We start from the raw sequence: 56,467 nt of genomic DNA on the forward strand, positions 1-56,467 counted from the left end.
CCATCCAGTCATCAAAAGCAGCCAAAACAAACGAGAAAAACCCCGAATTACCTATTGACTCTTTATAGCTGGACTACTAAGTTTACCAAACAAGTTATATTTATTTACGTAGTATGCCCTCGTCATAGTGGCAGGGAGGGTAGCCCTCTCTTGGCGCATTCGTTAGCGCGTAAGCGCGTCACACTTTCGTGAAGCGGGGGAGTGCGCTCAAGCAGTGGGATGCTGCGCTACCCATTCTTCCGAGGGTGGGGTGTTGCGCTTGCATACTTGGAAGCCGTGGGCGGGGTGGGCGCTTGTGCCTTTGCCACAGGGGTAGGCGCACAGGAGCCCGCTGTAGTTGCAGCGAAGGGGCTGAGGTCGCACGGCATCCGTGAGATCTGCCCCACATTTCTTGCACAACAGGGGCCCATCTGCCGATACCTCAGTGCGGTCGAATATCGTGCAGGTGCCACACGCGGGACAGCGTCCTGCTTTTTTGGGTGCCGGCTGACATTTGCCGCAGAGCGGATTGCACACCCAACATCCTCCGGGCATGGTGCCTCCTTTACTGGGTGGTTCAAGGAACGCTTAAAATACCCTATACTGTCATACTTTCGACTTAGTCCGCGCGCGGGCCAATGTCGATCAACCTAACACGGGAGCGTGCGCCAAGCGTACCCATCGGGGTATGAATTCGAGTCTTCTAGTACTCGGGGCATAGGGACCTCCGGGTGAAAGAGGGTAGAGTTCAGAAGCGATGGACGAAGCGTCTGCTCCGGTTTCATCAGGGGGAAGGGAGCGAGCTGCATGACGGTACCAGCACCGAAGCCCGGGACGGGGAACGCATCGGGCGTTAAGACGTTGACCATGGTAGGGTTCAAGGTTGTATTAGGCTGGCACTATCTCGTTTTATTTTCGCCGCTGTTTGTGGGCTCCATTGAATCGTCGATCACGTTTTTCACCGAGCGACAGCTTGTTCTCTATCTCACACTGGCAGCCTCATTCGCGGTACTCGTGATATTTGGTCGGTTCTTTCTCAAACGCAACAAAACCACACCCTCGGTATGGCTCATAGCTGCGGTGGGAGTGCTGGCTACCGCCTCTACGGCGTTATCGACGGCGCTCGTGGGCGCGAGCGAGCAACTCCTTCTGGCGGCCGTTGTCCCGCTGGGGTTCTCCGAAGCATTTCTCATGTTCTTGTGGCTACACTACTACATGGAGGCGGCGGCTGGCCATCTGTTCCGGTCGTTTGCGGTTGACATGATAGCGGGAGGAGTCCTGGCGTTTCTTGCGTGCAGCCTGGTGTCCCCGCTCGATTCTATTGTGGCGTTGTGTCTACCCGGCGTGGCCACCGTGTCGCTTATTGCAAACTGGCGCTCGCTCAAGCCGCGAGAAGTGCCCTCGGTGGTGGAACGCCCGTCCCGTCGCGCCGTAGCGCGCCATTCGCTGAAGACGCTTTTGCCTACCGCGGTGTACGCGTTTGTGTTCGGTATGCTGCAGGGCAGCTTCTCCGTGAGCGGTGTGGCGTTGTTGATGGCGGGAAGCGCGTTTGTGCTTTTGGGCGTTGTGGTAGCGGGCATTATCATCTTTTTTATTCCCGAGGCGCCCGACACCAACGCGGATATTGATACGATCCACCGGTTTTCGCTCCTCTTTTTCGTGTTGGGAGTGGTAGGACTCGCATTTCCCGGGGGGGGGGGGGGCTTTCTCATTGCCTCAGAAATTGTTATCCTCGCGGGTTTCAACCTGTTCGACTTTAGCGGGATGATTCTCGGCGTCGGGCTTGCGCGCAAGCTCAAGCCCGGGTCGCTTTTGCTGGTGGACGGCGGGCGTGTGCTGGTGTATATGAGCCTGTCGTTAGGCCTGGTAGTTGGCAAATTCGCAGTGTCGGAGCTGTCCGGTTTAGATGCGTCGCTCATGTTGTATTCGCTGTGTGGCGTTTCCATTGTCATGCTGGTGGCCACGGTGCTCACGCCGTTTCGTGAACGGGAACAGCCGCAGGCTGTGCTCGCTGGTGTGTCGGCGGGCGAAGGGGTGGGGATAGTGGAACCCAGCCCCGCGCAAGACGTGGATGCAGAGGCTGCGAAGCAAAAGGTGGCAGAGCCAACGTTATCTGCAGCGCCTGATGACAGCTCAGTTCGCACCCCTGCTACCGAGACGACGCAGAAAGAAGAAGCTGGTGTGGCTCCTGTTTGTGCACCGCCAGGCAAGCCTTCAACTACCGCTACCCCTGCAACGCGACGCAAAGGGAGCACCACCCAAGGCGCGTCTGCGGCCAAGCAGGACGACGCGGTCAAGCGCTCTGAAACTCCCTGGCGACGCACGTGTCGTTCCATGGCTGAACTGTATAAACTCTCGCCGCGCGAGACGGAAATATTCTTCCTCATTGCGAAGGGTCGCAATGCCGAGTATGTGCAAAAAACGCTCATCATCTCGCTGCATACCGCCAAGACCCATATCGCGAACATCTATCACAAACTCGGGGTGCATTCGTCGCAGGAAATGCTCAGCTTGATAGAGACCTTCCGCGAGCAGGACAGTAAATCACACGAAAAGGGCGGGGACTGATCCCGCTGCGGCGCTTCGCTGTGCGAAACCGCCGAACCATCCATCGGGGCTGTGGCCCCGCCAAAACCGAAGGAGCACTGCCCATGCAACAATCTGCAACCGCGCCCGAACTCGATCTGGATTCCGTCACGCTGTCGTCTTACGAGCGCGTGCGTTTGACCATGCCGTCTTTGCCGCACGCGAAGGACGATGACGTGGATGCCCAACTGTTCGAATACGTGGCCTCGGCCGATAAAGACTCGCACATTACCTGCATTGCCGATTTGGACGATGAATGGGTGCGCAGCATGTTCGATGGCATGAACACCATGGCCGAGTTGCGCGATGCCATTAAGCGTGACCTGGATAAACACTATCTGCGTGACTGGAATGCCCTGAAATTCCAGCGCTGCACCGACGCCCTGGTGGCCCGCGTTGAAGCCGACATCTCCGATGAGGTGCTCGACAAAAACGTTGAGGCTTCTCGTGCTCAGTACGACCAGCGCCTGGCCTCGTTCGGCATGACGAAGGCGCAGTACCTGCGCGAAGAGCGCATGACCGAGGAAGAATACGAGCAGAAACTGCGCGACGACGTTGCCTTCCAGCTGAAACTCAACGCCGGTTTGGACAAGCTTATTGAAGCCACAAACATCGACGTGCCGAAATCGGAGTTGCACGAGTACCTTGCCTGCGACGACCCGGCCGAATTTGCGGCTGAACTTGAAAAGAACGGCAAGGTTGAAGAGGCGCGCCATGCCGCTGCGCGCGTAAAGGCAATGCGCCGTCTGGTGGAAGCCGCCGAAGTGGAGATAGAACCCGCTTCGTAACCCCTCAGGCCACCATTTCCTGTGCTTCGAAGGCCCGCACACGCGGGCCTTCGCGCGTTTCAGGGCCTTTCCGCGTACTTCCTTGTTTTCCCAGGTGAACCAACGAAACTAAAGCACTCATATCCCTATGCCGCAAGTACTAGATCACCCGTTTTCATACCCGCCTCGGTACAGCCGGCAAAACGGCGCATGGTAGCTTACGCCTTGTGAATGCACCCCCTGTATTTGCACCCGAATAGTTGTCTAACAAGGTTCACCGAGAAGAGGAGGAAACACGACATGTGCTTCAGACCGCCATCGTTCGATGAAATGATGAAGAAGTGCCCCGAGTGCGGCACCTTCAACCCGCCTGAGAACGAAAAGTGCAAGAAGTGCGGCGCCGAGCTTCCGGCTTCGGACGTCGCTGGTACGGGCGCCGACGCTGGCGCTCCGGTTCCGGGCGCTCCCAAAGCTCCGGGCGCTCCTGCTGCCCCGAGCGCTCCGAAGGCGCCGGGCGCGCCGAAGCCTCCGACCGCCTAAGCGCGTTCGGACGGCCACCCTGCGGCATCACGACCGAGCGCGTCTACGCGCAGATGTCGCGCAAGGGTTCTGCTGGTCTTTTGGAAGCTTTGAGCACTCGCATCGGAAGAGGAGACCGAGCGGGCGCGGAGCACGCCGAAGCGCGTTTGAGGAGGCCGCTTCGGTGGGTTGTGCGATTCAAAGCTTCGGAAGAATAAGAGTTCTTCGTATTGGTATCTCTTTATGAAAGGGGGGCTTTTCATGATCAACGAAATCAACCAAGATCTGTACAAAACAGACTGGCGTTGGTACGAGGATGGTTATGAAGTGACCCGCACCTCGGTCTGGACCGGACCTGGGTGTCACAACGGCTGCGGCGTACTCACGTACGTCAAGGACGGCAAGCTCGAAAAGATCGAGGGCGACCCCAACTTCGGGTACAACCAGGGACGCTTGTGCCTGCGCTGCCTGAACATGGTGGAGAACATCTACAACAATGATCGTCTGAAGTGGCCTCTCCTCCGCGATGGCGAAAAGGGCGAGAACAAGTGGAAGCGTATCACCTGGTCCGAGGCCTTCGACTGGTTGGAAGAAACCTACAAGAAGATCTGCAAGACCATCCACGACGACTACAACGGTATTGGACCTGAGGGCATTGTTGCTCTGTCCGGTACGGGTCGTAACGCCATGTGGCACGGCGCTATGTGCCTGCGTGCCGTGTTCGGCTCCCCGAACATGTCGTTCGGCTTCCTGTCGGCCGACTCCTGCTACCAGCCGCGTATGACCGCCAACCTCCTCAAAGAAGGCGATTGCTGGATTCTTGACGCTTCTCAGCTGCACCCCGACCGCTACGACAACGCCGACTGGGTTAAGCCCGAGGTAGTTGTGGTGTGGGGCAACGAGCCGCTCGCTTCCAACGGCGACGGTTTTGTGGGCCACTGGCTGGTGGACCTCATGCGCATGGGCACCAAGTTCATCGTCATCGACCCGGCCCTCACCTGGCTCGCGTCGAAGGCTGACATTTGGCTGCAGGTGCGTCCTGGCACCGACTGCGCGCTGGCGCTTGGCATGCTGAACGTCATCATCAACGAAGACCTGTATGACCACGACTTCGTGGAGAACTGGTGCTACGGTTTCGACGAGCTGACGGCCCGCGTCCAGGAGTACCCGACGGACAAGGTCGCTGAGATCTGCTGGCTCGAGGAGCAGGACATCATCGATGCTGCTCGCATGTATGCCAAGGCTAAGCCGGCTGGCATCCAGTGGGGCCTCGCCATCGACATGCAGATTTCCGCTATGGAAGCTTCCGCGGCTATCTCTGACATGGTGGCTATCACGGGCAACCTCGATTCGCCCGGTGGCAACGTGCTCGTTCGCTACGCGTACAACAGCTCCAAGAAGTACGGCTGCGGCCTTGAGTTCATCTCCCAGGAGATGCTTGACCGCCGTATCGGTACGGCTCAGTCGCCCATCCATAAGGCTGGCTACACGCCGTTCATTCCGCCTGATCTGCTGCTTGAGGCAATGGAGACGGGCGTGCCGTACCCGGTGCAGATGCTCTGGGTGCATGGTACGAACCCCATCGCCAACATGGCTGGCGACGCTCCTCGCGTGTATCGCGCGTGGAAGAACGTCCCCTACACGGTTGTCGTTGACTACTACCTGACTCCGACGGCTGTGGCGTTCGCTGACCTGGTGCTTCCCGTGGCCATGTCCGTCGAGCGCGACTCCTTCCGCTCCTGGTGGCAGCCGCTGCGTACGCTGACCGCGGCAGCCGACCGCTACTACGAGTGCATGATGGACGAAGAGCTGGTGTTCTATCTGGGCAAGCGCTTCAACCCGGACTTCTTCAACCAGTTCGAGACCGTGCGTGACTTCCTGACGTGGATGATCCAGGACGACGGCAACGGCGTCGACTACACGTTCGAGGACCTCACCCACAAAGTGTACGACTGGTGGGACTTCAACGAGACGTACAAGAAGTACGAGAAGGGCCTGCTGCGTGAAGACGGCCAGCCCGGCTTCGTGACCGCTACCGGTATGTACGAGATCTATTCGCCGCTGTTCGATGTGTGGGGCTTCGATCCGCTGCCGCACCACATGGAGCCGTACGAGAGCCCGTACCGCACGCCGGAGCTGTACAAGGAGTATCCGTACATCTACACGTCGGGCCATCGTCACATTGGCCTGTTCCACTCCGAGCATCGTCAGCTGCCGACCATGCGCGAAGTGCACCCGACGGCTATCGCCGACATCTCGCCCGAGATTGCCGAAGAGCAGGGAATCAAAGAAGGCGACTGGGTGTGGTTCGAGAACAAGCGTGGCAAGTGCAAGCAGCAGGCTCACATTGCTCCGGGCCTCATGCCGAACCTCGTCCGTGCCCGTCACGGCTGGTGGTTCCCCGAGCAGGAGGCGGCCGAGCCGAACCTGTACGGCGTGTTCGATTGCAATGGCAACAACCTTACCACGATGGGCGTGTACGGCCCGACGCACTATGGCGCTCCGTACAAGTGCACCCTGTGCAAGTGCTACAAGGTGACGCCCGAGAACGACTGCTCTCCGAGCGAAATTGTAACCAGGGAAGGGGGTTTCGGTGGCTATGACTACACCCGTTTCGAAGGCTAACGAGTACGGTCTTTTGATCGACTACGAGTTCTGCACGGGCTGCCACACCTGCGAGGTTGCGTGCAAGAAGGTGCACGATCTTCCGATTGGGCAGTATGGCATCAAGACGCTGGAGTACGGCCCCGTCAAGAACACTAAGGGCGACTGGGAGTGGACGTTCCTTCCGCTGCCGACTGATCTGTGCGACCTGTGCGCCGAGCGCACGGCCGAGGGTCGTCTGCCCAGCTGCGTGCATCACTGCCAGGCCGGCATCATGTACTACGGACCGATTGCCGAGCTGGCCCAAAAGGCGGCTGAGAAGCCCAATATGGTGCTTTTCACGAAGTAATGTTGGAACGAAGGAGGTAGAGCTATGGCTCGTCAGGAGAAAGGCGGATTCCGTCCGCCTCCATTGGGGAAGATTCTGTGGAAGTGCCCCTCTTGCAACACGTTCAACGCGGCCGACGCCGTGGTGTGCAAGAAGTGTGGTGCTGACAAGGTCGTCGATGAGGCGATCGAGGGGGCTACCTTTAAGCCGATCTCGGACGCAGAGCGCCTGAATCAGGACAAGAAAGCCGTGGAGAAAGTCCTCGGAGAAGAGTAGTTCCAACAGGTGAGGGGGTCTTTGTCCCGCGGGATGGGGACCCCCTCATCATCTATCCGTCACCTGTTCGGCACAGTGCCAAGCGCATTCGCAAAGGGGAAGTACAAGCAGGGCGAAACGAGTCGCACTGATTTGTTGAGCTGCGCATTCGCCTCGCCGAGCTTGAAAGCACAGGTAGTATTTCAGCCGTTCGGCATCTGCCTCGATCAGGTTAAACGCTTATCAGTTTTCGCCACCTCGCCTGTGAGCTGTGGCGAAACGTCGCAAGGAGCGGATTTATGAGTGCAGCTACCAAGTCTGGGAAATTCACCATTTCCCAGTACATCGATTCATTTGGAGTGAGCAAGTTCACCATTTCCATCTTCTTCCTCGTCGGCTTGGCGATGATGTTTGATGGGTATGACTACATGATCATTTCCTACACCAACACTCAGATTATGCAAGAGTTCTTCGGCCCCACGGGCAACGATGCGCTGAAGGGTGCGCTCTCGTCGTGGTCGACTATTGGCATTGTGGTGGGCTCGTTTGCTGCTGGCCCGCTGTCCGATAAGTTTGGCCGCCGCAAGATTCTCACCATTGGCACGTTTATGTACGGCTTGCTTACCATCCCGTGCATCTTTGCGCCGACCTACGAGGTCTTCGCGGTGTTCCGCGTGCTGGCCGGCCTGTTCCTGGGTGTGTGCACGCCTATCGTTACCACGCTGTTCACGGAGTTCACTCCCACGAAGCAGCGCTCGTTCTTCATCACGTTTGGTATGGCGTGGATGATTGTGGGCTGGGTTGTGGCCGCGCTGGTGGGCACGGTTATGGTTCAGATTGCCACGTGGCACTGGTGCTACGCCATTGGCGCGCTGCCGGTGATTTACGCGTTCATCTTCGGGAAGTTCACGCCCGAGTCGGCTCACTGGGCTGCCGTGCATGGCAAGCTTGACTTGGCCGTAAGCACGCTTGAGCGCATTCACAAGCGTGCGGGGAAGCCGAGCCCCTACGTGCTGGCTCCCGAGAACATCCTCGTGCCGCCGGTTGCTGCGAAGTCGAGCCCGGCTGAGGTATGGAAGGGTAAGTACCTCAAGACCACCATTGCGCTCGTGGTTATTTACTTCGCGGGCAACTTCAGCATTTACGGCGTGAACGCCTGGCTGCCGGCCCTCATGCTTGAGGCCACGGGCGGCGCGGTGACCGCGTCCTACATGCTGGCTATGGCACAGAACGCCGCTTCGGTTGTGGCGAACTGCACGACTGGTTTCGTTTCCGAGGCTATGGGCCGCAAGCGCAACCTCATCTTTGGCTACGGCCTGTCCGTGGTTGCGTGCCTCATTGTTTCGCAGGTTGTGAAACTGCCTGCCGAGACAAGCTTCTGGCCGTACCTCATTGCGTTCGTGTTCATGGGCTTTGCTCTGAACTACGCCATCACCGCTGCTCAGCCGATGATGTCCGAGTCCTATCCGACCGAGTTCCGCAACTCTGGCGTGGCCACCATCGTTGCGCTGGGCAAGTCGGCCGGTATTTTGTCACCCATCATCTTGGGTGGTTTGAAGGCTGCGGGTTGGGCATTCTCCCCGCTCATTGCCTTGCTTGCTGCTCCTATGGCATTTGGCTTCCTGGCCGGCTTCCTGCTGCCCAAGGGTGCCAAGGGTATGAACATCGACGATATCGCCGATGAAGCGCACGATACTGCTCAGCCGAGCTCCGGGGTTGCGTCCGACGACGTGGCTGGTAGCAAGGCCTAAGGTTTTAGTTCGACGAGTTGTGGCCCGCGCGTGGGGTGCTTCGGTTGAGGCACCCCGCGGGGCTGCAATGCAATAAGGAGGATCCCCGGGCGCGCGACGCGCGGGGATCCTTGTTCCCTGTTTGTGTTCCAAGGAGGCGCGCCATGGCTGTGATCTGCCCTTTCTGTGGGAAAACGTCGCAAGCGGAGGACCACTGCACGAAGTGTCGCACGCGGTTTACCAAGGAAGTGCGCGCGGTGGCGTTCACGGAGGAGAACGATCCGCGCAGCGACCGCATTGGGCCGGTGTCCACCAAGACGGCGAAGATCATTGGCTGGGCGGTGTTGGCGCTGCTTCTGGTTGCCTTTGTGCTGGCCACCGAGCTAACCGGCAACGGAGTAACCGGGTCGGGCATACGCTAGCGCTGCGGTACGGGCGTGGGACAAAGGAAGACGTGAGCGATAGACCGGCGTTGCAGAGGAGTTGCAACGCCGGTCTATCGCATCAGTGAGAATGCGAAAAAGGAGGGGCTATGGACAGGGGCGTTGCGGGCGAGGCTGGGGGAGGTCTCGTGGATCTTCTGCGGCAGGTTGTTGCGGAGATGCCCTGCGTTGCTGGGTGTGTCCGCCTTTTGGAGGTGGGTTGCGGAGACGGCGAACACCTGGAAGCGCTTGCGGCGCTTGGTGAGGTGGTGGGTGTTGATACTTCCGCCGAGGCGGTGGAGCGCGCCCGTGCTGCGCATCCTGGTTGTGACGTGCAGGTGGCTGACGCGTGTTCGTTGCCGTTTGAAAATGAGTTTGACGTGGTGTTTTCGGAGGGTGCCTTCAGCTGGACGCCCGATCAGGTGGGAGTGTTGACCAGTGTGGCTCATGCGCTGAAAGCGGGCGGCGCTCTGGTGGTCCAGATGGGTGCCGAGGGGGATGTGGCGCGCATTCAAGAGGGGTACGCCCAGGCGCTGCGCGCACACAGCGGCGATTACTCCTGCCAGTTCTGCCTGCCGCGCGAGGAATCTTACCGGCGCTTGCTGGGCATCATGGGCTTTGACGTGGCGTCGATGGAGGTGCAGCAGTACCGCGCACCACTGCCGGGTGGGCGCGATGGCTTGCGGCAGTGGGCCTGCACGTACTTCGCAAAAAGCCTGGCGCTGTACCGCCCGTCCGACCGCGAACGTCTGCTGGAGGATTTTGAGCAGGCGTGCGAGTGCGACCTGTGGGATAGCGAGCGCGGCGTGTGGCTGGCCGACCGACGCACCCTACGCTTCGTCGCGCGCAAGCGCGCGCGTTAAAAGGGCTGAGGGTTTTAGCGCTGCGTGCGGCTCTTGAGGTCGGCTTTTGAGATGCCAGCCCGCGCGCGGATGCCCTCTATTTCGCGTCCACACCGCGTAAAATCGGTGCTTGCGGTGCCCGCGAAGATGGCAAGGCCTACGGCTGAGATCATAACCACGGCACCAATGGCCAAATTCCCCACTTCTACCAGGCCACTTGTTTCCAGGTACATTTTCACGGAAAGCACGATAAGTATGGCGGCAAGAGATGCCGCACATTTAATGATGTCCTTGCGACGACTTGCCTTCAGCCGCTCGATGTCTTCGAAGGCCTTCGTGCGCCGTTCGTTGCGATTCCTCGACATGGTTTCCCCCTGATCCGTTGGTGCGCGGGTTTGTCCGCCCGAGAAAGAAGCGGTGTGAAGCTTCCTTCTCGGGCGGAGCCCTGCGCGGTGCATGCAGGGCTCCGCAGCTTATAGCGTGAAACTTACGACGCGGCCGTTGCGGTATCGCCGGCCTGCGCGGATGAAGCGCTGGAAGCCTGCGCCTTGCGGCTTTCGAGCATCTTCAAATCGCTGTTCCACTTCTTCGAGAACGGCAGCACGTCGAGCGCGGCCACGAGGGACAGCACGCCCATGACCATGAACACGGCCAGGCGGTTGTCGGCGCCGCCCACGGCACCCTGCACGATGATGTTCAGGATGGAGCCGAACACGATGGCGAAGTTCGCAAGCGACAGGTTGAGCGGGTAGTTCTTCGCGCCGAAGCGCTGGCGGGCGAACGCCGAGGCCACTACCGGCACGCCGCCGTAGCAGAAGCCACAGCAGAACGCGCCCACCACGTAGAGGGCCGACACGCCTGTGGTAAGTGCGCCGATGATGCAGGCGCAGGCAGCCACGGCGATGAGGCCGTCCACCAGCATGGTCACCTTCACGTTCGTCTTGTCGTAGATAAGGCCAATGACCACGCGCGCGAGGCCGTTGCACGTGGACACCAAGCCCACGAGCAGCGTGGCGAAGGCGGCGTCGAGGCCCACGAGCTGGGCGTCGGAGGCGCAGTTGCCGATGGTGGCCAAGCCGATGGCAATAACGATGATGGCCCAAATCCAGTACACGTAGAACGTGCCCGTTTTGAGCGGCGCGTCCTGGTCGCCCGGGTCGTAGCCCGACGACGTGGCCTTTTCAGGCGCCATAAGCGCCACGATGTTCTCGGGCGGGCGGCGCAGCGTGCAGGCGAGCACAACTACCACGAGCGCGGTTACCACGCCGATGGCCGTGAACACGGTGCCGAGCCCCACGGACGGCGCCAGGTTCACCGACAGGGTGCCCAGGATGAGCGAGCCCAGGCCAAAGCCCATCATGAGTACGCCCGACGAGAAGCCCACCTTGTCGGGGAACCAGATGTTCGTGGTGGCAATGACGGAGTTGTAACCAATGCCCACGCCGAGGCCGCCGAGCACACCGTAGCAGCCATACACCACAGCAATGCTGCCGTTGCCGAAGAGGCCCGTACCCGCGAAGCCGCAGAAGAACATGACCGCGGCCACAAACAGCGTGTTGCGTACGCCAATTTTGCGCTCGATCTGCGAGCCAATGACCGCGCCAATGCAGAACGTGATCATCATGATGTTGAACGTGAGGCCCACGGCGCTTTTCTCCAGGCCAAACGTGGTGCAGATGGGAGCCGCGAACATTGAAAACGCGTAGATCAGCCCCAAGAACAGCAGGGTGAGCGTGGATAAGGCCAGGTAGAGCATGCGCTTGCTCTTGATCTGGCCAATGGTAAGGTCAGGCATAAATCCCCTCTCTTTCAGCGGTTAAAATGCGCGCCCAAACAGCGCGGGCGCGCCGTGCGACACTATTCATTGTGCCCTTCGCGCGCGCGGGCGCTTATAGTCGTGCGTACTAGATGCCCCCGTTTTCATACTCCTTACGGTAGGATTTGCGCGGCCCTCCGTGCTAGGTTTGCAGCACCAACAGATCAGGCGCGCGAGCGGCCGGCGGCGGGCCCGCGCAGGAAGCGGAGGCGAGCCGCATGGCTGACATACGGAAGAACCGCTACGCCATTCTTGTGTGCGGCATCCTTACCATGCTCATGTTCGGCACCATCTACGCCTGGTCCATCTTCATCCCGCCGCTTGAAGCCGAGTTTGGCTGGACGCGCAGCCAAACGTCGCTCGTGTTTTCCGTCGCCATGATTGGGCTGTCGTTTGGCATGCTGTCTATTGGGCCGCTGTCGAAGCGGTTCTCGCTTCGCGCGTGTTTTGTGGCTTCCACGTCGCTGATTGTGGTGGGGCTGTTTTCGTGCCAGTTCATTACACAGCTGTGGCAGCTCTACGTGTTCTATGGCGTGTGCTGCGGGCTGGGATCGGGCATGAGCTATACCGTGTGGACGACGAACACACTTGCCTGGTTTGGCGACAAGGTGGGGTTCGCGTCGGGCGTGCTGGTGATGGGGTTTGGTATGGGTGCGCTCGTGCTGGGCTCGCTTGCCTCGGCGCTTATTTACTCCCCGCTGGGTTGGCGGCTGGCGTTCGTGGTTATTGCGACGCTTGCGCTGGTGGAAGCGCTGGTGGCCATCAACTTCATCCAACAGCCGCCGCCAGAGGTGGCTGCCCTCAAGCCGAAGCGCGACGCGGTGGGTGTGAGCCTGCCCGGCTCAAAGACCGTACGCGAGCCTTCGTTTTGGCTGTTCTGTATCTGGCGCAGCGTGGTGATGGGAGCGGGCGGCGCCGTGATTGCCGAAGCATCCGTCATGATGACGGGCATTGGGTCGTCCATCGCGTTTGCCACGGCGGCGGTGGGCGTGCTTGGGCTGGGTAACGGGTTCGGGCGGCCGCTCGGCGGCATTCTGTATGACCGCATTGGGCAGAACCGCACGCTGGTGGTGCTGCCGGCGCTGGCGTTGGCGGTGTCGGTGGGGATGGCCGTGGCGTACTGGTTCGAGATACCGTGGCTGTTCGCGTCGTTTCTGCTGATCCAGGGGCTTTTGTACGGCATGTATGCCGCCATAAACACCTCGTATATGCGCACGACGTTCGGCCAGCGCGACCTGGCTATGAATACCGGCATCAGTGCTGTGGTGCTGGCACCGTTCAACCTGGTGTTTCCACTGGTGGCGGCCGCGCTTTTCGAATGGACGGGCGGCTACGAGGCGTTCTTTGTGCTTGTGCCTGCGTTTGCGCTGATGTCACTTGTGTGCGGGGCGCTATGTAAGCCGGCGAACGGGCGGCTGCGGATGAAGTACGGGGCGACGGGTGCGGCAGCGCTTGGTGATGTAGCGGGGGAAGGGGAAGGTCATGCCGTGGGGAAAAGCGCAGATCACGAAGCAGGCGTACCGGACCGCGCGTGAGGATTACGCGGCGTTTGAGGCCGTGAATCTGGCCGGGCGCGCCGGCGTGCGCGTGTTAGATGTGGGATGCTTCGATGGGTTTAACACGGTGCTCAAGTTTGCGCCGTATGCGGGCATTGAGCGCGTGGTGGGTATCGACCCCGACGCGGCGGCTGTTGCCGAAGCGGTGGCGCGCACCGATGATGCGCGATTCGCCTTCCAGTGTTGCGCGTTCAAGGATTACGAACCGGCGGAGGGTGAGCGGTTTGATCTTGTGTACTTCTCGCACGTGCTGCAGCATGTGGCCGATCCGCAGGCTGCGCTGGCGAAGGCGTATCGGCTGCTTGCGCCGGGTGGGTTTGTGGTGGTGAAAACCATCGACGACGGGGTGAAGGTGTCGTATCCCGACCCCGATGACGTGATGTGCCGACTCTTCGCGCTATACGAGCGCCACGTGTTGCCGAATACGCCACACACGGCGCATACCGATCGCTCCAACGGCCGGAAGTGTTATACGCTCATGCGGCGGGCGGGTTTTGAGAACGTGCGCGTGCGTACCTTCGCTGTTGATACGGCGGGTAAAACGCCCGATGAGCGGCACGCGCTGTTCGAGCGCTGCGTGTACTTTCGCCGTGTGGTGCCACCCTGTGTTAGCGAGGTGGTGGCGGATGAGATTCACGCGCTGGTGGATGCGTGGGAAGCGCTGTTTGCGCAGGAGGACTACTACTTTTCCAGTCAGTCGTTTGTGGTTATTGGCCAGAAGCCTGCGCTAGGGGAAGAGCCGTGGATGTATGCGGGGCCCGTGTTTGGGGAGGGGGTTGCTGCGGTGCCTGCCGCTTGTGATGCGACCGGGTCTGATGGTGGTGTGGTCGTGCGGCCGCTTACGGAGGACGACCTGGGTGCCGTGATGGGTATTGAGGTGGCATCGTTTCGCGACGCGTGGACGCCGCTGGCATTTGGGCTGGACGTGCGGCACAACCCCTGCGCGCGCTATAGCGTAGCGGTGGTGGAAGGCCAGGTGGCGGGTTATCTTGGGTGGTGGAGCACGCCGGAGGGAGCAGCCATAGTGCGCGTCGCCGTTGACCCGGCGCGCCGCGGGGCCGGGGTGGGGCGCATCCTTGTGGAGCAGGCGGCGCGACGTGCGCGCAAGGAAGGCGCGGACGTACTCACGCTTGAGGTGCGCGAATCAAACGCTGGCGCGCGGGCGTTTTACGAGCGACTGGGCTTTCAGGAAGTGGCGCGCCGTGCGAACTTCTACGACGATCCGCCTGAAGACGCGGTGCTTATGGCGCTTCCGCTTGGCGCTGACAAGGGCCTGGAGGACTAGGAGGACTCTTCGGTGCTTTCCATTGTAGTGTCGGACATGCCAACAGCCCACAGCATGTAGGCGTTCATGATGTGGGGCGACTTCTCAGCCAGCGATTCGCGGTCGGCATCGGCGCGCGCCTCGCTTGGCGGGCGGTACGTGGTGCGCGGCTCGAAATGCGCCCACCGGGCCATGAGCAGGGCGGGGAAGGTGACGCCAGCGTTGTTGTAGAGCGTCGCTTTATTGTTGTAGAGCGCGGCTTGGAAGGCCAGGTGTTCGTCGGCAACGCGCAACTCGTCGAGGGCAGCACGCGTGGCGAGCGAAGGCGAAGACGTTGCATTTGCGGTCGCTTCCTCGTAGCGGTGAAACACCTCGGCAAGGGCGGTGTCGGCAAAAGAGGCTTGTTCCGGGCCGTCAGCTGCCTGGCATGCGGCAAGGGCGCGTTCCGCCTGATTGGCAGCCTGTTCGTCCAACAGGCCGGTGGCGGTGAGGGTGTCAGCAAGATGAGTGGCGGCTGTGATGCGCGCGAGCCGCTCGGTCTGGGTGAGCCGCCACGCTTCGCTCGCTTCTCCGTCCAAGCGTACGAGGTTGCGGTAGAGAAGGATCATAACCACAGCGGTTCCTGCAATGAGGAACGCAAGGGGGACAAGAATCATCATGGCTCCTCCTTGGGGTGACGATGGCTTTCGTATCGCGGCCATTATAGGAAGGGGCGCGCGGCGTTCCCTCCCACGGGTAGTATGGTTCTGGGCAAAATCTTCCGTGGCACGTAAACGCAGAAGCGCCGTCCGGAGGGGGCGGCGCTTCTGCAATACGCTGTCGCGTAGACTTTGTTGGTCCGCGGTTAGCGGCCGTTCTTGTCGAGGCCGGCTCGTTTACGAGCTTCTTCGATGCCGCGGCCGCACTTCGCCATGTCGACACCAGCTGAGCCGGCGAAGATGGCCAGCACAAACGCGGTCAGCCACATGGCGCCGTTCAGTACCATGTTGCCCATCTCAATAGTGCCGTTGTACTCCAGCGTCGTTTTGGCCAGAATGATGAGCATCATCAGCGCCAGCGCGGCCAGAATCTTGATGAGGTCCTTGCGCCGACACGCCTGCAGGCGCTCGATCTCGGCACGTGCCTTGGCGGCACCACCCTTTTTGTTCCTGCCCATGCGTCTCCTTCCCCTGAACCTACCCTCTGAGAATAGGTCTTATACCTGTCGCGGTGGGCTAGCTTACGGCCGGTGCCTCTTCGGTTGCCGCAGCCGCACGTGGCGCAGCGGCCGCCGGAGCCTTTGCGCCGTCAAGCTCGTCGATGAGCCCCTGTGCCTTGGCGCGGTGCACCTCGCCAATGTTTGTGCGCCCGAACTTCGCATTGTAAATGAGGAACGTTGCCAAGCCCGTGAAGAAGAGTCCCGCCACGGCCAAAAGGAACGACCCGAGGTGCAGCAGCCCCTCGCCGAACTCGCCCATTGCGAACGACACACCCACGTTGTACATGTTATAACCGCCGACGGGAATCATCACGCTGAAACCCTGTCCCGCGAAGTTCGCCAGCGCGCCCGACACGCCCAGCGGTGCGAAGATGGCACCGCAGAACCAAGCCGTCAGCAGAATCCACACAGGCTTGCACTTCGGCGTGATGCTTTTCACTACCAGATACACCACCTGGAACAGCGCGCACAGAAGGCCACCCACCAAAAACGCCAGCGGGAATACGAGCGCGGTGGTGTTCTTCTCCACCACGAGCGCGGGCTCGATGTTCATCACGCCGCACACGTAGCCAAACAGAATGCTGATGGAAGCAGCTACCACGTTGAACCAGATCACCAGCCACAGGCCCTGCCACACGGCCTTGCCCGTTGTGGCGTTATTCTTCGTCCAGGGGCCCACCATCTTCATACCCACAGCCATGGCGAAGCCGGAGAACGGCAGCAGCGCGCCGAACGTACCCCATTTCTCCACCAGCTGATACACGCCGAAGCCGCCCAGAATGCAGCCGATCACGCCCATGCTGATGAGCGTTGATCCGCCGATGAAAAACTGCATAGGCGTGCCGGTGAGCACCTGGGTCCACACCGTAACGAGAGCCTGCGCAATGAGCGCAAACAGGCCGCCGATGAAGAAGCTGTAGATAACCGTCTTGTAGGCTTTCATCGATTCATCCCCTCTGATTGCTCGAAGTTTCGTGATTGACGTGCGCGAAAGCGCAAGATGAGGCCATTGTACCGGCCGCGGGAGGGCCCCTATCGACCCGCGCGTACTAGGCCTTGTTGATTTTTGTCCGCACGGGGGGATGAATCGTGCGTGCGGGGCGCGCGAGCGCGTGGGGAGTGGGAAGGAAGGGGGAGGGGAGGGGAGGGGGCGGGAGTGGCGCGAAGGCAGCGGTAGGAGCGTGGGGAAGAGGGTGTGGCGAGGGGGCAGGCGCGTGGTTGGAGTGTGGGGGAAGGCGGTGGGGAGGGCGATGCGGAAGAGGGCGCCCAGAAAGCAGGAGAGCCGGAAGCGATGCTCCCGGCTCCTGTGTTTCAGACCTCCTCAATTATAAGACCTCATCTACTACTTGGCAAGCACCTCTATCAAAAAAAGTGTCATCCTCAAGTACAGGAAGCACCTAAGGAGAAAGCACCTAATGCACCAGACCTGAAGCACCGAAAGACGCCCCCCTTTGTCATCCTGAGCGGAGGCGGCAAAGCCGCCGTAGCCGAAGGATCCCGTGCGGTGCCAACCGTAAGACTCCCTGCTGACGCCGCTCGGGATCCTTCGACTACGCGCCTTCGGCGCTCCGCTCAGGATGACAAGGGGGGGGGTACCTTGTGGTGTCCGCCGGGGTGACAAGGGGGCGCCACTTGCCGTTCAAATATGTTGATATTTCGTTACCGCCACCCCCTGGTGGGATGATTTGCCACAATAGGGGTTCACGAGTGGTGCGGGCGGGGGGTTCGCGCAAGTGAGCGCCTAGAGCATAAAGAGAGGCAACGTGGAGCAGGACGCGAGGACAACGGTGCGGCGGCTGAAGCGCAAGCTGAGGCATCTGCCCACGTGGGCGAAGGTATCTGCCCTGTGCGTCTGCTGCCTGGCTGCGTTCGCGGGCGCGGCGTGGGCTCTCACCGTAAACGCGGTCAATCCGGAGGTTCCCGAAGTTCCTCTTGAAAGCCTCGGCGGCCCAACCGATGCCGAGGCGGCACCGCTTTCCAGCGCCAACACCGCAAGCGCCGAGGGCGGCGAAATCGCGCCCGCAGAAACCTCTACGCTCCAAAAAGTGGAAGTGGCTCGCTCGGCATTCGATACCATTCCCAATACCACCAACATCAGCCTGTTCGACGCGACGGGTGCCAGGCGCGCCATCGACCCCGCCGAGGCGCACGACGCGGTGGCCGCGCTCGCAGCGTTTCGCGAGGCAGGCAACGACGTGGGCTTTGTGGTGTACGACTTCGCCACCGAGCGTGGGCTTGCCTACAACGCCGACGTCTCGTGCTTCTCGGCCAGCACTATCAAGGCGCCGTTCGTGACCTACGTCGCGCAAAACGTGGTGGACGCCGGGCGCGCTTCGCTCGACGACGTCGTGTACGAAGACGTCATCATGGATGGCACCGGCGTCATGGCCACCGACGACGAGGACACCTACGACGTGCGCGCAGTCATGTACAACACCATCGTCCATTCCGACAACACCGGCTACGCGCTGTTGCGCGACGAATACGGCGAGGGTTTTGAAGCGTGGGCCGGCGCGGCTGGTGTGGATGCCTCGCAGTGGGTGGGCGAGTGGTACCCGAACTACACGCCGCGCGACCTGGCGAAACTCTGGCTGGTGGTAGGCGAATACCTGCGCGGCGGCCAGGGCTGTTCCGGCCTGTGCGAAGACATGCTGTCGCAGACAAGCACGTCGTTTATTCGCAAAGCGCTCGGCGACAAGCACGCGGTGTTGGCGAAGGCGGGCTACGAAATTGACACGCCGTGGTACGACATGGGCTCGCTCAACGATGCCGGCATCGTGCGCACCGAAACGGGCGATTACCTGGTGGCCATCATGTCCAACGCCGATTACGACGACGAATTCTTCACCGACAACGAGCATCTGATTGTCGATTTGGTGAAAGGGCTCGACCAAGCGCGCGAGCGCCTGTTGGTTGGCTAGCGCTCCGTCCCCACGAAGGCCCGTGCCCGTATGACTGTGACACCAAGGCAAAACCCTCACTTCGCCGGTGAGGCAAGGCCGATTATCAGGCAATTCGTGGAGATTCCGCGGTCGTTTCGCCAGAGGTGCCGCTGGTTCTTTACCATGGTCGCCATGCAAAAAGCTCATCGACAGTGCAGGCCCTGCTCGTCCACGCGCCGCGCGCCCGCCCACGTTGTGGTGGCGACGGCGCTTGCGTGCGTGATGGCGCTGTCCGGATTCCCGGTTCTGGAGCCAGCGGAAAAGCCCGCCCAGGCTTTTGCCGATGAAACGGCGGATGCCGAACAGGCGCTCGACGACGCGCAGCTGGCGCTGGAATCCGCCGAAGCGCGCATGACCGCACTCACCGCCCAGTACGAAGCCATCAAGCGTGAATCTGACGAGCTGCAAGCGCGCATCAGCGAGATGGCGGCCCAAGCGCTCGAAGCGCAGCAGGCGCTTATTGAAGGCCGCGAAGCGCTGGGCAAAACGGCGGTGCAGGAATACCTCAATGGCGGCTCCGCGCAGTCGATGCTTACGCTGCTCCTGCAATCCACCGACTTCAACGACCTTGTACGCAACATGGGGTATCTTGATGCCATCATGCGTCGCCAGGCCGAAGATGTGTCCGAGCAAAAGGAACGCTCCGATAACTTCGACGCACTCATTCTGGAACTGGACGAGCAGAAGGACGCCCAGGACGAGAAGTTGCGCACCCTGGAACAGAAGAAAACCGAGGCCGAACGCGTGGTGGCAAGCGCCACGGAGGCTCTGTCCGATGCGCGGGATGATTACGCCGCGCGCCTGGAGGAACTGAAGCGCAAGGCCGACGAACTGGCGAATTCCGGCGAGTCGGGTGGGCCGGTTATTGTTGATGGCGCGGACACGGTGGATCGCCCCGATGTGGTGGGCCCTGATGCTGAGGTGCAGCCCAACCCCGATCCTGCACCACCGGCGCCGGCGCCTGAGCCTGACGTGCCTACGCCCACGCCGGGTGACACGGTGGGGTGGCTCTCGGGCGTGGCATCGGCGTACGGCGGAGCAACCGACCCCTACACGCCGAACCCAGGCACCACGGCAACCGGTGCGGTATGTGACGACTGGTCGATGGGTGTGGCAGTGCCCACGTCGTGGGATCGCTACTGGCAGTACTATGGTCGCACGGTGGAAATATCGTACGGCGGACAAACGGTATTTGCTGTGGTGAATGACTGTGGTGGCATGGAGAACGGAGCTCGTTCGCTCGACTTGCAGCCGGGCGTGTGGAAAGCTTTCGGCGCCACGTCGTGCCAGGACTGGGGCTTACGTACGGTGAGTTACCGTTTCCTGTAGGTGGTGCTCGCGCGGGCGTGCGGCGCGGGTGTACGAACGTGCGCTGGCCTGAGGTTCGCGCTCGGCGTCTTCCATTTGTTGCCCCTTTTACTTCCGCTTCCCCTTCTCGCTTCCCTTCAACCATCCGTTGGATCATCGTCTTCCACTGCGCTCGTGTTTCCCCTGATGCTAGCATTGATGGGATAGCTGCACAGGGGTGCGGCTTCTAGTGCATGAGAGCGCAGGAGGATCCATGAACAAAGCAAAGACGTGCAAGGCGATGCTCGGGGCGCTGGGTGCCTCGGTTCTACTGACGGCAGGGCTGGCCACGACGGCGTTCGCAGCCGAGGCGGTAACAACGATGGCCACCACGGCGCCGCTGAATCTGCGCGACGCGTCCAGCCTGAACGGCGCGGTGATTGATGTCATGCCGCAGGGGGCGTCGGTGCCGGTGTACGGTATGACCGACAGCGGTTGGTATCACGTGAAGTACCAGGACAAAGAGGGCTTCTGCTACTTCCAGTACCTGAACTTTGAGGGCACGCAAGAGGGTACCGTGCACGACGGCAAGACCACCACGATGTACGCCACCGCGCCGCTGAACGTGCGTGCGCAGCCGAACACGGAGAGCGCCATTTTGGGCTCGCTTGCCGTGGACGAGGGCGTGCCGGTGGTTGCCAAGCATGACGGTTGGTTTACGGTGAACTATCAGGGCCAGGATGCGTACTGCTACGGCGGGTATCTGGGCTTTGGCCAGGGCGGCTACACGCCGGATGCGGAAAGCACCGCCGGCAAGAACACCATGAACAGCCTGGTCACCACCGCGCCACTGAACGTGCGCACAGCCCCCGGCATGGACGCTCGCATCATCGGCTCGTTCGCCGCGGGTGAAACTGTGAACGTGCTAGCCATGGAAGGCGACTGGTACAAAGTAAAGTTCGGCGACACCACGGGCTATTCGCACATTGATTACTTGAAGTAAGAAAGAGCCAGCAAGTTGAGGGGCGCGCAAGCGCCCCTTTTTTTGTGGGGAAAAGTGTGACGCGCTTACGCGCTACTGATTACGCCACGAATCTCCCAACGCCCTATCTCCACGACGCGGGCTGACTGACTGGTAGGCGACGTCTGACTAGTGGGACAACCACTGTAGGGGACTTTTGTTACAGCCCCGTTCGCGCGTAAGCGCGAAAACGCAGGTCATTGTTGAATTCTGCGACGGAGAAGGCTCTTCGTGAATCACCTCCCGACAACCCACCTTTCATCAAAGGGCGACGGCTTTAGGGTCCCTTCACCCCCTGTCATAAGCACGGTTTCTGCCAGATGGGACCGGGTTGAATCTCGGTGGGTAGATGCCATCAGTAATGTCGCAGGGAATGTGCCTATCCCTGATATATACCTCTTCCGGAAAGCACCAAGTGTCGTCCGCGGAGCATCAAATCGACCTTTTCTCGCAGCAATCTGCCCCAAACTGTTCCAAAAACCGCACTTTGCATGCACGAGGGCGGGCGTGAAGCGCGAAAACGATACCGGTTGGGGTATGTCTCCCCGCCGCACAACCCGCAGGCGCGCTTTTCCATCACGGGCGCGCCTGTGTGGTTTCTGGGTGCGCTTACTCTACCTCGGGCAGAAGCAGGTTCAGGTCAACAGGGGTGGGGATGCCGGATATGGTGCCGGCGTTGGTGTATTGCCAGATGGCGAAGTCGAATTGGGCGCTGGGTTTTTGGGCGTCGTATTCGGCGAACCAGACAGGGCGGGTGCCGAGGGCTTCGCGGTTGTAGCGGGCCATGTCGCCTTTGTTGCCGTAGATCATGGTGTCGTAGCCGGCCGCCTCAAGCCGCTCACAGAACGCGAGCGCGCAGGCGGTCAGCGTATCGCGGCTGAGGTTATTCGCGCGCCCGGCCGCATCGGGCACGGGCTCGTGGTCGAACACCACGGGCAGCGCCACAAAGCGCCCGGCCAGGGCTTTCAGCACGAGGTCAGCCTCTTCGCGCGCCTCTTCCGCCGTGATGGCTTGCGAGAAGAAGTACACGCCCACGTCAAGCCCCGCCGCGGAAGCACCGTCGACGTTTTCCGCAAAGCGCTCGTCCACGAACAGGCCGCCTTCGGTGTAGCCGCGGTTGCCAGCGCGCACGAACGCGAAGTCGACGCCGTCGGCGGCAACGGCCTGCCAGTCTATCGCACCCTGGTGGCTCGACACGTCCACGCCCAGCTGAGAGCGCTTCTCGCCGTCCTGATACACCAGCCTGTCGTCGGTGCGCTCAAGCTTCGTCCAGTCATACGGGCTCACGTACGCCTCCGGCGCATCCGCCGCCGGGGCACCCCCGCACCCAGCCAAAGCGATGGCGGCGCAGCACGCGGCCGCAACAACAAGGGCACCAAGCGCCCAGCAGGTTCTCTTGAATGTTCGCATCATGCAAACATCCTAACAAACTGGCGGCGCATCTGACAAATCTAGGCCGCGGGCTGCAACGCTATGCGCACCGCTTCCGATTCGCTCAGATAATCGCAGGCCACCAGGCGTTTGAGCACCTGGTGTTGGCGTTGCTGGGCAAGCTCGGGGTGCTCGGTGGGCGAGTACGCGCTGGGGGCATTCGGTACGCCGGCTAAAAGCGTGCACTGGCTGGCGCTCAGCTCTGACGGGCTGATGTGGTAATACCCCCTGCTGGCCTGGCCAATTCCTTCGTAGCCGTCGCCAAAATAGATGGAGTTCACGTACATCTCCAAAATTTCACTTTTTGAGAAGCGCTGCTCTAGTGTTACGGCCATGAACACCTCAGCTATCTTGCGCTCGATGGTTTGCTCCTGAGTGAAGTATTCGTTTTTCGCCAGCTGCTGGGTGATGGTGCTGCCGCCTTCCACAATGGCACCGGCCCTCACGTCGTTTGCGAGCGCGCGCAATGTGGCCAGCGGGTCGAACCCGAAGTGCATATAAAAGCGGTGGTCCTCCACGGCGACGACGGCCTGTACATACAGGTCGGGGAGGGTTTCAATCGGCGTGAAATCCTGGCTGTTTTCTATGCGCTGCTGCATTTCGGAGAGCGGTAGGCCGTCGAGCGCCTCGCGGTACTGGTGGAAGCCGCGCGCCATGAAATAGGTGATCACCAGCGCTATCAGAACCAGCACAACCACCAAAACGCGCCCGATGAACGTCAAAACAGACGCTCCGGTGGATGCGTGGGCTTTGCTGCGCGCCATACGTGCCTCTTTTCTTCCGTGCGTTTCTGCTGTTCAGAGCCATTGTTTTTGGCATATTCTTACGATACCGCGCGCGTCTTAAGGCAACCTTACTTGCTGCTTGCTCGCGTCTTACATTCTCGCAAGGATTACCGTGCCGGATATACTACCCTTACGCTATACTTAGCTTAGCAAGCGGCACCAAGGTGTCGCGGCAAGTTCTCCGTGTTGCGTGAAGGGCGCAACCATGACGAGCGGTGAGGAGCGATGAGACTATGATGATTTCGACGAAGGGGCGCTACGCCTTGCGGCTCATGATCGATATCGCCAGCCGGGAGCAGGACGGATCTCCGGTCACCATGCGCCAAGCTGCCGAGCGCGAGAATTTGTCGGTAAAGTATTTGGAGCAGCTGGGCGGCGCATTGGTGAAGGCCGGCGTGCTGAAGAGCATTCGCGGCGTGTGCGGCGGCTATCTGCTGGCTCGCCCGGCTGAGGACATTTTGGCGGGCGACATTCTGCGTGCCACGGAGGGAAGTTGTGCGCCCGTGTCGTGCCTGGAAGATGGGGCGGATGCGTGTCCGCGCCGCGACGAATGCGTGGCCATCAACTTCTGGCGCGGTTTGGACAAAGCCATTGAGGACTACGTGGATGGCGTGACGTTGGCCGACCTGGTGGCCATGGCGTAGGGGCCGCGCGTATTCGCGCATTCGTGGCCGCGCGCTTTCGTTGTGTTAGAGATCGCGCGTTTGGTAGGCGCGTGCTGCCACGCGCTCCGATGCGAGGTAAAACGCGCAGGAGGCCGCCACAAAACATCCCGCTACGGCACATGCGCCGCCCGTTGACTGGGCGGCGCTGCTAATTATGCTGATGATTGGCAGAAGTGCAGTGTAATCGACCGTACTCAGCGAGAAGATACCAGCGAAGATTGCAAGCATGAAGGCGAAGGGAATGTAGGTGGCGGCTTTCCGATAGGTTCCCGCCAGCATGAATGGCAACACCAGTGCGTACATGATCAGGGTAAGCGTGAGCGTGGCGCCCACCATTGCCACTGCTACGGGCGTGTTGAAGTCGAAGGAGAAGTGCCCTAAGAGGGGAAGGCCCGGTATGAGGGGGCCGAGGGTGCACGCAAGGACGTAGGACAGCATCCCGGTTGCCATGCATCCGAGTGCGACGAGGGCGACACTTGCGTAGCGCCCCGCCACCACGTCCGCGCGAGAGAATGGCAACGCTTGGCGAAACGCGAACCAGGTGCGGTTTTGGTCGCGCATCAGCATTGGCATAAGTACCATGTGCGACATCGGGAAGCCCACAAGCAGGATGATGAGGGGTACGCCTCCTGCCACCAAGCAGACGCCAGTCGCGTAGAGCGCCCAGAGGACCACGTTCTTTATCAGCGATTTCTTCAAAATGAGGAAATCGAATTGCAGCATGGTTTTCACAGGGCGCTCCTTGCGCTTAGTGGTTTATAGCTCGCGCTTCGCGTAGAGCTTGATGGACAGCAGGGTTGACAGCAGGTAGATGATGACGGCTACGCCCACGATGGCTGCTGCGACAACGACGGTGCCGGTGGGCGTGCTTGCCCAGTAGATGAAGTCAACCACGAACGGCGGCAGTTGGAATTCCTGACCGCTTGCGAACACGAACAGGGCAATGAGCACCATGGCCAGCGGCAGGTAGCGCACGGCTTTCGTCATGCCGAAGCGCGACACCAGCGGCAACGTTACCGACAGCATGAACAGGATGATGGCGATGCCAAGCGCGGTGGCCAGTGCGATGCCTTGCCACGACAGTTCTTCGAAAAGCGTAGGTGGCACCATTCCGCCGAGCGCTGATTGGCCTCCCACAACAATGAGTCCCGTGAGCACGAGGCCGATGGCGGCACCAATCAGTACGAGCGCCGCGATGCTGGCATAGCGACCTGCGATAACGTCGGCGCGCGACAGGGGAAGCGCCAGGCGGAACTGCTGCCAGTCGCCGCGCTCGTCGTACGCGATGATGGTGAAAGCGAGCGAGAACGGGATGACTACGGTGAGCATGGGCACAATAAGGTAAAGGCTTTCGGTGGTAAATCCGATGATGCAACCCACGAGCAGGGCCACAATAAGCTGCTGGATCAGGTATTTCTTAGCGACCTGGAGGTCGGACATGAACATGGCTTTCACTGGACGTCTCCTTTCAGCATAAGGCCCATGTAAGAGTCGATGTCGGCTTTGTCGAGCGCGATGCGCGGGAAGTTCTCGGCGAAGGCGAAGCGGTCGGGCGCGAGCACGTCAATGCCGTAGGGGTGGCGGATGCTGCGCAGTTCGCCCGGCGCGAAGAAACCGCTGGTGGCGATGTGTTCAAATTCGGCGGCGCGGCAGTGCGCGACGCCCGCGAGGTCGGTGATGGCGTCCTTCTCGATGGCGAACACGATGCGGCCTTCGTCGATGCATATGATGTAGTCGGCGATTTTTTCGAGGTCGCTGGTGATGTGGCTCGACATGAGGATGCCGCGGCGGCCGTCGCGCATGTAGTCGCGCAGGTGGTCGAGCGCCTCGTCGCGCGCGAGCGGGTCGAGGCCCGCCGTGGCTTCGTCGAGGATGAGCAGGTCGGGGTCGTGCGCGAGTGCGGCTGCCAGCGACAGCTTCATGCTCATGCCGCGCGAGAGGTCCTTCACCAGCTTGTTCTTCGGCAGGCCGAACTGGGTCAGGCGCTGCTCGAAGTCGGTGGGGTTCCACGCGTCGTAGCTGTAGGACATGAGTTTGCCCACGGCTTCCACGGTCATTTCCTCGGGGAACGAGCACGTGTCGAACACCACGCCGACACGCTGTTTCACCTGCTTGACGGCTTTTGCGCTGGCGTGTTCGCCCACGTTTTGGCCGAAGAGTTCGATGGAGCCCGCGTCCGGGAAGACGAGGCCCAGCACGGACTTGATGGTGGTGGTTTTGCCGGCACCGTTGGAGCCGACGAAGCCGACGACGCTGCCAGCGGGTACCGTGAGGTCGACGTTGACCAGGTCGAAGCCGTCATAGTGCTTCGATAGGCTGCGGATGCAAAGGAGGTCGTTTGGGTTGTACGAGGCGTTCATCAGTCGTCACTTTCTGCGATGAGGTTCAACATGTCGTGGAGCTCGTTGGTGGTCACGTTCGCGGTGCGGGCTTCGTGTACGGCGCGGGCGAGCAGGTCTTCGATGGTGCGGAGGTGTTCTTCGCGCAGCAGCTCTTTGTTGCCGCCGGCCACGAAACTGCCTTTGCCCTGCACCGTTTCGACGAAGCCCTGCGCCTCCAGCTCGGCGTACGCGCGCTTCGTGGTGATAACACTGATGCGCAAGTCGCTGGCCAGGGCGCGGATGGAGGGCAACTGCTGCCCTTCGTCCAGTTCGCCTGCGAGGATGAGGCCCTTCATCTGCGAGACAATTTGCTCGTAGATGGGTTTGTCGCTCGCGTTCGAAATGATGATGTCCAACGTGCTCCCTTTCCGTTCTTCGTGAGCGCTCCGGCGTCCCGGCGCGCCCGGTGGTGCGTCGCGGCGTCCCGCTTCGCACCTCGGAGTCCGCGGGCACGTTCCCCGCATTCTCCGGCTCGGGTGGGCACCTTTGCGTGTGCTAGGTGTATATACCCAATATGCACACTATAATCAGTAGATACACAGCGGTCAAGCACCTTCTGAAGAATTTTTTGAGAACACACGTTCGAACTATTGAATGTAATACCGTATTACGCTATAGTAAAACGTGTGGAAAAGGAGGCTTGTATGGAAGCTGTTTTGCAGAAGGAGGTGCGCACCATGTCGTCAAGGACTTCTCGTGTCGATGCCATTGTCACAGCTCGCGTGCCAACCGAGATCAAAGAGCAAGGCAATGCAATTCTGAAAAGAATTGGCTCGTCTCCTACCGAATTGATCAATGCGGCGTATCGCTATGTGCTGGATTACGAAGAACTTCCGACGGTTGCTCCCCCGCTTGAAGAAATGGCGGATCGCCATCGAAATCTCTCGCCTGAGAAAAAAGCGCAGATCAAAGCTTTTATCGATCGTACGACATTGAAAGCTCCGTCATCGTGGAATGGCAAGTCGTTCGATGAATTGCGCGAAGAAGCCATGCGTGAGCGCTATCCGGAATATTTCGACTAACTAAGGAGGATGAGCATGCGTCTTTTGCTTGATACCAACATCATGCTCGACCTGTTCGCCTGTCGCGAAGAGTTTGTTAAGGAAGCGTATGCGCTCAAGGGCATGGCGCTTTTCAATGAGGCTGAACTGTGGGTTTCCGCGAAGTCTTTCACTGATGTGTTCTACCTGATGAGGGGAGAGGACGAGTTTACCAGTGAGACTATTCAGGACATATTTTTAGATAACCTGACGTATCTTAATGTGTGTAGTGTTGATAAAGAGGACATCGTCGAGTCGGCGAAATCAAAATGGCCTGACTTTGAGGATTGTCTGGTGGCACGCTGCGCCGATAAGGTGAAGGCAGACTATCTCCTGACGCGCGACAAAAAGGGGTTCAAGCTTGCGAATGTTGCCTGGTGTTCGCCGGCAGACTTCTTTGAGCGCTTGGAGAAGGAGCAAGGGATTGTTTACGACATCATGGATTGGTAAGCGATAGTCACACTTTTTCGGTGAGGGGTATGGTTGTCGGTGAGAGAAAGGGCTGCAATGGGTCTGCTGTTTGTGGAGTATCCGAAGTGTTCGACGTGCAAGAAGGCGAAGGCGTGGCTTGATGCGCAGGGGGTGAGTTATACAGATCGCCACATTGTGGAGGATAACCCAACGGCCGAAGAGCTGGCCGCATGGCATGCGAAGAGCGGGTTGCCGCTGCGGCGGTTCTTTAACACGAGTGGTATGCTCTACCGCGAGCGCAACGTGAAGGCGCTGCTGGATGCCGGCATGGCCGACAGCGAAGCGTACGCGCTGCTCGCGGAGAACGGCATGCTGGTGAAGCGTCCCATCGTGGTGGGCGAGGACTTTGTGCTGGTGGGCTTCAAGGAACCCGAGTGGGAACAGGCGCTTCTGTAGGTTTAGAGCGTGTCGGTGTCCAGCCAGAGGGTGAAGGGGCCGTCGTTTACCAGGCTCACGTCCATGTACGCGCCGAAGCGGCCCGTTTCCACGCGGGGTACATCGCGGCGGGCGCGTTCGATGAAGCATTCATAAAGACGGTTGGCCTCGTCGGGAGCACCGGCCTCGGTGAACGAGGGACGATTGCCCTTCTTGCAGTCGGCGAACAGGGTAAACTGCGACACGACAAGCACCTCACCGGCGACATCGGCTAGTGAGAGGTTTGTCTTACCATCGGCATCTTCGAAGATACGTAGCCGGGAAATTTTGCTCCAAAGGCGCTCGACCTCGGCTTCAGTGTCGTTGTGCCCCACACCCAACAAAATAACAAGCCCCCGTCCAATGGAGCCAACCGTTTCCCCCTCGATATCCACCTGCGCCCGCGCAACTCGCTGAATAACCGCTCGCATTAGTGTGTGCTCCCTTCGCCTTGTCGCATGTGCCGCAAGTATAGCATTCTCACCTGCGGAGTTGACCGTGTGCGCACTGCGGCGTATAACGAAGCGAAGCGAGAAAGGACTGGGGTATGACCTACGCCATTGTGTATGACAGCAGGACGGGCAATACTGAGGAACTTGCACGAGCCGTGGCTGACGCGCTGCCGGAGGAAGGGCGGCTCGCATACGGACGTGTCGGCGAGGTGGATCCTGCAGTGCTTGCGGAAGCGGAGCGGGTGTACGCTGGTTTTTGGACGAACCGTGGCGATTGCACTGACGAGATGGCTGAGGTGCTGGCCTCGCTCGATAACAAGGAAGTGTTCCTGTTCGGCACCGCGGGCTTCGGTGCGGACGCGACGTATTTTGCCGGTGTCGGTGCGCGCGTGCTGGTACATCTACCCAGTACGGCACATGTGATAGGGGTGTTCATGTGTCAAGGACGCATGCCTATGAGCGTACGCGAACGCTACGAGCAACAGGCCGAAGCGAACCCCGCACAGGCTGCGCGCATGGCCCAGCTCATTGAGAATTTCGACGAGGCTCTTACCCATCCGAACGATGACGACCTTGCGCGCTTGCGCGCCGAAGTGGAGGCCACCCTATGACAAAGCTCAGCGATCTTCCCAACATCGGCGCACATGCCGAACAGCAGCTCACCGAAGTGGGCATCACCACTGCCGAGGAACTTATCGCACTGGGCGCTGAGCAAGCCTGGCTCAAAGTGCAAACCATCGACCCCGGCGTGTGTCTGCACATGCTCTACGCGCTTGAGGGCGCCGTGCAAGGCATCCCCAAAAAAGAACTCGACCCCGCCCGCAAACAAGAACTCAAATCTTTCATGGCAGCGAACCAGCCTGCGTAACCATCTTGACCGTGCTCTCGATACCTTGTATATTACAGTCGTAATATAACGAGTGTAATATACAAGGAGGAGCTATGCCCGAGCAGAAGGTGTCGCGAGAGGCCGTGCTTGATGCGGCGCTTGCCATAGTGCGTGAACAGGGGGAAGCGGCGTTAAGCGCGCGTACGGTGGCTGAGCGCGCGGGCTGCTCCGTGCAGCCTATCTACAGCCAGTTCGGCGATATGCGCGAACTCGTGCGGCAGCTCTACAATCATGCACGCGCCTGGGTGGCTGCCTACAATCGCGAGCACGAGTGCGACGGCAAGAATCCCTTCGAGTCGAACGGCCTCTCGCATCTGCGTCTCGCGCGGACGGAGCGCAACCTGTTTCACTTCCTGTATCTGTCGCCACACATGGAGGCAACGGGTTTCGCGGAGGTGTACGAAAGCGTAGCCATTGACGGTGTGCAAGAATGCATCGAGGACCTGGGGCACCTTTCGCCCGAGGCGGCGCGTGAGCTGTACCTGAACATGATCGTCTACACACACGGCATGGCGGCCATGATAGCCTGCGGCTCGCACTTCACCGACGAAGAGTTGGCTGAGCGCATGGACGCGGCGTTTCGTGCCTTTGTCTGCGCGGTGCAATCATGAGCGCCCGGAAGGCGGGAACCACGCGGCAACGCGCGCGGCGGCTTGTGCTACTCGTGTCGTTCTTGCAATTCCCGGTAACTATTTTCTATTTCTCGCCGGTGCTCGCCATTTCAGGTGCGTTTGAGGGCGTTGTTGCTGGGTGTCTACTTGTGTTCACGCTGCAATTCCTGGTTTCGCTGGTAGCACGCCGCGCGTTCTGCGGATGGCTCTGTGCGGCTGGCGGCCTGCAGGAAATCGAGGCCGATGTTGCGGGCAAGCCGGCAAAACTTGGGTGGCGCACGCGCATTAAGTACGTGATCTGGGTACCCTGGGTGCTCACCATTATTGCAGGCGCATGGCTTGCCGGTGGTTTCTCTATCGTCGACCCCCTCTACCACACAACGGCTGGCATGTCGGTGGCGAACCTTATGGGATTGGGTATCTATCTGGGCATAGTAGCGCTGTTCTTCATCCCGAACCTGATTTTGGGGCGCCGGGCCATGTGTCACTGCATCTGCTGGATGGCTCCCTTTATGGTGCTGGGCGGCAAGCTTGGCCGCGTGCTCCGCATACCACAGCTGCACATCGCGGCCGAATCAGACCGTTGCATACACTGCGGCAAATGCGAACGCGCCTGCCCCATGAGCCTGCCGGTGGAGGAACTCTTGTGCGATGGCGCTATCGCCGATGCCGAGTGCATCCAATGTGCCGCCTGCGCCGACACCTGTCCCAAGGACGTACTGAAGCTGCGCCTCGGGCGCATGCGATAGCTCCCTCAGTCAGACAGAAGCTCAGCACTTTTTCGTACAAGTGTTTCACGTGAAACATTTCGCGCGAATTTTTGATTTTCTGCTTGACCCTCACGTTACGTGAGGGCGTATGCTGTCGTCACGACGTCGGGAAGGAAGCGGGTATGACGAAGGAACGAACCTACGCGGTGCATGAGTTGGCCGAGCTTTCGGGCTGTACGGTGCGGGCGCTGCATCACTACGATGAGCTGGGGCTTGTGCGGGCGCAGCGCGCGGCGAACGGGTATCGGCGCTACGGGCAAGCTGAGGTTGACCGCTTGCAGCAGGTGCTGCTGTATCGTGAGGCCGACCTGCCGCTTGCAGACATTGCGCGGTTGTTGGACGATCCTTCGTTTAATGCTCGCGACGCGCTGGCGGGCCACCTGCGCGAACTGCGCCGCCGTGCGCAGCGTTTGGAAAGTTTGATTGCGAGCGTGGAAAAAACGCTCGCCCATGTGGAAGGAGGCGCGGCTATGGAAGACCGCGAAAAGTTCGAGGCGTTCAAGAAAGGCCTCGTAGACGAGAACGAGAAGAAGTATGGTGCCGAGGTGCGCGAGCGCTGGGGTGATGCTGCGGCCGACGCAAGCAACGCAAAGGTGATGGGTATGAGCGAGGATCAGTACGCCCGCACGCAGGAGTTGGAAGAGCAGATGCGCGAGGCACTTCTGGCAGCCATGGCGAAGGGCAACCCTTCATGCGAGCACGCCTGGCGCGCCGCCGACCTGCACCGCCAGTGGCTCTGCAAGTTCTGGGCTGACGGCACGTACTCCAAGGAGGCGCATGCTGCGCTGGCCGAAGGCTACGTGGCCGACGAGCGCTTCAAGTCCTACTACGAAGCCATCGCCCCCGGCGCCACCGAATTCCTCCGCGACACCATCAAAGCCTACTGCGCATAAGCGCCGAACTGCTAGATTTAGAGCGGGTGTTTTGAGTAAAAACGCCCGCTCAATGGCATTAGGCGCAATAATTTTTTATTCCGCTTCACCGCTTGCAAGTGTGTAGGTGGTTTCGAGGACTTGGGCGAGTTCCTCTTCGGTAGGCAGATAGGTGAGATAGCGGGATGCGAATATCCCCTTGTCCTCGGCTAAAGCTGAGTAGTGTGCTACAGTTTCATCGCGATCAGCGCAAAGAATGATGCCGATGGTGGGGCTGTCATTAGGTTGGGTGCATTGATCATCGAATAATCGCACATAAAAATCCATTTGACCGACATCTTGTGGCGTAAGCTTTCCTGTCTTGAGGTCGATGAGAATGTAGCACTTGAGAATGCAGTGATAAAACACGAGGTCAATATAATAGTGGCTGTCGCTTGCTGTGGTAATGCGATATTGGCGAGCGACGAAAGCGAAACCCTTACCAAGTTCAAGCAGAAACTCTTGGAGTTTGTCCATCAGTGCTTGTTCAAGATCGGCCTCCAGAAAAGCGGAGCCGGATAAATCAAGAAAGTCAAGCACATAAGGGTCTTTAAGGATATCGTCTGCTTTCGTTACTGGTTCGACTTTTTGAATTTCTTTACGGACAACCTCGCGGTGGTCTTCATGCGTAGCGAGGAGTCGTTCGTAGTAAGATGAGTGTATTTGCCGGTCAAGTTGTCGAACGCTCCAATGATCTTCAACGGCAGCGTGTGCATAGAATTCGCGTCGCTCCCGATCTTCTATCCGGATAAGCAGACGGTAATGCGACCAACTCAATTGTGAACACAGTGTGTTCACAATTGGAAATGCGAGAAAAAACTGCCTCATTGCCTGGAGGTTTCGTATTGTAAATCCTTTTCCGAACTCTTTTGTTAGTCGTTCGGACAGGTACTCCATAAGATGCTTACCATATTCAGCGCGCTCTCCCTGCGCTTCGGTGATTTGTCGCCCGATCTCCCAGTATGCCGAAACCATCGCGTCATTCACTGCGACTGCGGCTTTTGCACGTGCCGATTCAAGGGTGGAACGAACGGACTGATAGATGGCCTCGTCGGAAGCCGGATCGTAAAGCTGTCCCATGACAGCCTCCTTTCCAGAAGCGGCTGTCCTCCGCTGCAGCGCGCGAAGTTAGGGACACAACCCAGCCTGACACTTAGGAACGTATCATGAAAGTGTCGAACCAGTAATAATGAAAGATATTATAGCAAACATAAGTTCGTTTTTCAAGCGCGGAGGAGGAGTAAAAGACATATCCTCCATTCACGCACTGTGCACTAAATTTCATGGCTAATCCAATTGTGCACACAGTGCGTTGACGGCAGAATTGCCTGGTGAGTCGGGTTGTTCATTCTGACTAGACCAATTGCGCACACAGTGTGTGCGCAATTGTGGGTTTATGCTTAGGTGTCTGGCCCGGGCGGCTCGGGTGGGTCTTCCTTGTATTCAATGACATCTTGCACACGGCAGTGAAGGATGCGACAGAGCGCATCTATTGAATGCGTTGATAGGGAATCGCCGGCTTTGATACGCCTGATGGTTGAACTGCTTATGCCACCCTTGACCTGGAGCGTATACGTTGTAGCTTCGCGAAGTTTCATGGTGCGCCACAGTGGCTCGTAGGAAATCATAGTTTCCCCTGTCCGAAATGTATAACCTATGCCTTTTAATCATAGATTGTAGCATGCGTTTAGCGCGCGTGAAGCGGTGCGGACGCTTCACGCGAAAAATGGCGTTCTTGCGCCTTGAGAATCGCATGCGCTCGGAGCGGAGTGGCGCTGGTATACTGGGTGATCCTGGAAGATGATGACGCAAGAGGTGCGCGATGATCGATGAGATTCAGGTTGAGAACCTCGCGTTGATCCGCGAGGCGGCGCTTCAGCCGGCGCGAGGACTCACGGTGCTTACGGGCGAAACCGGCGCGGGTAAAACGGCGCTGCTCTCGGCATTGAAGCTGCTCATGGGCGAGCGTGCCGACAAAAGTGCCGTCCGCGACGGCGAGGAAGCACTGGCGGTATCGGGCCGCTTCTTCGGTGTGGCGGTTCCTGCGGAAGAGGGCGCCGAAGGGGAGGCCGCGGCCGACGAGGCTGCAGACGAACTGGTGGTGACGCGCCGCGTGACGGCCGATGGGCGCTCGCGCGTGACGGCGAACGGACACATGGCTAGTGTGGGCGAACTCGCGCGCCTTGTCGCCCCCGCCATCGACCTCTGCGGTCAACACGAACATCAACAGCTCATGCGATCCACCGTGCACGTACGCATGCTTGACGCCTGGGCGGGCGAAGCGGTGGCAACCGCGCATACCACCTACGAGCAGGCGTTTGTTGCCGCCACGGCCGCAGCGGCTGAACTCGCGCGCGTCCGCGAGGCGGGGGAGGCTTCCTCGGCCAAACTCGACGAGGCACGCTTCACGCTTTCGCGCATCGACGCGGTTGACCCGCGCGAGGGCGAATATGACGAACTGGCCGCTGACCTGGCGCGCGTGGAGCACGCTGAGGCGCTGGCCGTTGCGGTAAACACCGCGCACGAGGCGCTGGCGGGCGAAGAAGGTGCAATCGACAACCTGAACGCGGCCGTGGCGGCGCTCGACGGCGCGGCGCGCTTCGACGGCGCGCTCGGCGAATTGGCGAACTCCCTGCGTGAGGCCGGTTATGTGCTGGAAGACGTGGCGCGCGAGGCGCGCGATTATCGCGACGGCGTGGAGTTCGACCCCGAAACCCTTGCTCAGCAGCAGGAGCGTATGGCGGCCCTGCAAGGTCTTCTGCGCGCGTATGGTCCGCGTATGGAAGACGTACTGGCAAAGCGTGCCGAAGCGGCCGACCTTGTGTCGTTGGTGGATGACGCGGCGGAGCGCGAACGCGTGGCTCAGCACGCCGTTGACCAGGCGGAAGCCGCGCTCGTTGACGCTGCTAGCGCTTTGGCGGACGCGCGCGCCGAAGCAGCTCCCCGGTTTGCTGCTGCCGTCACTGCGCAGATGGCGCGCCTGGAGATGGGCGGTGCCGAACTCGTCTGTGACCTGCAGCCGATTGAGCGCGCGCAGTGGACGCGCGCGGGCTCGCAGGCCGTTGAGTTCCTGTTCCGTCCCGGCGCGGGTATGCAGGCGCGTCCGCTCGCGCGCATTGCCTCGGGTGGTGAGGTGAGCCGCGTTATGCTGGCCATCAAGGTGGTGCTGGGCGAGGTGGACGATGTCGACACGCTGGTGTTTGACGAGGTGGACGCCGGCGTGGGCGGCTCCACCGCCGTGGCGCTGGCAGACGTGCTGGCAGACCTCGCGCACACGCACCAGGTGATAGTGGTTACGCACCTTGCTCAGGTGGCCGTTCGCGGCCAGGCCCACTACGTGGTGCGCAAGGCCGAAGGGGAGGGCGGTATGCCCGAAACACACCTGCGCCAACTCACGCGCGACGAACGCCCGGCCGAAATCGCCCGCATGCTGTCCGGCGACGCCACCGAAACCTCACTCGCCCACGCACAAGAACTACTCACCGCCGCAGAAGCGAAAAACTAATCTTTGGGAGGGGGCTGTGACAAAAGCCCCCACCTGTCAACGACCTGCGCCGCGCCATCGCCACCTGCGGGGAGGGGGCTGCGACAAAAACCCCAACCTACCAGGTTGACTGTAGGGCAAGGGCTCTGCCCTTGCCGACAACCACGTTTTACCTGGTAGGTTGATCAATGCTAAGCGGCAAGGGTAGAACCCTTGCCCTACGGAATACCCGGTAAAGAACTGTTGTTACATCCCCTCATCCCTTCATTATCCAAAAATAGAATAATTCCTTGTCATACTCTGTCATAGTTCTATATTGATAATCATAGTGACGTATGGCAGACTAGGACACAGAGGGAATCGGCCGATTTTCTGATATGAGGGGACATCTCGGAAACGCGACCGCGCCGTCATGGCGCGCTGCGGCCGAAGGGGAACGCCGTTCGCGAAACGCTCGCCTTCATCCGGAAAGCCCCACGGCATTCTGCAGCAAGAATGGAGGAGGAGACATGTCGGAAACGAAGAGCCCACACGCGGGGCTCACGCGCAGGAGCTTCCTGAAGACCACCGGCGCCGTTGCCGGCGTCGCGGCTGTCGCTGGAACGGGAGCAGCCTTAAGCGGGCTCGCACCCGCGCAGGCGCACGCCGAGGGCGCGGCAGCAACCGAGGGTGAACAGGTGTTTCGCAGCTCGTGCCGCGGTAACTGTGGCAGCAAATGCCCCACGCAGGTGGTTGTGCGCGAAGGCAAGGTGGTGCGCGTCGCCGCCAGCGAATTGCCCGGCGAAGACAACGTGCGTCGCCGCTTCTGCGTGAAGGGCTACACGCAGCCCCAGCGCATCTACGATCCCGACCGCCTGAAGTACCCGCTGAAGCGCGTCGGCGAGCGCGGCGCGGGTGAGTGGGAACGCATCGGTTGGGATGAAGCCATCGACACCATCGCGGCCAAAATTGGCGCGGCCATGCAGGAATACGGCGGGTCGTCCATCGGCGTGTGGTCCTCGTACGGCTCATACGGCGTGCTCAACGGCGCCATGGCTGGCTACATGTCCGTGGGCTATGGCCGCTTCATCACGGCGCTGGGCGCAACCATTCTGGGTGCCGGCGCTGACCAGGCGCAAATCTATGAGCAGTCCACGCTCTTAGGCGTGAGCGGCAACGATTCCACCGACATCGTCAACGCCAAAACCATCATGGCCTGGGGCGGCAATCCCGCCGAGGCGTACGTGCACGACTGGCAGTTCGTGTGCGAGGCGCGCGAAAAGGGCGCGAAACTCATCACCATAGACCCGCAGTTCACGGCCTCGGCCATGCACTCGGATCTGTACGTGCCCATTCGCCCTGGCACCGACGGCGCGCTCATGCTGGCCATGGCGAATTGGATCATCGACAACAATCTGGTGGACGAAGCGTTCATGAAGCAAAAGACCGTCTCGCCCTTCCTTATTAAAGAAGACGGCACCTATCTGCGCCTAAGCGACATGGGTACGCCCGCCACGCAGGGCCCCCTCAACCCGCAAACTGGCCAGCCCACGGTGATCGACCCCATCGTGGTGTGGGACGCCGCGTCGAACGCGCCGGCACCCGGCGCCACAGCGGCCGACCCCGCGCTTGAAGGATTCTATGAAGCGGCTGGTCACAAGGTACAAACCGTGTATCAGAAGGTGAAGGACAGCATCAAGGACTACACGGTGGCCAAAGCCGCCGACATCTGCGATCTGCCCGCCGAAACCATCGAGGAACTCGCGCGCATCTACGCCACCGAGGGTCCCGTGGCCGTGCTCACGTTCCAGGGCCTAGGCCATCACGTGAACTCGCACCACAACTTCAAAAACCTTGCGTTCATCGCGGCGCTCACCGGCAACGCAGGCAAGCCTGGCGCCATGATGACGCGCGGCACGTGCGGCATGTACCCGGTGAACATGAAGGCGTACTTCATGGGCCTGCCGGGCGACAACATCACGGGTATGTATCTTCCCCAAATTATGGAAACGGGGAAGTGGGGGCAGAAAGACCTGACCATCCGCGTGCTCTGGTGCTGCAACGGCAATGTGCTGTCGTGCGAATCCGGCCGCCAGGAACTCATCGAGGCCGTGAAAAAGGTGGACTTCGTCGTGTGCGCCGACACCAGCATGACCGACACGGCCCAGTGGGCCGACATCGTGCTGCCCGTGCCGCACGCCTACGAAACCGAGGACTTCGACCCCATCTGCTCCACGCCGTATCCCACGTTCTACCACAAGGCCATCGACCCGCTCTACGAGTCGAAGACCGACCTGGACATTCTGCGCGCGGTGGCGGGCAAGCTGGGCATGGAAAAGATTTTCGCCCAGTCCGACGAGGAACTTTTGCACCTGGTGTTAGACACCGAGGTGAATCTTGCAGCTGGCGGCGGCTACGACGCGTTCGCCGACAACAAACTCGGCCGCAACTTTGCCTTCACCGAGGCATCGAAGGTCGACACGTTTAAGGCCGCGGCCACGCAGCGTTTGCAGTACTACCTCGAAAAGCCGGTGCCGCGCAACAACTTTGGCCAAAAAGTGGCCGACTACGAGCGCATTCCGTACTACGAGAACGCGAACGAGGCCTACTGGGACAACCCGCTGCGCGAGAAGTACCCGCTCATGGGCTGCAGCCAGCACCACAAGTACCACGTGCACTCGCAGTGCGCGTACACGCCGTGGCTGCGCGAGCTGGAGCCGGAGCCACTGCTGAAGGTGAATACGGCCGACGCGGAGGCGCGCGGCATCAAGCAGGGCGATTTAGTGCGCGTGTACAACGATCACGGCTACGCAGTGCTGAAGGTGCTGGTCACCGAGGGTATCAAGCCGGGCGTTGTGTCCATTCCGCACGGGTTCCAGGCCGACCAGTTCGTCGAGGGCCACACGCAGGACCTCACGAACGTGGTCATGAACGATTTCTGTTCCAACAGCGCTTTCTACGATTTCCTCTGCGAAGTCGAGAAGTATGAAGGGGGTGAGCGCTGATGGCCCGCTATGGAATGGTCATCGACACGAAGCGCTGTATAGGCTGTAATGCCTGTTCAATGGCGTGCAAGATGGCGAACAACCTGCCCGATGGCAACTGGTGGACGCGCGTGCTCACCGAAGGCGGCGACGAAATTGACACGCCGGCGGGCATCTTCCCGAACGTGTCCATGCGCTACGTCACCGTGAGTTGCCAGCATTGCGAGAACCCCGCCTGCACGAAGGTGTGCCCGGTGGGCGCCACGTACAAGGACCCCGAGACAGGCGTGGTGCGTCAGGATTACGACAAGTGTATCGGCTGCCGCATGTGCATGGCGGCCTGCCCCTACACTGGCGTGCGCTCGTTCAACTGGGAAGAGCCCGCCTATTCGGTAGACTTCGCGATTGGCGATGCCGACGCGGCTCCGCACCAGAAGCACGTCGTGGAGAAGTGTACGTTCTGCTATCAGCGGCTCGCCCGCGGCGAGGTGCCGGCCTGCATGGACCTGTGTCCGGCGCGCGCCCGCCACTTCGGCGACTTGGACGACCCGGAATCTGAGGTGTCGAGGCTGGTCAAGGAGCGCTCGTACGAGCAGCTGCTGGCAAGCGAAGGCACGAAGCCGTCCGTGTACTACCTCGTGTAAGGGAGGAGCATCATGACTGAGACTCAACCGCGGCTCCGGCCGCTCCCGCTCCTGCCACCCCGAAGCGGTTCGGGGGCAAGGGGCTGAACATCGCCATCGGCGTGGCGGCGGTCGTCACCGTAATTGGTATTGCGCTTTGGGTATTCCAGCTGACCTCCGGCATGGTGAACACCAACATGCGCAACCTCGATTCCTGGGGCCTTTACATCACCATGTTTATGTTCCTGGTGGGCCTGTCCGCCGGCGGCCTCATTATTTCGAGCGTGCCGCGCGCGTTTGGGATGGAAGGTTTCGGCGGCATTTCGAAGGTAGCGGTGTGGACGAGTATTTGCTGCACCGTGCTGGCCATTGGGTTTGTGGTGGTTGACCTGGGACAACCGTTGCGCCTGTGGGAGCTGTTCGCGTATTCGAACCTGGGATCGCCGCTCATGTGGGACATTATTGTGCTGGCGGTGTACCTTATTCTGTCCATCGTGTATCTGTGGGCCACCCTGCGCGCCGAGGCGGGCAAGGTATCGAACACGGCGCTGCGCGTGGTGAGCGTGTTCGCGCTGGTGTGCGCCGTGCTCGTGCACAGCGTGACGGCTTGGATTTTCGGGCTGCAGCAGGGACGCGAGATGTGGCACACGGCGCTGTTGGGCCCGTGGTTCGTGTCGAGCGCGCTCGTGTGTGGCACAGCGCTCGTGCTGATGGTGGTCATTGCGCTGCGCCGCGCGGGCTATCTGGAACTCGATCAGAAAAACGTCGTGAAGATGGTGAAGATGCTGGGCGCGTTTGTGTGCGTTGACCTGTACTTCTTTGGCTGCGACCTGCTGACCGAAGCGTTCCCGGCTGGCTCCGGTGCCGACCTCGTGGCCATGCTGACCACGGGTGCGCTGGCGCCGTTCTTCTGGATTGAGATTATCGGCTGCGCGTTTGCCGCGGTGGTGGCGTTCATGCCGGCGCTGCGCCGCAATGGGCTTATTGTGGTTGCAGCGGTGCTGGCCATTGTGGGAATCTTCTGCAAGCGCGTGCAGCTGTTGGTGGGCGGTTTTCAGATTCCGAATTTGGATATGCCCGCCGTTGCGTCCGGCCCGGGCCTTACGGATGCGGGCGCGGCGCTGCAGGGTGCCGGTGGGGCGATGGTGTATTTCCCCGCGCCGCTGGAGTTTGGCGTTATGCTGGGCGTGGTGGGACTTGGCGCGCTGCTGCTGCTTCTGGGGCTGAAATTTCTGCCGCTGAGGCCGGTGTCGGCGTCGCACTAAACATGAGCGGGAAAGGGCCTGAAGTGTCGCAAAAGGAAGTCGCGCTGCGGCCAACGCTGGCTGCATGGTTGGCCGAATACGACGCCATCGAGCGCGAGTACCTGAGCGCCTTGGAGGCGACGGGTATCACCTTTGCGCCACGCAACGAAGGTGCCGACCGTGTGCGCGCCCTGCGCAAACGGCTGCGCGAACGCGGCGTGCGCTTCATGAATGGCGGCGCCAGCGTGTCGATAGGTTTCCTTTCCAGCGCGTGTGCCGCGTGTGTGGGCGATTGTGGCAGTCGCACGTTCTACATCAACTTGCGGTGCACGCGCGACTGCTACTTTTGCTTCAACCCCAACCAGGCCGATTTCGAAGAGCACTGCCGCCACGATACCCCGTGGCGGCAGGACCTTGAAGCGTTTGTGCGTGAGACGGCTGTCACGCACGTGGGCCTGACGGGTGGAGAGCCCCTGCTCGCGCCCGACGAAGCGCTCGCGTTCTTCCGGCGGGCTCACGAACTGGCCCCCGACGCGCACTTGCGTCTGTACACGTCGGGCATCGGCCTGGACGAGGCATTTTGCGCTGTCGCTGCAGGCGCGGGGCTGCGCGAAGTGCGTTTCAGCGTGAAACTGGACGAGGGTGAAGCCGCTGTTAAACAAGCGCTTGCTGCCATTGACCTGGCGCGACGTTACGTACCCGACGTCATGGTGGAGATGCCCGTGGTGCCCGGCACGCTCGAGCGCATGAAGCGCCTGCTTGTCCAACTGGACGAGCGCGGCGTGCGTGGCATCAACCTGCTGGAGTTCTGCTACCCCTTCCGCAACTGGGACGAGTTCGCCCGCCGCGGCCTTACCATTGCAAACCCGCCTTTCGACGTGCTGTACAACTACGGCTACGCGGGCGGTCTGCCCGTGGCCGGCAGCGAGGAAGCGTGCCTCACGCTGGTGGAATACGCCCTTGACGAGGGACTTCATCTGGGTGTGCACTACTGCTCGCTGAACAACAAGAACCGCGATCAAATCCTCCAAGCAAACCGCGCCGTGACTCTGGACCCCACTCTTTACGAATTGGGCGAGGACTGTTTTTACCACACCGCGAAAGTCTTCGACGGCGACGTGGAACGCGCCATCTCCGCCCTCCGCGCACAAAACCGCCCCTTCACCTTGGAAGAAGACAACACCTGCCTCACCTTCCACCCCCAAGCCACCCCTATCGTCAGCGCCACCGGCGCCCTGGTAGCCCACTCCTGGAACGTAGTGGAACACCAAAAATCCACCCTCGTAGTCCGCGAACTAAAACTAGCACTCGGGGAAAACGACGAAAGATAGAATCCTCGGGTTTGGCTTCTACTTGGATGTCCGAAAATGGCTAGCGTAGTTGCGGGTGGTGTGGTTTCATGGGGGAGAGCGTTGACGGGTGGCGTACAGGGAGGAGTGGCCATGGTGGACAACGTTTCTGCTGCGGGACGGGAGCAGGACGAGGCGGCTGCCCCGGTTGAGGTGGCGTCGTTTACCGGGACGACATTGCCTTCTGATGATGTGTGCTGGGAGGCGTTGTGCGCCCATGATGCGCGGCTTGATGGGCTGTTCTTTGTCGCGGTGAAGTCGACGGGCATCTATTGCCGCGCCACCGTGTGCCCTGCTCGTAGGCCTAAGCGTGAGAACTGCGTGTTCTTCAAGACGGCGGCCGAGGCCGAGGCTGCGGGGTTTCGTCCCTGTTTGAAGTGTCGTCCGGAACTTGCGCCGGGCGCACCCGTCGCGCCCGATACCGAGAACGCCGTTCGCTGTGCCGCTGAACTCATCCGCGAGGGTGTAGGGTCGGCTCGCATCGCTGAGGTGGCGCGTGAACTGGGATTGTCCGAACGCCAGCTACGCCGACTGTTCGAGCGCGCGTTCGGCGTAACGCCGGCGACATATCGTGCCACGTGTCGTCTTCTGTTAGCGAAAAGCCTGCTCACAGACACGGATTTGCCGGTGACGCGCGTGGCGTTCGCGTGCGGGTTCTCGTCGGTACGTCGCTTTAACGATGCCTTCTCGCAGCGTTATCGCATGCCTCCCACGCACTTTCGAGCACGCGCAAAGGAGGGCGCGCCGCGTGCCGCCGAGGGGCCTATTGTGCTCCACGTGGGGTATCGCCCGCCGTATCGGTTTGACATTCTGCTGGATTTCCTGCGTAAACGCGCCATCGAAGGGGTGGAGGCGGTCGAAGACGGGGTGTACGCGCGCGTCGTGCGACTAGACGCCGATGGAGAGAGACCTGATGCGAAGCCGCGCATCGGTTGGATTCAGGTGGTCGACGAGCCGGCGCGCAATCGCCTGGCGCTCACGGTGTCGCCCGAGTTATTCGGTGACCTGCCGCTGGTGGTGGCGCGGGTGCGCCGGCTTTTCGACACCGACTGCGTGCCCGCCGCTGTGGAGGCTGGCCTGTCGGACTTTTATGCGCGCGTGCCAGCTAGCCGTCATATTCCCGGCGTGCGGTTGCCCTGCTGCTTCGACAGCTTCGAAATGGCCGTGCGCGCCATTTTGGGCCAGCAGATCACGGTGAAGGCGGCTGGTACGCTGGCGGGGCGCGTGGCGCGTGTGTTTGGTACGCCAGCTGAGGTGCCGAACGCGTCCCTGACTACGGCTTTTCCGCCGCCTGAGGCGTTCTGCACGTTCGATGCCGCCGAGCGGCTGGGTGAGTTGGGCGTCATCGGCCAGCGTGCGCGTGCTATCTGCGCGCTCGCGCGCGGCATCGTGGCGGGCGAAATTGACCTGCGCCCCGGCGCTGACTTGGGTGAAAACGCCCGCGCGCTCGCCGCCATACCCGGCATCGGCGAGTGGACGGTGCAGTACCTACTCATGCGCGCCTATGGCTACCCGGATGGCTTCCCTTCGTCCGACCTGGGCGTACGCGAAGCATTCCCCAACCTCAATCCCCGCGACATCGCGCGGCTGTCCGAAGCGTGGAGCCCCTTCCGCTCCTACGCGGTCATGTCGCTCTGGTGCGCACCCCACGAAGAGCCGCCCAAGAAACCTGCCACGCCGCGTCGTAAGAAGAAGGTGGCGAAAGAAGCGGAAGGGAGCATGCGGCCGACCACCTGAGCCAGCCTCCCTCGCGAACCGCCGCGCCCGCGCCCACTCAGCCCACCCCAATCGAGAGGAACACCATGGATTACCTGGACACACTTGACACCCCCATTGGCCCCATCACCATCGCAAGCGACGGAGAAGCGCTTGTCGGTTTGTGGATGGAGGGCCAGAAGTACTTCCAGTCCACGCTGGGCGAGACGGAACAGCACTCCGACCTGCCCATATTCGCCGAAACGCGCGCCTGGCTTACGCGCTACTTCGAAGGTGCCGACCCCGGTCCGCTGCCAGCCGTAAACCCGCGCGGCACGGAATTTCGCCAGCGCGTGTGGCGGCTTCTGGCCGAAATCCCCTACGGCCAGCTGACCACGTACGGTGAACTCGCGCATCGCATGGCTGAGGACACGGGCGTGCGGGCCTCCGCGCGCGCCGTCGGCGGGGCCGTGGGACACAACCCCATCTCCATTATCCTGCCGTGCCACCGCGTGGTAGGCTCCGGCGGTAGCCTGACGGGCTACGCGGGCGGCCTGCAAAAAAAGATCGCCCTGCTGAAACTGGAGGGCATCGACGTCGACAAACTAAAAATTCCCACGAAGGGCACGGCGCTGTAGCAGCATGTCACTCGCTCATCAGGTTGCCCTACGTGAGTCTGGCCGAGCGAAACGCCTTGTCGCGGGCGTGTTCCTGCACGAAGGCGCCCGCATATACTCCGCCGTTTGCGCAAGCGACGCCCGCGCGATTGACGCAGTTTTTATCGAGGCGCTGTGCGCCGGCGCGGCTCGGCACGCCGCCCGTGGTACACTGACCGATCGACAGAAACCCGAACGCGCAAAGAACCGGCCTCGCGCCGGCTGCGGAAAGCGATACAACCCATGGCAGATTACATCGAGGGCAAACGCCCCATCATTGAGGCGCTGCGCACGCAGGTGCCCGTCAAGCGCATCCTTCTGGCCGACAACGCGAAACGCGACAGCCTGGTGGAGGACATCCTGCGCAAGGCGAAGCGGTTCGACGTGCCCGTGCAAACGGTGCCGCGCAAGCAGCTGGACGAAAAGTCCGAACGCGGCAGCCACCAGGGCGTTATGGCCGAGACGAAGCCCCATGCTTACGTGGATATCACCGAAATCGAAGCGGCCGCCGCGGCTTACGCTGACGAGCATGACGGCCGAGCGCTCGTGGTCATCCTCGACCACCTGACCGACGCCGGTAACCTGGGCGCCATCGCCCGCAGCGCCGAGGCGGTGGGCGCGTGTGGCCTGGTCATCCCCAACAAGCGCAGCGCACGCGTGGATGCTTCCACGTACAAGAGCTCGGCCGGCGCCATTGCGCACATGCCCGTGGCGCAGGTGCCGAACCTCGTGCAGATCATGGCGCGCCTCAAGGAGCGCGGCTTCTGGGTGGCAGGCGCCAGCGAGCAGGCCGACGACGTCATCTGGAAGGCGAACCTCAAGGGCAAGATTGCGCTCGTCATGGGCAACGAGGCAGAAGGCCTGTCTCGCGTGGTGAAAGAAAGCTGCGACTTTTTGGTGAAACTCCCCCAGATGGGCGAAGTGGCATCCCTCAACGTAGCGCAAGCGTCCACGGCTTGCATGTACGAGTGGCTTAGGCAGAACTATTAGGACATGGCTAAGCAGCGGAAAAAGTTGTTGCTCGTGGATGGGTATAACGTGTTGCGTTCGGGCAGCCGCTATCGCGAAATCGCGGGGCCCGACTACACGGACGACACGTTCAACACGGCGCGCGAGACGCTGGTGAACGACGTGGTGAACTACGCCGGGCGGGATTGGCGCGCCATTATCGTGTTCGATGGCGCGCGCAACGCGTTTTCCACGGGGCAGGCCGAAAGTGTGGGTGGCGTGCGCATCATGTTCTCTCCAGCTGGCCAGTCGGCCGACAAGGTTATCGAAAAGCTCGCGCACGACGCGCGCGAGCGCCAGGTGGAAACGCTTGTGGTCACGAGCGACGCCACCATTCAAGACACCGTGTTCGGCTTCGGCGTGGATCGCATGAGCGCCGACGGCTTCTCCCGCGAGGTCGACCGCTATTACGACGACGTGCGCCTCGACGAAACTCCCAAGGTGGCCGAAAAAAACACCGTCGCCTCCCGCATCGACCCCGCCACCCTCGCCAAACTAAAAGCATTGCGCGACGCCGCCCGGTAAGCCCAGGCGCGCGGCTTCCGCACTTTCCGCAGATCAGCAGCCTGACAACTTGAAGTTGTCAAAGTGCGCACTCGAATTACTGGCGCACTGCGCTGGCAACCCGGTAGGATAGAGGGTAGCTTTCGAATTATTCCTGCATCGCCGAACCGGAAGCGCGGAAGGGGATCCTTATGACTTACGACGTTGCCGATCGTCTTATCCAGATGCGTCGCCGCCGCGGCCTCTCTCAGGGGGATTTGGCGCGCGCCCTCGGCTTGTCGCGTCAGGCGGTTTCCAAATGGGAGCGCGGCGAGTCCTCGCCCGATACCAACAATCTCATCGCGCTTGCCACGCTCTATGGCGTGACGCTTGATGAACTGGTGGGCCCGCTTGGTGATCAGCCGGCTGGCGGTGTGTCGGGAGAAGCCGGGGTGCTCGCGACAACTGCTGTACTCGATGGGCCTCATGAGACTTACGAGGTGGAAGATGTCGCAGCTGGCGCACTCGGCGCAGTTAGTGGGGGTGATGACGCCTCTGTGGCGCCCGATTCGCCCTGCCAGCAAGAAGCTTCCGATACACCCGCCGATGATACGCCTTCTCCTTCTGTCCGCTTGCTGCATCGGCGGTATCTCACTGCGTTAGGAGCGCTGGTTGTCGTGTTCGCCCTTATTGGCGCGGCTGGTTGGTTTGTGCTCACGGGCCCGCACACTCACGTCACCGACATGCTGGGTATCACGGGCACCTTCGAAGACGAAGTGGCTTTCGCGGGCATTGAGCGGGTGGTAGTGAACTGGCCGGCCGGTGAGGTGGAAATGCGTGCTGGTTCAGCCGACGGCATCGTGGACATTCAGGAGCATAGCCCTGACAACACGAAGATGGGGAACTATCGGGTTGAAGGCACAACGCTGGAAGTGTGGGCTGGCAACACGCGCGGCTGGGATGATCCTGATGCCCCCGCCAACGATCTCGCTGTGACGCTGCCGCTCGAAAACCTACCCGCTGCGCCACACCTCAACGAACTCGTGCTGAACACACGCAGCGGCCACTTCGCCATCCTCCATATTGAAGGCACAACACTGAATGCAACCCTTCGCGACGGTTCTCTCACAATGGCGCACTGCACATTCGAGGACTACCGCCTGTCCTAAAGTTGGCGTGGCACAGCGCGACGCGTTATCGCGGTCGACCTGACAGACAAAAGTGTGACGCGCTATCGCGCTGGCTATTTCGCCACGAGTTTTTCGCATTCCTTACCTCATGACGCGGGCTAACTGGCTTGAAGGCGAGGTCTTGCAGTCGAGACAACCCTCGTAGGGATGCTACAGCGACGGCGCGCAGCGCCTAGTCCCTTTAGGGAAGCGCCGTTCGCGCGAAGCGCGAAAATGCAGGTCAAGGCTGTATTCTGCGCCTGCGGCGGAGCGGACGCTCTGGAGAGCGTCCCTACGAGGGCGGCCAAACAGGTACGTTAGTCGCAGAAGAACATGCCCTCGTCATAATAGTGGGGAGGCACATTGCATCTTGGCGTCATTGGTAGCGCGAAGCGCGTCACACTTTGTCCCAGGCAGCGCAATGGCAAGAGTCGACGAGATTTTCATGAGGCTTAACAAAGAGAACAGCGACAACTGGCGCAAAAAGCCCCTTTGTGTACGGATTGAACGAGTTCGAAAAGGCGCAAGAAAAAGGCGAACAGGCGTTTCTTTATTGGAGGCATACTCTACACCAGTTTTTGAAGGCTCAAATCCGTACACAAACCCGCAATCCTGCCATTTTTGACCGAATTCTTTGTCAGACTGCCATTACTATATCTACCTCTGATGGGTGGGCGATCGCTCCAACAAAGTGTGACGCGCTATCGCGCTGGCTATTTCGCCACGAGTTTTCCTCATTCCTTATTTTATGACGCGGGCTGACGGGGCTTGAAGGAGAACATCCCTTGCAACTCTTTGCAGTGCCTTTTCTCATAAAATCCCATTTCACACGCATAGGCAACCAACGGTTGCGTAAAATGATAACCAGACGTGCTGGTGCAACTTGCGGGGAAACCGTAGGCTGGGGATCGAGAAAGGGGTCGACATGACCCGCACGACGCCGAGAAAGGGATCGTTCATGAACGTCGAGATTGCCCAGCGCCTCGCTGCTTTGCGACGCGAGAAGGGGTATAGCCAGGAGGAGTTGGCCGAGCGGCTGGGCTTGTCACGCCAAGCCGTGTCGAAATGGGAGCGGGCGGAGTCGTCGCCCGACATTGGGAATATTGTGGCGCTCGCCAAGCTCTATGGCGTGAGCGTTGATGAACTGCTTCGCGTGGATGAAAACATCGCCGACCTTGAGGACGACGCGCGCTTCGAAGAGCAGGACAAAACCGCCGCCGCGGAAGCCGAAGTGCAAGCGGCCGCAGTGCGCGCCAACGAGGCCGCGGTACGCGCCGCTCAAGCGGCCGTCGCTGCGGCGCAGGCTCGCGCCACCGCCGAACAGGCGCACGCGCACGCTCAGGTTCCGCCCGCCGCACCTCAATCAGCGGCACAGCCGATGCCGCAGCCCGCCCAGCCCGCGCCTCAGCCGCAGGTTCCGCCCGTACCCCAACAACCCTACGCACCTTATGCGCAACCAGCGCCGCAGCCGGCGGTCGCTCCCGAACGCAAGCGTGGCCCCTGGCTGACGTTCCCATACCCCATCCTCTGCGTGATTATCTTCTTGCTCTCCGGCTTCTTTACGGGTTGGTGGCATCCCGCATGGCTCATATTCCTTACCATTCCGCTGTACTATTGGATCGCGCGCATCATCGAAAACGATCCCAACTATCGCGCCGACCACGAGCGCCGGGGGTAGGGGAGCATCATGACCAAACTCACCACATCATCCTATATAAAGATAACGCTCATTGTGTTGATTGCCCTGCTGCTGGGCGGGTTTGCGCTGTTCGGCAGCGCGTGCGCCAGCTGGGGCTTCAGCATGGGGGGAGGAGCAAGCATGGGGAACGCAAACGTATCGACGCAAGGTATTCGCGCCATCGACATCGACTGGGCTGCCGGGTCGGTGGACGTGCGCCCCTACGAAGGCACCGACATTGAACTGGTGGAAACGGCCGACCGTGGCATCTCGAAAGCCCAGGGCATGCGCTGGGACGTGAAGGGTGACACGCTGAAAGTGGACTACGGCGGATGGATGTCGTGTTTGTCGTTCACCAGCAAACACCTCACGGTGAACGTGCCGCGCGCCCTCGCCTCGCAGTTGGACGACCTGGACATCAATGGCGCGTCCGGCAACTACCAGGTGACCGACATCGGATGCCGCACCTTCGATTTCGACTTGGCCTCGGGCAAGCTGGAGGCTCAGGGCCTCACCACCGATGAACTGAAGGTGGACGTCGCCAGTGGCAAAGCCTTTGTGGAGGGAAGCGTGGCGAACAAGGCGCGGCTACACGCCGCCTCGGGACGCATTGAAGTCACGTTGCGCGACAAGGCGCCGCACACCATCGACGCCGATTTGGCCAGCGGCAACGTCACGGTGTCGCTGCCTGCGGACACCGGCTTCACGGCGCGGGTTGACAAGGCGTCTGGCAACTTCAGCACCGAGTTCTCCACGGACATGCGCAGCGACAATACGTATGTGTGCGGCAATGGCGAAACCGATATCAAGGTGGGCATGGCCAGCGGCCACTTCGCGCTGAACAAAACTGCGTAAGCGCAGCGGCGGGCGGCTAGGCGAGCGGGCGCGCACCAGCGGCCTGTCGCCCGCCCGCGCCCTACGCTTCTTCCGCGGCGAGGCGCACGGCGGAACCTTCCCGTTTCGCCTGATAAAGTGCCTCATCGCTCCGCTTGATAAGAACATCTATGGACAAGCTGGCATCGTCAGTCGCGGCGATGCCCGCGCTGGCCGCAAGCCTCCACGAGCCTCCAGCCGCCGAGTAACGCTGAAATTCCTCAAGCACGTCGTGCACCAGGCGCTCCGTCTCGTCCAACGCGACCACACCCAGCAGCGCCACCACAAACTCATCGCCGCCCCAGCGCACCACAAAGCCCTCGGGAAATGCTTCGCGCAACGTGTCGGCGGCATGCACTAGCGCCTCGTCACCCGCCGCGTGGCCGAACTGGTCATTGATGCTCTTGAAGTTGTCCAGGTCGAAGGCAATAAGAGTAATGGACTTGCCGTCGCGCTGCTTCTCGAGATACTCGTAGAAGTAGCGGCGGTTGTAGAGCCCCGTCAGATAGTCGGTGCGAGCGGCAATAACAACGCGCTCTTCCAGTTCGCGCTCGTTGGTCACATCGCGATAGATACGCAGCTGACCTGTGACGTTGCCAAACACGTCTTTGATGGCGCGCTGATTCACCTCAAATGTGCGGCGCGCCCCGCGGATGGTGGCCGTGAAAAAGCTTGAGTCAGCGAAGTCGTGCGTGTCCACCACATCATCACCAAGCGCCACGCGACGCCAATGGTCAAACTCCCCGCCCAGGGCCTCTTCGCGCCTGATGGCGAAATAGTCCTCGGCGTGTCCGTTCATGTTGAGAATCCTGTTTTCCAGGTCGAGCACTACCACGGCGTAGGGCATAGAGTTGATGAAAATCTCTAGCTCAGTCTCAATGTTGCTAAGATTCGTCACGTCATGCGCCACGCCCACGGTGCCCATCACCGAGCCGTCGTAGTCAAACAGCGGCGACTTATACGTTTTGAATTGGCGCATACCTGCTTTCGTTTTCACCTGCTCGTCGAAGAGGCACGTGCGCCGCGCGCGCATGGTTTCCTCCTCGGACTCCAGACACACGTACTCGCCCTGGGCGTACTCGTCGGGCGTGATGTCCCATATATAGTAGTGGCCGCGCCCCTCCACCTGCGCTTTCGTCTTGCCCACGGTCTCACAAAACGCGTCGTTTACCTTGACGTGCGAGCCGGAAGCGTCCTTGAACCACACCAGTTCAGGAATGGAATCGATCGCGGTATCCAAGTATTGCCGCGCGAGGTCTAAATCGGCGTCCCGCTTCGCCGCGTTTTGGATGCGGGCGAATTCGAACGCGAGGCGCGCTTCGTCGAGCGGCGCTATCCACAGCACGTCAATGAGTTCGTAATCAGCGGCCGTCCAAGTGCTCACCATGCGCTCGTCGGCGATGACCACCACAGCGCGGAAGAAGCCGGACCAGCACGCGCGCTGTCGCTCGACCAGGCTCGCAAGGTGGATGGAAGGTATGAGTGGGGCGACGTCCGTCGATACACCCTCGGGTGCGCGCGCGTCAATGATGGCGATGTCACAGCGACAAAACGCCTCGGCATCGAGCGTAGGGCGTACGGTTATAACGTGTTCGAACCGATCGAGGGGTGCACAATTGCGCACCGTCTGCTCGACGGATCGGTCGATGCCAAATATGGTGATGCGCAGCGACTTGAGGTACATGCTCCGCCCCTCCTTCAAAGGATGGTTGATATTGTACCTCTTTTGCCACCCGGATGGTGTTATTGCTCCGTGTGAGACGTTACGAATTCAAGGCTATTATGGGAAAGGGAGATCAACTACACTAGGCTGTCGAAATAACGCGGGAGTGCGTGGCGATACGCTTCGCAAAGCGAATCTCAACCAACGGTGACGCAAGGACAGATATCCTATGAATTTCAGAACGCTTCGGCTTGAGGATAAGGAAGCCATTGATCAGGTGCTTAAGCCTCTCGGGCGCAACGACTCCGCGCTTGGTTTCGCGAACCTGTTCTCGCTGACGGAAAAGTACGGCACGGAAGTCTGTCTTGAAAAAGGCGTCCTCTACGTGCGCCAAAACGACCGAGTGCCCAACGCCGTGGCGTACTACCCGCCCTTCGGGGCCGCTGATTTACCGGCCACGGTGGAGCGCATGCTGGCTGCCGCCGCCGATGCCGACGAGCGCGCTGTGCTAGTAGGCATCTCGCCCGAAGAGAAGGTCCTGCTGGAAGAAGCGCTTTCGGGCGCGTTCTCGTTTTCGGCCGACCGTGCCTTCGCTGACTACCTCTATCACACCGATGTTATAGCCGCCTATAAGGGTCCGGCCCTCGCGAAGAAGCGCCGCGAGACCAACAAGTTCTACCAGCTGTACGGTGACGACGTGGAACTAGAGCCCATCGACCCCGCCCGCCTCGACGACCTGGCCGCGTTCCAGCAAACCTGGTTCGAAACCAGCCGCCGCCGCGGCACTGACGAGCACCCCCTGGAACTGGAGCACCGCAAAATCCTTCTCGACCTCAACCACTTCGCCGCCCTCGACCTGGAGGGCATCGTCCTGCGCATCAAGGGCGTCGTGCAAGGCTATGCTTACGGCAGCCTGCTGCCCGGCGGCGCCTTCGATGTCATGGTCCTCAAAGGCAACCTCGACTACCGCTACATCTGGCGCGCTCTCTTAAAAGAGCTATCCCAATCCGTCCAAGACCGCGCCCCGCTCCTCAACCTAGAAGAAGACCTGGGCCTCCCCGGCCTCCGAGAAAACAAACTAAGCTACCAACCCTGCACCCTTCTAGAAAAGTACCAAGCGGTACCAGTCGCGAGCTCATGAGTCCTCAATAAAGTGTGGCGCGCTGTCGCGCTTTCTATTTCGCCATGAGGTGGCTGCCATCCCTAGCTTTATGACGGGGCTGACTTGCTTGAAGGCGAGGTCTTGCAATTGAGATAACCATTGTAGGGATGCTCTCCAGAGCATCCGTTCGCGCGAAGCGCGAAAACGCTGGTCACGGTAGTATTCTCCGCCTACGGCGGAGAGGACGCTTCGTGAAGCGCCCCTACTAAGGTAACCTTCTTAGTTAGATTTATCGTACATGAAAGAGCCCGCGTCGTAAGGTAAGGAATGCGGGAAAACTTATGGCGTAATAGCCAGCGCGAAGCGCGTCACACTTTTGTGAAGCGCGACTTTTGTTACGAACCCAAAGAGCCCCCAGTGCACACACACCCAGATGTTCCGGCGAAGCCGGAACTCAACCCAAGAGCCCCAACCACGCAAGCAACACACGTCAACCTTCACAGCAAGAAGGCGAAGCCCGCCGGCCCCCGGCCGGCGCATCCCTCACCCCCTGTGATTCGGGGGGTTCCCAACCAGCAAGAGGGCCGGGGGTGGGGGTGTCGCGAGATTTCGCGGAGCGCGCCGCCTGGGCAACACCGCCCTCCCAAGGCCAAGCCCCGGATCGCCGGCCCCCGATTCCGGGATGCCCTGAACCATGCGCCGGCCCATTTCCGCTTGGCCCCTTTGGCGGTGTTGCCCAGGCGGCCGTTTGCGCGGAGTGTTCTCGCGACCCCCCCCCCCCCCCCCCGCCCCCCCCCCCCCCCCCCCCCCCCCCCCCCCCCCCCCCCCCCCCCGCCCCCCAGCACGATCCCCCCAACAATCTCCCAACACCGTCACACTCTCACCGCCCGCCCCAAAACCCCCAATCCGGCAACAACTAACTCACCTCAACCAAAAAAGACACCCCTACGTTTCCCCAGCTAACCCCCCGAATCAACAGCAAATCCCCACAGTTCGTAAAAATTTTTCTTGACACCCCTTGACCCCAGCAGTATTTTAGGCAATTGCGACTTTTCGCAGATTTACTGATTCTCTTGAAGGAGGAAAAGCCTCGTGGCTCAAGCAAAAACCAGTGCTCCCACCAGCCTTTATAGGAATCGCCGCAGCTTCGCAAAGATCCCCGACGTCATGGACGTCCCCAACCTCATCGCCATCCAGACGGAGAGTTTCAAAAACTTCATGGGTGAAGGCCTCGCGCAGGCTTTCAAGGACATGAGCCCCATTGAAAACTCCACGAAGGATATGTGCGTCGAGTTCGGTAAGCACGAGTTCGGCGAACCCAAGTACACGGTCGACGAGTGCAAGGAGAAGGACGTCAGCTACCAGGCGCCCCTGTTCGTGGAGATCCGCTACATCAACCGCGAAACGGGCGAAATCAAGGAGCAAGACGTATTCATGGGCGACTTCCCGCTCATGACGCCGCGCGGCACCTTCATCATCAACGGCACCGAGCGTGTGGTCGTGTCCCAGCTCGTGCGTTCCCCGGGCGTGTACTTCGCCTCCGAGCGCGACAAGACGTCGGACAAAACCATCTTCAACGCGAAGGTTATCCCCAGCCGCGGCGCATGGCTGGAATTCGAAACGGACAAGCGCGACATCCTGTCCGTGCGCATCGACCGCAAGCGCAAGCAGCCGGCAACGCTGCTGGTGCGCGCCCTTGGTCTGGCCGAAACGCGCGAGGAAATCATCGAGCTCCTCGGCAGCGACGAAATGGTGCTGCGCACGCTCGACCGCGACCCGGCTACCACCAAGGAAGAGTCGCTCATCGAACTGTACAAGCGCTTCCGTCCCGGCGAGCCGCCCACCATCGACTCCGCCCGTACGCTGCTCGAGGGCTTGTTCTTCAACCCGCAGCGCTATGACCTGGCGAAAGTGGGCCGCTACAAGATCAACAAGAAGCTCGGTTTCGACCCGGACTTCGAGGCCTCCACGCTCACCGATGACGACATCGTGCGCACGATGCAGTACATCGTGGCGCTGCATGCCGGCCAGGAAGGCTTCCAGACCGACGACATCGACCACTTCGGCAACCGCCGCATCCGCACGGTGGGCGAGCTCATCCAGAACCAGTTCCGCATCGGCCTCTCCCGTATGGAGCGCGTCGTGCGCGAGCGCATGAGCATGCAGGAGCCCGACGAGATCACCCCGCAGTCGCTGGTGAACATTCGCCCGATTGTGGCGTCCATCAAGGAATTCTTCGGCTCTTCGCAGCTGTCGCAGTTCATGGACCAGACGAACCCCGCCGCCGGCATCACGCACAAGCGTCGTCTGTCGGCCCTCGGCCCGGGCGGTCTTTCCCGTGAGCGCGCCGGCTTCGAGGTGCGCGACGTTCACACCTCTCACTACGGCCGCATGTGCCCCATCGAGACGCCTGAAGGCCCGAACATCGGCCTTATCGGTTCGCTCGCTACCTACGCGCGCATCAACCCCTACGGCTTCATCGAGACGCCGTACCGTCGCGTGGTGGACGGCAAGGTCACCGACGAGGTGGACTACCTCACGGCCGACGAGGAAGAAAACTACGTTATCGCCCAGGCGAACGACCTGTTCGACCCCGAGACGCGCGCCTTCGGCACGTTCGACGACAACGGCGTGTTCCACGAGGCTGCTCGCGTGCTCTGCCGTACGAAGGATGCCGCCGGCACGTTTGGCGAGCCCGACGAGGTGCCGCCCGCGCAGGTGGACTACATGGACGTGTCCCCGCGCCAGATGGTATCGGTGGCTACCTCGCTCATTCCGTTCCTCGAGCACGACGACGCGAACCGCGCCCTCATGGGTTCGAACATGCAGCGTCAGGCCGTGCCGCTGCTCAAGCCCCACGCGCCGCTCGTCGGTACGGGCATCGAGCACCGCATTGCCGTTGACTCCGGTGAAATTCTCGTCGCACAGAACGCGGGCGTCGTTGACTACGTGGACGGCCAGACCATCATCGTGCTGAACGACGACGGCGAATACGACGAATACCTTGTGCCGAAGTTCCAGCGCTCCAACCAGTCCGGCTGCCTGAACCATCGCCCCATCGTCCGCAAGGGCGACGAGGTGCAGGCCGGCGACGTGCTGGCCGACGGCCCCAGCTGCGACGGCGGCGAGCTTGCGCTCGGCCAGAACCTCATGGTGGCCTACATGCCGTGGGAAGGCTACAACTACGAGGACGCTATCATCGTGTCCGAGCGCGTGGTGGCCGAAGACCTGCTCACGTCCATTCACATTTCCGAATACGAAATTGACGCGCGCGACACGAAGCTCGGCCCCGAGGAAATTACCCGCGAGATTCCGAACATCTCCGACGACATGATTTCCGACCTGGACGCCGACGGCATCATCCGCGTGGGCGCCGAGGTGTTCCCGGGGGATGTCCTGGTGGGCAAAGTTACGCCGAAGGGCGAAACGGAACTCACGGCCGAGGAGCGCCTGCTGCGCGCCATCTTCGGCGAGAAGGCCCGCGAGGTGCGCGACACCAGCTTGAAGGTACCGCACGGCTCCGGCGGTCGCGTCATTGGCATGAGCCGCTTCTCCCGCGCGGCCGGCGACGAGCTGGCTCCCGGCGTGAACGAACTCGTGCGCATCTACGTGGCCCAAAAGCGTAAGGTGCAGCAGGGCGACAAGCTGTCCGGCCGCCACGGCAACAAGGGTGTTATTTCCCGCGTGCTGCCGGTGGAGGACATGCCCTACCTCGCCGACGGTACCCCCATCGACGTCATCCTGAACCCGCTGGGCGTTCCGTCTCGTATGAACGTCGGCCAGCTTCTAGAGAACCACCTTGGCTGGGCCGCGAAGTGGGGCTGGGACGACGCGGAGGAAACCGACGCCGTGGTGGAAGGCCCCATGCACGTGGCCACGCCCGTGTTCGACGGTGCCACCGAGCGCGAAATCTCCGACGCTATCGAGAAGGCGAACCGCAACCTTATTAATAAGAACCATGCCAAGTTCGGCGACAAGGCGCGTGACGAATTCGTGCCGCAACTGTCCCGTACCGGCAAGACCTGGCTCTACGACGGTCGCACGGGCGAGAAGTTCCGCGAGCCCATCACGGTTGGCCAGAGCTACATCCTGAAACTCGGCCACATGGTGGACGACAAGATTCACGCCCGCTCCACCGGCCCCTACAGCCTTATCACCCAGCAGCCTCTCGGCGGCAAGGCCCAGTTCGGCGGCCAGCGCTTCGGCGAGATGGAAGTGTGGGCGCTCTACGCGTACGGCGCTTCCAACGTGCTGCAGGAAATCCTCACCGTGAAGTCCGACGACACCGCGGGCCGCGTGAAGTCCTACGAGTCCATCGTTAAGGGCGAGAACATCCCGGCCGCCGAGGTGCCCGAGAGCTTCAAGGTGCTCGTGAAGGAAATGAAGTCGTTGTGCCTGAACGTCGAGCTTGAGGGCCACGACCACCAGACGATCGACGTCACGGTGGAACACGAGGAATCGAACGACAACGATCGCGCGCTGTACGAGGCCTTGGCCGCCGACGCGCGCAAGACCGAAGAAGACGCGGCGACCGCGCTCGA

52 protein-coding genes (1 of these 52 cut by a window edge) are annotated in these 56,467 nt (G+C 60.8%); 37 read left to right on the forward strand and 15 right to left on the reverse strand.

The features are described 5' to 3' along the window. Positions 1-786 precede the first annotated feature (786 nt). The 9 genes from QNJ86_RS06525 to QNJ86_RS06565 all read left to right on the forward strand — a co-directional run bounded on the left by QNJ86_RS06525 (position 787) and on the right by QNJ86_RS06565 (position 10,053). On the forward strand, positions 787-2,547 hold the full coding sequence (locus tag QNJ86_RS06525; protein ID WP_283831800.1) for a response regulator transcription factor: 1,761 nt from the start codon (positions 787-789) through the stop codon (positions 2,545-2,547). An 83-nt stretch (positions 2,548-2,630) separates the two neighbouring features. Beyond that, positions 2,631-3,353, forward strand: coding sequence for a trigger factor (locus QNJ86_RS06530; protein WP_283831801.1), 723 nt, complete (start codon positions 2,631-2,633; stop codon positions 3,351-3,353). A gap of 279 nt (positions 3,354-3,632) precedes the next feature. Then, positions 3,633-3,872, forward strand: coding sequence for a hypothetical protein (locus QNJ86_RS06535; protein ID WP_283831802.1), 240 nt, complete (start codon positions 3,633-3,635; stop codon positions 3,870-3,872). A gap of 240 nt (positions 3,873-4,112) precedes the next feature. Continuing rightward, positions 4,113-6,476, forward strand: coding sequence for a molybdopterin-dependent oxidoreductase (locus QNJ86_RS06540; protein ID WP_283831803.1), 2,364 nt, complete (start codon positions 4,113-4,115; stop codon positions 6,474-6,476). Then, on the forward strand, positions 6,451-6,804 hold the full coding sequence (locus tag QNJ86_RS06545) for a 4Fe-4S dicluster domain-containing protein (protein WP_283831804.1): 354 nt from the start codon (positions 6,451-6,453) through the stop codon (positions 6,802-6,804). Before QNJ86_RS06540 ends, QNJ86_RS06545 begins: the two co-directional genes overlap by 26 nt. 24 nt (positions 6,805-6,828) lie before the next feature. Beyond that, a complete protein-coding gene (locus tag QNJ86_RS06550; protein ID WP_283831805.1) occupies positions 6,829-7,059 on the forward strand; it encodes a zinc finger Ran-binding domain-containing protein in 231 nt (76 codons plus the stop codon). 278 nt (positions 7,060-7,337) lie between these two features. Beyond that, on the forward strand, positions 7,338-8,789 hold the full coding sequence (locus tag QNJ86_RS06555) for an MFS transporter (RefSeq protein ID WP_283831806.1): 1,452 nt from the start codon (positions 7,338-7,340) through the stop codon (positions 8,787-8,789). 143 nt (positions 8,790-8,932) lie between these two features. Further along, positions 8,933-9,190 carry a hypothetical protein gene (locus tag QNJ86_RS06560; protein ID WP_283831807.1) on the forward strand — a complete coding sequence of 86 codons (258 nt, stop codon included), beginning with the start codon at positions 8,933-8,935 and terminating at the stop codon, positions 9,188-9,190. A 110-nt stretch (positions 9,191-9,300) separates the two neighbouring features. Then, positions 9,301-10,053 carry a class I SAM-dependent methyltransferase gene (locus tag QNJ86_RS06565; RefSeq protein ID WP_283831808.1) on the forward strand — a complete coding sequence of 251 codons (753 nt, stop codon included), beginning with the start codon at positions 9,301-9,303 and terminating at the stop codon, positions 10,051-10,053. 14 nt (positions 10,054-10,067) lie between these two features. Here QNJ86_RS06565 and QNJ86_RS06570 read toward each other — a convergent pair whose 3' ends face one another. Together QNJ86_RS06570 and QNJ86_RS06575 are read right to left on the reverse strand one after the other, a co-directional pair. After that, positions 10,068-10,397, reverse strand: coding sequence for a hypothetical protein (locus QNJ86_RS06570; RefSeq protein ID WP_283831809.1), 330 nt, complete (start codon positions 10,395-10,397; stop codon positions 10,068-10,070). 122 nt (positions 10,398-10,519) lie between these two features. After that, entirely contained in the window at positions 10,520-11,827 is a 1,308-nt protein-coding gene (locus QNJ86_RS06575) for an MFS transporter (RefSeq protein WP_283831810.1), read from the reverse strand. A gap of 239 nt (positions 11,828-12,066) precedes the next feature. Here QNJ86_RS06575 and QNJ86_RS06580 point away from each other — a divergent pair, with 239 nt between their 5' ends. Together QNJ86_RS06580 and rimI are read left to right on the forward strand one after the other, a co-directional pair. After that, positions 12,067-13,383, forward strand: a complete 1,317-nt coding sequence (locus tag QNJ86_RS06580; protein WP_283831811.1) for an MFS transporter — start codon at positions 12,067-12,069, stop codon at positions 13,381-13,383. Beyond that, positions 13,331-14,689 carry a ribosomal protein S18-alanine N-acetyltransferase gene (gene rimI, locus QNJ86_RS06585; RefSeq protein WP_283831812.1) on the forward strand — a complete coding sequence of 453 codons (1,359 nt, stop codon included), beginning with the start codon at positions 13,331-13,333 and terminating at the stop codon, positions 14,687-14,689. The genes QNJ86_RS06580 and rimI overlap by 53 nt, the downstream gene beginning before the upstream one ends. On the opposite strand, the gene QNJ86_RS06590 is transcribed toward rimI, so the two are convergent. The 3 genes from QNJ86_RS06590 to QNJ86_RS06600 all read right to left on the reverse strand — a co-directional run bounded on the left by QNJ86_RS06590 (position 14,686) and on the right by QNJ86_RS06600 (position 16,809). Next, on the reverse strand, positions 14,686-15,327 hold the full coding sequence (locus tag QNJ86_RS06590) for a LemA family protein (protein ID WP_283831813.1): 642 nt from the start codon (positions 15,325-15,327) through the stop codon (positions 14,686-14,688). The two genes, rimI and QNJ86_RS06590, sit on opposite strands and share 4 nt — an antisense overlap. A 185-nt stretch (positions 15,328-15,512) precedes the next feature. Continuing rightward, a complete protein-coding gene (locus QNJ86_RS06595; protein ID WP_283831814.1) occupies positions 15,513-15,824 on the reverse strand; it encodes a hypothetical protein in 312 nt (103 codons plus the stop codon). Positions 15,825-15,882: 58 nt separating this feature from the next. Continuing rightward, entirely contained in the window at positions 15,883-16,809 is a 927-nt protein-coding gene (locus tag QNJ86_RS06600) for a SpoVA/SpoVAEb family sporulation membrane protein (protein WP_283831815.1), read from the reverse strand. Positions 16,810-17,629: 820 nt separating this feature from the next. Here QNJ86_RS06600 and QNJ86_RS06605 point away from each other — a divergent pair. The 3 genes from QNJ86_RS06605 to QNJ86_RS06615 all read left to right on the forward strand — a co-directional run bounded on the left by QNJ86_RS06605 (position 17,630) and on the right by QNJ86_RS06615 (position 21,098). Continuing rightward, on the forward strand, positions 17,630-18,787 hold the full coding sequence (locus QNJ86_RS06605; RefSeq protein ID WP_283831816.1) for a serine hydrolase: 1,158 nt from the start codon (positions 17,630-17,632) through the stop codon (positions 18,785-18,787). 153 nt (positions 18,788-18,940) lie between these two features. Continuing rightward, positions 18,941-20,137, forward strand: coding sequence for a coiled-coil domain-containing protein (locus tag QNJ86_RS06610; RefSeq protein ID WP_283831817.1), 1,197 nt, complete (start codon positions 18,941-18,943; stop codon positions 20,135-20,137). A 232-nt stretch (positions 20,138-20,369) separates the two neighbouring features. Beyond that, entirely contained in the window at positions 20,370-21,098 is a 729-nt protein-coding gene (locus QNJ86_RS06615) for an SH3 domain-containing protein (protein WP_283831818.1), read from the forward strand. Between the two features lie 627 nt (positions 21,099-21,725). Here the strand turns inward: QNJ86_RS06615 and QNJ86_RS06620 are convergent. After that, positions 21,726-22,529 carry a glycoside hydrolase family 25 protein gene (locus QNJ86_RS06620; protein ID WP_283831819.1) on the reverse strand — a complete coding sequence of 268 codons (804 nt, stop codon included), beginning with the start codon at positions 22,527-22,529 and terminating at the stop codon, positions 21,726-21,728. A gap of 38 nt (positions 22,530-22,567) precedes the next feature. Next, positions 22,568-23,311 carry a transglycosylase domain-containing protein gene (locus QNJ86_RS06625; protein WP_283831820.1) on the reverse strand — a complete coding sequence of 248 codons (744 nt, stop codon included), beginning with the start codon at positions 23,309-23,311 and terminating at the stop codon, positions 22,568-22,570. Positions 23,312-23,565: 254 nt separating this feature from the next. Here QNJ86_RS06625 and QNJ86_RS06630 point away from each other — a divergent pair, with 254 nt between their 5' ends. Continuing rightward, complete coding sequence (locus QNJ86_RS06630; protein WP_283831821.1) at positions 23,566-23,976, forward strand: RrF2 family transcriptional regulator; 411 nt, start codon at positions 23,566-23,568, stop codon at positions 23,974-23,976. A gap of 45 nt (positions 23,977-24,021) precedes the next feature. Here the strand turns inward: QNJ86_RS06630 and QNJ86_RS06635 are convergent, their stop codons facing one another. The 4 genes from QNJ86_RS06635 to QNJ86_RS06650 are packed head-to-tail and all read right to left on the reverse strand — an operon-like array spanning position 24,022 to position 26,734. Beyond that, entirely contained in the window at positions 24,022-24,720 is a 699-nt protein-coding gene (locus QNJ86_RS06635) for an ABC-2 transporter permease (protein WP_283832041.1), read from the reverse strand. A gap of 33 nt (positions 24,721-24,753) precedes the next feature. Beyond that, positions 24,754-25,443 carry an ABC-2 transporter permease gene (locus QNJ86_RS06640; RefSeq protein WP_283832042.1) on the reverse strand — a complete coding sequence of 230 codons (690 nt, stop codon included), beginning with the start codon at positions 25,441-25,443 and terminating at the stop codon, positions 24,754-24,756. Between the two features lie 5 nt (positions 25,444-25,448). Next, positions 25,449-26,357 carry an ABC transporter ATP-binding protein gene (locus tag QNJ86_RS06645; protein WP_283831822.1) on the reverse strand — a complete coding sequence of 303 codons (909 nt, stop codon included), beginning with the start codon at positions 26,355-26,357 and terminating at the stop codon, positions 25,449-25,451. Next, positions 26,357-26,734 carry a GntR family transcriptional regulator gene (locus QNJ86_RS06650; protein ID WP_283831823.1) on the reverse strand — a complete coding sequence of 126 codons (378 nt, stop codon included), beginning with the start codon at positions 26,732-26,734 and terminating at the stop codon, positions 26,357-26,359. Before QNJ86_RS06650 ends, QNJ86_RS06645 begins: the two co-directional genes overlap by 1 nt. Before the next feature lie 288 nt (positions 26,735-27,022). Here QNJ86_RS06650 and QNJ86_RS06655 point away from each other — a divergent pair, with 288 nt between their 5' ends. The 3 genes from QNJ86_RS06655 to QNJ86_RS06665 are packed head-to-tail and all read left to right on the forward strand — an operon-like array spanning position 27,023 to position 28,285. Continuing rightward, complete coding sequence (locus QNJ86_RS06655) at positions 27,023-27,400, forward strand: hypothetical protein (protein WP_283831824.1); 378 nt, start codon at positions 27,023-27,025, stop codon at positions 27,398-27,400. A 15-nt stretch (positions 27,401-27,415) separates the two neighbouring features. Then, positions 27,416-27,868, forward strand: a complete 453-nt coding sequence (locus QNJ86_RS06660) for a PIN domain-containing protein (RefSeq protein ID WP_283831825.1) — start codon at positions 27,416-27,418, stop codon at positions 27,866-27,868. A gap of 57 nt (positions 27,869-27,925) precedes the next feature. After that, positions 27,926-28,285, forward strand: coding sequence for an arsenate reductase family protein (locus QNJ86_RS06665; protein WP_283831826.1), 360 nt, complete (start codon positions 27,926-27,928; stop codon positions 28,283-28,285). 2 nt (positions 28,286-28,287) lie between these two features. Here QNJ86_RS06665 and dtd read toward each other — a convergent pair whose 3' ends face one another. After that, positions 28,288-28,734 carry a D-aminoacyl-tRNA deacylase gene (gene dtd, locus QNJ86_RS06670; RefSeq protein ID WP_283831827.1) on the reverse strand — a complete coding sequence of 149 codons (447 nt, stop codon included), beginning with the start codon at positions 28,732-28,734 and terminating at the stop codon, positions 28,288-28,290. Between the two features lie 116 nt (positions 28,735-28,850). On the opposite strand from dtd, the gene bilS reads away from it, so the two are divergent. The 5 genes from bilS (at position 28,851) to QNJ86_RS06695 (ending at position 31,918) form a co-directional block, all read left to right on the forward strand. Beyond that, positions 28,851-29,366 carry a flavodoxin family protein BilS gene (gene bilS / locus QNJ86_RS06675; RefSeq protein WP_283831828.1) on the forward strand — a complete coding sequence of 172 codons (516 nt, stop codon included), beginning with the start codon at positions 28,851-28,853 and terminating at the stop codon, positions 29,364-29,366. Then, on the forward strand, positions 29,363-29,623 hold the full coding sequence (locus QNJ86_RS06680) for a TfoX/Sxy family protein (protein ID WP_283831829.1): 261 nt from the start codon (positions 29,363-29,365) through the stop codon (positions 29,621-29,623). The genes bilS and QNJ86_RS06680 overlap by 4 nt, the downstream gene beginning before the upstream one ends. Positions 29,624-29,697: 74 nt before the next feature. Then, positions 29,698-30,255, forward strand: a complete 558-nt coding sequence (locus tag QNJ86_RS06685; protein ID WP_283831830.1) for a TetR/AcrR family transcriptional regulator — start codon at positions 29,698-29,700, stop codon at positions 30,253-30,255. Beyond that, positions 30,252-31,004 carry a 4Fe-4S binding protein gene (locus QNJ86_RS06690; protein WP_283831831.1) on the forward strand — a complete coding sequence of 251 codons (753 nt, stop codon included), beginning with the start codon at positions 30,252-30,254 and terminating at the stop codon, positions 31,002-31,004. Before QNJ86_RS06685 ends, QNJ86_RS06690 begins: the two co-directional genes overlap by 4 nt. Positions 31,005-31,147: 143 nt before the next feature. Beyond that, positions 31,148-31,918 carry a MerR family transcriptional regulator gene (locus tag QNJ86_RS06695; protein WP_283831832.1) on the forward strand — a complete coding sequence of 257 codons (771 nt, stop codon included), beginning with the start codon at positions 31,148-31,150 and terminating at the stop codon, positions 31,916-31,918. A 75-nt stretch (positions 31,919-31,993) separates the two neighbouring features. Here QNJ86_RS06695 and QNJ86_RS06700 read toward each other — a convergent pair whose 3' ends face one another. Together QNJ86_RS06700 and QNJ86_RS13845 are read right to left on the reverse strand one after the other, a co-directional pair. After that, a complete protein-coding gene (locus QNJ86_RS06700) occupies positions 31,994-33,016 on the reverse strand; it encodes a PDDEXK nuclease domain-containing protein (protein WP_283831833.1) in 1,023 nt (340 codons plus the stop codon). A 320-nt stretch (positions 33,017-33,336) separates the two neighbouring features. Then, entirely contained in the window at positions 33,337-33,564 is a 228-nt protein-coding gene (locus tag QNJ86_RS13845) for a helix-turn-helix domain-containing protein (RefSeq protein WP_347278118.1), read from the reverse strand. Between the two features lie 194 nt (positions 33,565-33,758). Here QNJ86_RS13845 and recN point away from each other — a divergent pair, with 194 nt between their 5' ends. The 12 genes from recN (at position 33,759) to QNJ86_RS06760 (ending at position 49,143) form a co-directional block, all read left to right on the forward strand. Then, entirely contained in the window at positions 33,759-35,441 is a 1,683-nt protein-coding gene (gene recN, locus QNJ86_RS06705; RefSeq protein ID WP_283831834.1) for a DNA repair protein RecN, read from the forward strand. Between the two features lie 488 nt (positions 35,442-35,929). After that, entirely contained in the window at positions 35,930-38,404 is a 2,475-nt protein-coding gene (locus QNJ86_RS06710; protein WP_283831835.1) for a molybdopterin-containing oxidoreductase family protein, read from the forward strand. Beyond that, on the forward strand, positions 38,404-39,027 hold the full coding sequence (locus QNJ86_RS06715; protein WP_283831836.1) for a 4Fe-4S dicluster domain-containing protein: 624 nt from the start codon (positions 38,404-38,406) through the stop codon (positions 39,025-39,027). The genes QNJ86_RS06710 and QNJ86_RS06715 overlap by 1 nt, the downstream gene beginning before the upstream one ends. A gap of 101 nt (positions 39,028-39,128) precedes the next feature. Further along, positions 39,129-40,271: an NrfD/PsrC family molybdoenzyme membrane anchor subunit gene (gene nrfD / locus QNJ86_RS06720; protein ID WP_283831837.1), complete on the forward strand. Its 1,143-nt coding sequence runs from the start codon at positions 39,129-39,131 to the stop codon at positions 40,269-40,271. 23 nt (positions 40,272-40,294) lie between these two features. Next, a complete protein-coding gene (locus QNJ86_RS06725) occupies positions 40,295-41,581 on the forward strand; it encodes a radical SAM protein (protein ID WP_283831838.1) in 1,287 nt (428 codons plus the stop codon). 111 nt (positions 41,582-41,692) lie between these two features. Next, entirely contained in the window at positions 41,693-43,336 is a 1,644-nt protein-coding gene (locus QNJ86_RS06730) for a DNA-3-methyladenine glycosylase 2 family protein (protein ID WP_283831839.1), read from the forward strand. Between the two features lie 65 nt (positions 43,337-43,401). Further along, positions 43,402-43,932: a methylated-DNA--[protein]-cysteine S-methyltransferase gene (locus tag QNJ86_RS06735; protein WP_283831840.1), complete on the forward strand. Its 531-nt coding sequence runs from the start codon at positions 43,402-43,404 to the stop codon at positions 43,930-43,932. A 261-nt stretch (positions 43,933-44,193) separates the two neighbouring features. Beyond that, positions 44,194-44,940, forward strand: a complete 747-nt coding sequence (rlmB, locus tag QNJ86_RS06740) for a 23S rRNA (guanosine(2251)-2'-O)-methyltransferase RlmB (RefSeq protein ID WP_283831841.1) — start codon at positions 44,194-44,196, stop codon at positions 44,938-44,940. A 3-nt stretch (positions 44,941-44,943) separates the two neighbouring features. Next, complete coding sequence (locus QNJ86_RS06745) at positions 44,944-45,483, forward strand: NYN domain-containing protein (protein ID WP_283831842.1); 540 nt, start codon at positions 44,944-44,946, stop codon at positions 45,481-45,483. 170 nt (positions 45,484-45,653) lie between these two features. Further along, complete coding sequence (locus QNJ86_RS06750; protein ID WP_283831843.1) at positions 45,654-46,610, forward strand: helix-turn-helix transcriptional regulator; 957 nt, start codon at positions 45,654-45,656, stop codon at positions 46,608-46,610. A gap of 925 nt (positions 46,611-47,535) precedes the next feature. Further along, on the forward strand, positions 47,536-48,288 hold the full coding sequence (locus QNJ86_RS06755) for a helix-turn-helix domain-containing protein (RefSeq protein WP_283831844.1): 753 nt from the start codon (positions 47,536-47,538) through the stop codon (positions 48,286-48,288). A gap of 9 nt (positions 48,289-48,297) precedes the next feature. Next, positions 48,298-49,143 carry a DUF4097 family beta strand repeat-containing protein gene (locus QNJ86_RS06760; protein WP_283831845.1) on the forward strand — a complete coding sequence of 282 codons (846 nt, stop codon included), beginning with the start codon at positions 48,298-48,300 and terminating at the stop codon, positions 49,141-49,143. Between the two features lie 61 nt (positions 49,144-49,204). Here the strand turns inward: QNJ86_RS06760 and QNJ86_RS06765 are convergent, their stop codons facing one another. Continuing rightward, positions 49,205-50,845, reverse strand: coding sequence for a diguanylate cyclase domain-containing protein (locus tag QNJ86_RS06765; RefSeq protein WP_283831846.1), 1,641 nt, complete (start codon positions 50,843-50,845; stop codon positions 49,205-49,207). A 208-nt stretch (positions 50,846-51,053) separates the two neighbouring features. On the opposite strand from QNJ86_RS06765, the gene QNJ86_RS06770 reads away from it, so the two are divergent. After that, a complete protein-coding gene (locus QNJ86_RS06770) occupies positions 51,054-51,965 on the forward strand; it encodes a DUF2156 domain-containing protein (protein WP_283831847.1) in 912 nt (303 codons plus the stop codon). Between the two features lie 1,053 nt (positions 51,966-53,018). Further along, positions 53,019-56,467 carry the 5' portion of a DNA-directed RNA polymerase subunit beta gene (rpoB, locus tag QNJ86_RS06775; RefSeq protein ID WP_283831848.1) on the forward strand. Its footprint extends 91 nt past the window's final position, so the window shows 3,449 of its 3,540 coding nt (coding positions 1-3,449); its start codon is at positions 53,019-53,021; its stop codon lies beyond the right edge, outside the window.

Origin of the sequence: Gordonibacter faecis, from assembly GCF_030077735.1 — a bacterium.
Lineage (GTDB): Bacteria > Actinomycetota > Coriobacteriia > Coriobacteriales > Eggerthellaceae > Gordonibacter > Gordonibacter faecis.

What these genes read in the sequence shown, in the direction of transcription:
- QNJ86_RS06620 (WP_283831819.1), bottom strand. Translation starts at nt 22,529, where the DNA reads ATGATGCGAACATTCAAGAGAACCTGCTGGGCGCTTGGTGCCCTTGTT.
- QNJ86_RS06570 (WP_283831809.1), bottom strand. Translation starts at nt 10,397, where the DNA reads ATGTCGAGGAATCGCAACGAACGGCGCACGAAGGCCTTCGAAGACATC.
- QNJ86_RS06655 (WP_283831824.1), top strand. Translation starts at nt 27,023, where the DNA reads ATGGAAGCTGTTTTGCAGAAGGAGGTGCGCACCATGTCGTCAAGGACT.
- QNJ86_RS06700 (WP_283831833.1), bottom strand. Translation starts at nt 33,016, where the DNA reads ATGGGACAGCTTTACGATCCGGCTTCCGACGAGGCCATCTATCAGTCC.
- QNJ86_RS06755 (WP_283831844.1), top strand. Translation starts at nt 47,536, where the DNA reads ATGACCCGCACGACGCCGAGAAAGGGATCGTTCATGAACGTCGAGATT.
- QNJ86_RS06615 (WP_283831818.1), top strand. Translation starts at nt 20,370, where the DNA reads ATGAACAAAGCAAAGACGTGCAAGGCGATGCTCGGGGCGCTGGGTGCC.
- recN (WP_283831834.1), top strand. Translation starts at nt 33,759, where the DNA reads ATGATCGATGAGATTCAGGTTGAGAACCTCGCGTTGATCCGCGAGGCG.
- QNJ86_RS06525 (WP_283831800.1), top strand. Translation starts at nt 787, where the DNA reads ATGACGGTACCAGCACCGAAGCCCGGGACGGGGAACGCATCGGGCGTT.
- QNJ86_RS06710 (WP_283831835.1), top strand. Translation starts at nt 35,930, where the DNA reads ATGTCGGAAACGAAGAGCCCACACGCGGGGCTCACGCGCAGGAGCTTC.
- QNJ86_RS06545 (WP_283831804.1), top strand. Translation starts at nt 6,451, where the DNA reads ATGACTACACCCGTTTCGAAGGCTAACGAGTACGGTCTTTTGATCGAC.
- QNJ86_RS06745 (WP_283831842.1), top strand. Translation starts at nt 44,944, where the DNA reads ATGGCTAAGCAGCGGAAAAAGTTGTTGCTCGTGGATGGGTATAACGTG.
- rlmB (WP_283831841.1), top strand. Translation starts at nt 44,194, where the DNA reads ATGGCAGATTACATCGAGGGCAAACGCCCCATCATTGAGGCGCTGCGC.
- QNJ86_RS06680 (WP_283831829.1), top strand. Translation starts at nt 29,363, where the DNA reads ATGACAAAGCTCAGCGATCTTCCCAACATCGGCGCACATGCCGAACAG.
- QNJ86_RS06565 (WP_283831808.1), top strand. Translation starts at nt 9,301, where the DNA reads ATGGACAGGGGCGTTGCGGGCGAGGCTGGGGGAGGTCTCGTGGATCTT.
- QNJ86_RS06750 (WP_283831843.1), top strand. Translation starts at nt 45,654, where the DNA reads ATGACTTACGACGTTGCCGATCGTCTTATCCAGATGCGTCGCCGCCGC.
- QNJ86_RS06765 (WP_283831846.1), bottom strand. Translation starts at nt 50,845, where the DNA reads ATGTACCTCAAGTCGCTGCGCATCACCATATTTGGCATCGACCGATCC.
- rimI (WP_283831812.1), top strand. Translation starts at nt 13,331, where the DNA reads ATGCCGTGGGGAAAAGCGCAGATCACGAAGCAGGCGTACCGGACCGCG.
- QNJ86_RS06730 (WP_283831839.1), top strand. Translation starts at nt 41,693, where the DNA reads ATGGTGGACAACGTTTCTGCTGCGGGACGGGAGCAGGACGAGGCGGCT.
- QNJ86_RS06760 (WP_283831845.1), top strand. Translation starts at nt 48,298, where the DNA reads ATGACCAAACTCACCACATCATCCTATATAAAGATAACGCTCATTGTG.
- QNJ86_RS06595 (WP_283831814.1), bottom strand. Translation starts at nt 15,824, where the DNA reads ATGGGCAGGAACAAAAAGGGTGGTGCCGCCAAGGCACGTGCCGAGATC.
- QNJ86_RS06690 (WP_283831831.1), top strand. Translation starts at nt 30,252, where the DNA reads ATGAGCGCCCGGAAGGCGGGAACCACGCGGCAACGCGCGCGGCGGCTT.
- QNJ86_RS13845 (WP_347278118.1), bottom strand. Translation starts at nt 33,564, where the DNA reads ATGATTTCCTACGAGCCACTGTGGCGCACCATGAAACTTCGCGAAGCT.
- QNJ86_RS06530 (WP_283831801.1), top strand. Translation starts at nt 2,631, where the DNA reads ATGCAACAATCTGCAACCGCGCCCGAACTCGATCTGGATTCCGTCACG.
- QNJ86_RS06645 (WP_283831822.1), bottom strand. Translation starts at nt 26,357, where the DNA reads ATGAACGCCTCGTACAACCCAAACGACCTCCTTTGCATCCGCAGCCTA.
- QNJ86_RS06590 (WP_283831813.1), bottom strand. Translation starts at nt 15,327, where the DNA reads ATGATGATTCTTGTCCCCCTTGCGTTCCTCATTGCAGGAACCGCTGTG.
- QNJ86_RS06660 (WP_283831825.1), top strand. Translation starts at nt 27,416, where the DNA reads ATGCGTCTTTTGCTTGATACCAACATCATGCTCGACCTGTTCGCCTGT.
- QNJ86_RS06770 (WP_283831847.1), top strand. Translation starts at nt 51,054, where the DNA reads ATGAATTTCAGAACGCTTCGGCTTGAGGATAAGGAAGCCATTGATCAG.
- QNJ86_RS06610 (WP_283831817.1), top strand. Translation starts at nt 18,941, where the DNA reads ATGCAAAAAGCTCATCGACAGTGCAGGCCCTGCTCGTCCACGCGCCGC.
- QNJ86_RS06640 (WP_283832042.1), bottom strand. Translation starts at nt 25,443, where the DNA reads ATGTTCATGTCCGACCTCCAGGTCGCTAAGAAATACCTGATCCAGCAG.
- QNJ86_RS06535 (WP_283831802.1), top strand. Translation starts at nt 3,633, where the DNA reads ATGTGCTTCAGACCGCCATCGTTCGATGAAATGATGAAGAAGTGCCCC.
- QNJ86_RS06540 (WP_283831803.1), top strand. Translation starts at nt 4,113, where the DNA reads ATGATCAACGAAATCAACCAAGATCTGTACAAAACAGACTGGCGTTGG.
- QNJ86_RS06665 (WP_283831826.1), top strand. Translation starts at nt 27,926, where the DNA reads ATGGGTCTGCTGTTTGTGGAGTATCCGAAGTGTTCGACGTGCAAGAAG.
- QNJ86_RS06550 (WP_283831805.1), top strand. Translation starts at nt 6,829, where the DNA reads ATGGCTCGTCAGGAGAAAGGCGGATTCCGTCCGCCTCCATTGGGGAAG.
- QNJ86_RS06560 (WP_283831807.1), top strand. Translation starts at nt 8,933, where the DNA reads ATGGCTGTGATCTGCCCTTTCTGTGGGAAAACGTCGCAAGCGGAGGAC.
- dtd (WP_283831827.1), bottom strand. Translation starts at nt 28,734, where the DNA reads ATGCGAGCGGTTATTCAGCGAGTTGCGCGGGCGCAGGTGGATATCGAG.
- QNJ86_RS06600 (WP_283831815.1), bottom strand. Translation starts at nt 16,809, where the DNA reads ATGAAAGCCTACAAGACGGTTATCTACAGCTTCTTCATCGGCGGCCTG.
- QNJ86_RS06630 (WP_283831821.1), top strand. Translation starts at nt 23,566, where the DNA reads ATGATGATTTCGACGAAGGGGCGCTACGCCTTGCGGCTCATGATCGAT.
- QNJ86_RS06555 (WP_283831806.1), top strand. Translation starts at nt 7,338, where the DNA reads ATGAGTGCAGCTACCAAGTCTGGGAAATTCACCATTTCCCAGTACATC.
- QNJ86_RS06695 (WP_283831832.1), top strand. Translation starts at nt 31,148, where the DNA reads ATGACGAAGGAACGAACCTACGCGGTGCATGAGTTGGCCGAGCTTTCG.
- QNJ86_RS06715 (WP_283831836.1), top strand. Translation starts at nt 38,404, where the DNA reads ATGGCCCGCTATGGAATGGTCATCGACACGAAGCGCTGTATAGGCTGT.
- QNJ86_RS06635 (WP_283832041.1), bottom strand. Translation starts at nt 24,720, where the DNA reads ATGCTGCAATTCGATTTCCTCATTTTGAAGAAATCGCTGATAAAGAAC.
- QNJ86_RS06685 (WP_283831830.1), top strand. Translation starts at nt 29,698, where the DNA reads ATGCCCGAGCAGAAGGTGTCGCGAGAGGCCGTGCTTGATGCGGCGCTT.
- QNJ86_RS06575 (WP_283831810.1), bottom strand. Translation starts at nt 11,827, where the DNA reads ATGCCTGACCTTACCATTGGCCAGATCAAGAGCAAGCGCATGCTCTAC.
- bilS (WP_283831828.1), top strand. Translation starts at nt 28,851, where the DNA reads ATGACCTACGCCATTGTGTATGACAGCAGGACGGGCAATACTGAGGAA.
- QNJ86_RS06625 (WP_283831820.1), bottom strand. Translation starts at nt 23,311, where the DNA reads ATGGCGCGCAGCAAAGCCCACGCATCCACCGGAGCGTCTGTTTTGACG.
- QNJ86_RS06735 (WP_283831840.1), top strand. Translation starts at nt 43,402, where the DNA reads ATGGATTACCTGGACACACTTGACACCCCCATTGGCCCCATCACCATC.
- QNJ86_RS06580 (WP_283831811.1), top strand. Translation starts at nt 12,067, where the DNA reads ATGGCTGACATACGGAAGAACCGCTACGCCATTCTTGTGTGCGGCATC.